General features: G+C 66.6%; 50 protein-coding genes (1 of these 50 running past the window's edge). 34 read left to right on the plus strand and 16 right to left on the minus strand.

What is annotated here, in order from left to right:
* Positions 1-290 precede the first annotated feature (290 nt).
* From mce to D4Q52_RS17255, 10 genes are all read left to right on the plus strand, one after another.
* Positions 291-695 carry a methylmalonyl-CoA epimerase gene (gene mce, locus D4Q52_RS17210; protein ID WP_119857802.1) on the plus strand — a complete coding sequence of 135 codons (405 nt, stop codon included), beginning with the start codon at positions 291-293 and terminating at the stop codon, positions 693-695.
* A 3-nt stretch (positions 696-698) separates the two neighbouring features.
* A complete protein-coding gene (locus D4Q52_RS17215) occupies positions 699-980 on the plus strand; it encodes a DUF1467 family protein (protein ID WP_119857803.1) in 282 nt (93 codons plus the stop codon).
* Between the two features lie 168 nt (positions 981-1,148).
* Complete coding sequence (pncB, locus tag D4Q52_RS17220; protein WP_119857804.1) at positions 1,149-2,465, plus strand: nicotinate phosphoribosyltransferase; 1,317 nt, start codon at positions 1,149-1,151, stop codon at positions 2,463-2,465.
* A 560-nt stretch (positions 2,466-3,025) separates the two neighbouring features.
* Positions 3,026-3,391, plus strand: coding sequence for a DUF2946 family protein (locus D4Q52_RS17225; protein WP_234831233.1), 366 nt, complete (start codon positions 3,026-3,028; stop codon positions 3,389-3,391).
* A gap of 125 nt (positions 3,392-3,516) precedes the next feature.
* A complete protein-coding gene (locus tag D4Q52_RS17230) occupies positions 3,517-4,056 on the plus strand; it encodes a copper chaperone PCu(A)C (RefSeq protein WP_119857806.1) in 540 nt (179 codons plus the stop codon).
* Positions 4,056-4,583 carry a YcnI family protein gene (locus tag D4Q52_RS17235; protein WP_119857807.1) on the plus strand — a complete coding sequence of 176 codons (528 nt, stop codon included), beginning with the start codon at positions 4,056-4,058 and terminating at the stop codon, positions 4,581-4,583. Before D4Q52_RS17230 ends, D4Q52_RS17235 begins: the two co-directional genes overlap by 1 nt.
* Positions 4,584-4,660: 77 nt before the next feature.
* Positions 4,661-6,226 (plus strand): copper resistance CopC/CopD family protein, encoded by a 1,566-nt coding sequence (locus tag D4Q52_RS17240; RefSeq protein WP_234831230.1) that lies wholly within the window; start codon positions 4,661-4,663, stop codon positions 6,224-6,226.
* A gap of 151 nt (positions 6,227-6,377) precedes the next feature.
* The gene (proS, locus tag D4Q52_RS17245) at positions 6,378-7,697 is read left to right on the plus strand and encodes a proline--tRNA ligase (RefSeq protein WP_119857808.1); all 1,320 of its coding nucleotides are present in this window, start codon (positions 6,378-6,380) and stop codon (positions 7,695-7,697) included.
* Between the two features lie 54 nt (positions 7,698-7,751).
* Entirely contained in the window at positions 7,752-9,032 is a 1,281-nt protein-coding gene (locus tag D4Q52_RS17250; RefSeq protein ID WP_119857809.1) for a lipoprotein-releasing ABC transporter permease subunit, read from the plus strand.
* Positions 9,033-9,042: 10 nt separating this feature from the next.
* Positions 9,043-9,741, plus strand: a complete 699-nt coding sequence (locus D4Q52_RS17255; RefSeq protein ID WP_119857910.1) for an ABC transporter ATP-binding protein — start codon at positions 9,043-9,045, stop codon at positions 9,739-9,741.
* A 325-nt stretch (positions 9,742-10,066) separates the two neighbouring features.
* On the opposite strand, the gene D4Q52_RS17260 is transcribed toward D4Q52_RS17255, so the two are convergent.
* Both D4Q52_RS17260 and D4Q52_RS17265 read right to left on the minus strand, forming a co-directional pair.
* Positions 10,067-10,330 (minus strand): DUF3551 domain-containing protein, encoded by a 264-nt coding sequence (locus D4Q52_RS17260; protein WP_119857911.1) that lies wholly within the window; start codon positions 10,328-10,330, stop codon positions 10,067-10,069.
* A 29-nt stretch (positions 10,331-10,359) separates the two neighbouring features.
* Entirely contained in the window at positions 10,360-10,611 is a 252-nt protein-coding gene (locus D4Q52_RS17265) for a DUF3551 domain-containing protein (protein ID WP_119857810.1), read from the minus strand.
* A 543-nt stretch (positions 10,612-11,154) separates the two neighbouring features.
* Here D4Q52_RS17265 and dnaE point away from each other — a divergent pair.
* The 16 genes from dnaE (at position 11,155) to lpxB (ending at position 32,635) form a co-directional block, all read left to right on the plus strand.
* Positions 11,155-14,631, plus strand: coding sequence for a DNA polymerase III subunit alpha (dnaE, locus tag D4Q52_RS17270; protein WP_119857811.1), 3,477 nt, complete (start codon positions 11,155-11,157; stop codon positions 14,629-14,631).
* Positions 14,632-14,796: 165 nt separating this feature from the next.
* Positions 14,797-17,349, plus strand: coding sequence for a caspase family protein (locus D4Q52_RS17275; RefSeq protein WP_119857912.1), 2,553 nt, complete (start codon positions 14,797-14,799; stop codon positions 17,347-17,349).
* A gap of 296 nt (positions 17,350-17,645) precedes the next feature.
* Complete coding sequence (locus D4Q52_RS17280) at positions 17,646-18,641, plus strand: 30S ribosomal protein S2 (RefSeq protein WP_119857812.1); 996 nt, start codon at positions 17,646-17,648, stop codon at positions 18,639-18,641.
* A gap of 186 nt (positions 18,642-18,827) precedes the next feature.
* Complete coding sequence (gene tsf / locus D4Q52_RS17285; protein WP_119857813.1) at positions 18,828-19,754, plus strand: translation elongation factor Ts; 927 nt, start codon at positions 18,828-18,830, stop codon at positions 19,752-19,754.
* A gap of 68 nt (positions 19,755-19,822) precedes the next feature.
* Entirely contained in the window at positions 19,823-20,539 is a 717-nt protein-coding gene (gene pyrH / locus D4Q52_RS17290) for a UMP kinase (protein WP_119857814.1), read from the plus strand.
* Between the two features lie 54 nt (positions 20,540-20,593).
* Positions 20,594-21,157 carry a ribosome recycling factor gene (gene frr / locus D4Q52_RS17295; protein WP_119857815.1) on the plus strand — a complete coding sequence of 188 codons (564 nt, stop codon included), beginning with the start codon at positions 20,594-20,596 and terminating at the stop codon, positions 21,155-21,157.
* A gap of 264 nt (positions 21,158-21,421) precedes the next feature.
* Positions 21,422-22,180 carry an isoprenyl transferase gene (locus D4Q52_RS17300; protein WP_119857816.1) on the plus strand — a complete coding sequence of 253 codons (759 nt, stop codon included), beginning with the start codon at positions 21,422-21,424 and terminating at the stop codon, positions 22,178-22,180.
* 4 nt (positions 22,181-22,184) lie between these two features.
* Positions 22,185-23,033 (plus strand): phosphatidate cytidylyltransferase, encoded by an 849-nt coding sequence (locus tag D4Q52_RS17305; protein WP_119857817.1) that lies wholly within the window; start codon positions 22,185-22,187, stop codon positions 23,031-23,033.
* Between the two features lie 4 nt (positions 23,034-23,037).
* Positions 23,038-24,261: a 1-deoxy-D-xylulose-5-phosphate reductoisomerase gene (dxr, locus tag D4Q52_RS17310; protein ID WP_119857818.1), complete on the plus strand. Its 1,224-nt coding sequence runs from the start codon at positions 23,038-23,040 to the stop codon at positions 24,259-24,261.
* Between the two features lie 44 nt (positions 24,262-24,305).
* Positions 24,306-25,457: an RIP metalloprotease RseP gene (gene rseP / locus D4Q52_RS17315; protein ID WP_119857819.1), complete on the plus strand. Its 1,152-nt coding sequence runs from the start codon at positions 24,306-24,308 to the stop codon at positions 25,455-25,457.
* A gap of 168 nt (positions 25,458-25,625) precedes the next feature.
* Positions 25,626-28,160: an outer membrane protein assembly factor BamA gene (gene bamA / locus D4Q52_RS17320; RefSeq protein ID WP_119857820.1), complete on the plus strand. Its 2,535-nt coding sequence runs from the start codon at positions 25,626-25,628 to the stop codon at positions 28,158-28,160.
* Between the two features lie 28 nt (positions 28,161-28,188).
* On the plus strand, positions 28,189-29,262 hold the full coding sequence (lpxD, locus tag D4Q52_RS17325) for a UDP-3-O-(3-hydroxymyristoyl)glucosamine N-acyltransferase (RefSeq protein WP_119857821.1): 1,074 nt from the start codon (positions 28,189-28,191) through the stop codon (positions 29,260-29,262).
* Positions 29,263-29,267: 5 nt separating this feature from the next.
* Complete coding sequence (gene fabZ / locus D4Q52_RS17330; protein ID WP_119857822.1) at positions 29,268-29,723, plus strand: 3-hydroxyacyl-ACP dehydratase FabZ; 456 nt, start codon at positions 29,268-29,270, stop codon at positions 29,721-29,723.
* Between the two features lie 9 nt (positions 29,724-29,732).
* Entirely contained in the window at positions 29,733-30,575 is an 843-nt protein-coding gene (gene lpxA / locus D4Q52_RS17335; protein WP_119857823.1) for an acyl-ACP--UDP-N-acetylglucosamine O-acyltransferase, read from the plus strand.
* Between the two features lie 18 nt (positions 30,576-30,593).
* Positions 30,594-31,448: an LpxI family protein gene (locus D4Q52_RS17340; RefSeq protein WP_119857824.1), complete on the plus strand. Its 855-nt coding sequence runs from the start codon at positions 30,594-30,596 to the stop codon at positions 31,446-31,448.
* Between the two features lie 2 nt (positions 31,449-31,450).
* A complete protein-coding gene (gene lpxB / locus D4Q52_RS17345; protein WP_425328494.1) occupies positions 31,451-32,635 on the plus strand; it encodes a lipid-A-disaccharide synthase in 1,185 nt (394 codons plus the stop codon).
* Between the two features lie 270 nt (positions 32,636-32,905).
* Here the strand turns inward: lpxB and gltA are convergent, their stop codons facing one another.
* Both gltA and gltX read right to left on the minus strand, forming a co-directional pair.
* A complete protein-coding gene (gene gltA, locus D4Q52_RS17350) occupies positions 32,906-34,210 on the minus strand; it encodes a citrate synthase (RefSeq protein WP_119857826.1) in 1,305 nt (434 codons plus the stop codon).
* A 148-nt stretch (positions 34,211-34,358) separates the two neighbouring features.
* Entirely contained in the window at positions 34,359-35,780 is a 1,422-nt protein-coding gene (gene gltX / locus D4Q52_RS17355; protein ID WP_119857827.1) for a glutamate--tRNA ligase, read from the minus strand.
* A 155-nt stretch (positions 35,781-35,935) separates the two neighbouring features.
* On the opposite strand from gltX, the gene D4Q52_RS17360 reads away from it, so the two are divergent.
* Both D4Q52_RS17360 and D4Q52_RS17365 read left to right on the plus strand, forming a co-directional pair.
* The gene (locus D4Q52_RS17360) at positions 35,936-37,618 is read left to right on the plus strand and encodes a glutamine--tRNA ligase/YqeY domain fusion protein (RefSeq protein WP_119857828.1); all 1,683 of its coding nucleotides are present in this window, start codon (positions 35,936-35,938) and stop codon (positions 37,616-37,618) included.
* A 77-nt stretch (positions 37,619-37,695) separates the two neighbouring features.
* Positions 37,696-39,993, plus strand: a complete 2,298-nt coding sequence (locus D4Q52_RS17365; RefSeq protein WP_119857913.1) for a ComEC/Rec2 family competence protein — start codon at positions 37,696-37,698, stop codon at positions 39,991-39,993.
* A gap of 3 nt (positions 39,994-39,996) precedes the next feature.
* On the opposite strand, the gene lexA is transcribed toward D4Q52_RS17365, so the two are convergent.
* Both lexA and glp read right to left on the minus strand, forming a co-directional pair.
* The gene (gene lexA, locus D4Q52_RS17370) at positions 39,997-40,701 is read right to left on the minus strand and encodes a transcriptional repressor LexA (protein ID WP_119857829.1); all 705 of its coding nucleotides are present in this window, start codon (positions 40,699-40,701) and stop codon (positions 39,997-39,999) included.
* 161 nt (positions 40,702-40,862) lie between these two features.
* Positions 40,863-42,074 carry a gephyrin-like molybdotransferase Glp gene (glp, locus tag D4Q52_RS17375; RefSeq protein WP_119857830.1) on the minus strand — a complete coding sequence of 404 codons (1,212 nt, stop codon included), beginning with the start codon at positions 42,072-42,074 and terminating at the stop codon, positions 40,863-40,865.
* A 209-nt stretch (positions 42,075-42,283) separates the two neighbouring features.
* Between glp and D4Q52_RS17380 the strand changes: the two genes are divergently transcribed.
* Complete coding sequence (locus D4Q52_RS17380) at positions 42,284-42,652, plus strand: hypothetical protein (protein ID WP_119857831.1); 369 nt, start codon at positions 42,284-42,286, stop codon at positions 42,650-42,652.
* Positions 42,653-42,725: 73 nt separating this feature from the next.
* Here D4Q52_RS17380 and arr read toward each other — a convergent pair whose 3' ends face one another.
* Genes arr through D4Q52_RS17395 form a run of 3 tightly spaced genes read right to left on the minus strand, consistent with a single transcriptional unit; the run spans position 42,726 to position 44,286 of the window.
* Positions 42,726-43,136 carry an NAD(+)--rifampin ADP-ribosyltransferase gene (arr, locus tag D4Q52_RS17385; RefSeq protein ID WP_119857832.1) on the minus strand — a complete coding sequence of 137 codons (411 nt, stop codon included), beginning with the start codon at positions 43,134-43,136 and terminating at the stop codon, positions 42,726-42,728.
* 23 nt (positions 43,137-43,159) lie between these two features.
* Positions 43,160-43,630: an acyl-CoA thioesterase gene (locus tag D4Q52_RS17390; RefSeq protein WP_119857833.1), complete on the minus strand. Its 471-nt coding sequence runs from the start codon at positions 43,628-43,630 to the stop codon at positions 43,160-43,162.
* 29 nt (positions 43,631-43,659) lie between these two features.
* The gene (locus D4Q52_RS17395; protein ID WP_119857834.1) at positions 43,660-44,286 is read right to left on the minus strand and encodes an HAD family hydrolase; all 627 of its coding nucleotides are present in this window, start codon (positions 44,284-44,286) and stop codon (positions 43,660-43,662) included.
* A gap of 244 nt (positions 44,287-44,530) precedes the next feature.
* Here D4Q52_RS17395 and D4Q52_RS17400 point away from each other — a divergent pair, with 244 nt between their 5' ends.
* Positions 44,531-45,382 carry an OmpA/MotB family protein gene (locus tag D4Q52_RS17400; protein WP_119857835.1) on the plus strand — a complete coding sequence of 284 codons (852 nt, stop codon included), beginning with the start codon at positions 44,531-44,533 and terminating at the stop codon, positions 45,380-45,382.
* A gap of 144 nt (positions 45,383-45,526) precedes the next feature.
* Here the strand turns inward: D4Q52_RS17400 and D4Q52_RS17405 are convergent, their stop codons facing one another.
* The gene (locus tag D4Q52_RS17405) at positions 45,527-45,775 is read right to left on the minus strand and encodes a PilZ domain-containing protein (protein WP_119857914.1); all 249 of its coding nucleotides are present in this window, start codon (positions 45,773-45,775) and stop codon (positions 45,527-45,529) included.
* Between the two features lie 175 nt (positions 45,776-45,950).
* A complete protein-coding gene (locus tag D4Q52_RS17410; RefSeq protein WP_119857836.1) occupies positions 45,951-46,448 on the minus strand; it encodes an Hsp20/alpha crystallin family protein in 498 nt (165 codons plus the stop codon).
* Between the two features lie 230 nt (positions 46,449-46,678).
* Here D4Q52_RS17410 and D4Q52_RS17415 point away from each other — a divergent pair, with 230 nt between their 5' ends.
* Complete coding sequence (locus D4Q52_RS17415; protein ID WP_234831231.1) at positions 46,679-47,197, plus strand: hypothetical protein; 519 nt, start codon at positions 46,679-46,681, stop codon at positions 47,195-47,197.
* 111 nt (positions 47,198-47,308) lie between these two features.
* On the opposite strand, the gene D4Q52_RS17420 is transcribed toward D4Q52_RS17415, so the two are convergent.
* The 5 genes from D4Q52_RS17420 to D4Q52_RS17440 form a co-directional block, all read right to left on the minus strand.
* A complete protein-coding gene (locus D4Q52_RS17420) occupies positions 47,309-49,873 on the minus strand; it encodes a cation-translocating P-type ATPase (protein ID WP_119857837.1) in 2,565 nt (854 codons plus the stop codon).
* A 38-nt stretch (positions 49,874-49,911) separates the two neighbouring features.
* Positions 49,912-50,433 carry a cyclic pyranopterin monophosphate synthase MoaC gene (gene moaC, locus D4Q52_RS17425; protein ID WP_119857838.1) on the minus strand — a complete coding sequence of 174 codons (522 nt, stop codon included), beginning with the start codon at positions 50,431-50,433 and terminating at the stop codon, positions 49,912-49,914.
* A 246-nt stretch (positions 50,434-50,679) separates the two neighbouring features.
* Positions 50,680-51,501 (minus strand): indole-3-glycerol phosphate synthase TrpC, encoded by an 822-nt coding sequence (gene trpC / locus D4Q52_RS17430; RefSeq protein WP_119857839.1) that lies wholly within the window; start codon positions 51,499-51,501, stop codon positions 50,680-50,682.
* A 144-nt stretch (positions 51,502-51,645) separates the two neighbouring features.
* Positions 51,646-52,662, minus strand: coding sequence for an anthranilate phosphoribosyltransferase (gene trpD, locus D4Q52_RS17435; protein WP_119857840.1), 1,017 nt, complete (start codon positions 52,660-52,662; stop codon positions 51,646-51,648).
* Between the two features lie 35 nt (positions 52,663-52,697).
* The gene (locus D4Q52_RS17440; protein ID WP_119857841.1) at positions 52,698-54,596 is read right to left on the minus strand and encodes a peptidyl-prolyl cis-trans isomerase; all 1,899 of its coding nucleotides are present in this window, start codon (positions 54,594-54,596) and stop codon (positions 52,698-52,700) included.
* 255 nt (positions 54,597-54,851) lie between these two features.
* Here D4Q52_RS17440 and tpiA point away from each other — a divergent pair, with 255 nt between their 5' ends.
* The 3 genes from tpiA to D4Q52_RS17455 form a co-directional block, all read left to right on the plus strand.
* Positions 54,852-55,628, plus strand: coding sequence for a triose-phosphate isomerase (tpiA, locus tag D4Q52_RS17445; RefSeq protein ID WP_119857842.1), 777 nt, complete (start codon positions 54,852-54,854; stop codon positions 55,626-55,628).
* 175 nt (positions 55,629-55,803) lie between these two features.
* A complete protein-coding gene (secG, locus tag D4Q52_RS17450; RefSeq protein WP_119857843.1) occupies positions 55,804-56,193 on the plus strand; it encodes a preprotein translocase subunit SecG in 390 nt (129 codons plus the stop codon).
* Positions 56,194-56,359: 166 nt separating this feature from the next.
* On the plus strand, positions 56,360-57,671 hold the 5' portion of the coding sequence (locus D4Q52_RS17455; protein ID WP_119857844.1) for a CTP synthase. 320 nt of this gene lie beyond the right edge of the window; only the first 1,312 of its 1,632 coding nucleotides appear in the window; the start codon lies at positions 56,360-56,362; its stop codon lies beyond the right edge, outside the window.

Raw genomic sequence — 57,671 nt, forward strand, 5'->3', positions numbered from 1 at the left:
GGGACGCCCCCCCCTATCGCTGCAACGCTAGGCCGCCCGACACCCTCGGGGCCCCCCGGGGCCGCGCCCGGCGCGCCACGACGGGCCTCGAAGGATGGGCCCCATGCGCCGCCGCATCCTTCGAGGCGCGCTGCGCGCGCACCTCAGGATGACGATTCAGCATTTGAGGGACCCCCGCCAGTTACGCGACAAAATAAGGGCTGGAGTTTCGCGGCGGGTTCGATCAGAACCGATGCCGGCGAATGCGACAAGAAACCCCAACGACAAGAAACAACGACGGAGACGGTGGCATGCTCGGGCGGCTCAACCACGTGGCGATCGCGGTGAAGGATGCGGTGTCGGCCGCGAAAATCTACGGCAGCGCCTTCCAGGCCGAAATTTCCGACGCGGTCGAGCTGCCGGAGCACGGCGTCATCACCGTGTTCGTGACGCTGCCGAACACCAAGATCGAGTTCATCCAGCCGCTCGGCGAGGCCTCGCCGATCGCCAAGTTTCTTGATCGCAACGCCGACGGCGGCATCCATCATGTCTGCTACGAAGTGCCGGATATCATCGCGGCGCGCGACACGCTGATCAAGGAAGGCGCCCGCGTGCTCGGCGACGGCACTCCCAAGATCGGCGCGCACGGCAAGCCGGTGCTGTTCCTGCACCCGAAGGACTTCTCCGGCGCGCTGGTCGAGATCGAGCAGTCCTAAGCCATGATCAGCCAGATCGGCGGCCTGCTGGCGATCTACTTCGTGCTGTGGTGGATCGTCCTGTTCATGGCGCTGCCGTTTGGCGTCCGCAATCGCGCTGAAGCCGGGCAGGCCGACGAGCTCGACGGCACCGATCCCGGCGCGCCGGTCGCGGCGCTGATGGTGCGCAAGGCGCTGTGGACCACGCTGATCTCGGCGGTCATCTTCGCATTTGCATTGTATGCCTATCGGGCCGGCTGGCTCGGGCTCGATCGCTTCGTCAAGCTGATGGGCATTCCACTGTAGAGCGGCGCGACGTTCTCAGACCAACGGCCCAAATCTCCGACTCGCTGACGGGTTCTCAAATCTGGTAGATTCGGGATCGACAGTGCATCTCGACACGGGAGCGGATCGATCGGGGTGGCTCGATCTGCGCGATGCGGCAGCGCCAGCCCCGACCACCAAGGCTTCCTAATGAGCTTCACCGACATCGCCACCAGGGTCCATAATCACAACTACCGGATGGACCCGGTGGTTCGCACGCTGCTCGATACCGACTTCTATAAGCTGCTCATGCTGCAGCTGATCTGGATGAAGCACCGCGACACGCCGGTCACCTTTGGGGTGATCAATCGCTCCAAGGCGGTTCGGATCGCCGACGAGATCGACATCGGCGAATTGCGGGCGCAACTCGACCACGCGCGGACGCTGCGGCTGTCGAAGCGCGAAATGATCTGGCTGGCCGGCAACACGTTCTACGGCAAGAAGCAGATCTTCCGCCCCGAGTTCTTGTCATGGCTCGAGACCTTCGCGCTGCCGGAATACGAGGTCGAGGTCCGCGACGGTCAGTACGAACTGCGCTTCGCCGGGCCATGGTCGCTCACCACGATGTGGGAAATCCCGGCGCTCTCGATCATCAACGAGCTGCGCGCGCGAAAAGCGATGCGCAACATGGGACGGTTCGAGCTCGACGTGCTGTATGCGCGCGCCAAGGCCAAGCTGTGGGGCAAGGTCGAGCGCCTGCAGCGGCTGAAGGAGAACGGGCGGTTGAAGGTCGGCGATTTCGGCACCCGCCGCCGGCACGGCTATCTGTGGCAGAGATGGTGCTGCGAAGCCCTGCAGGAAGGCATCGGCGACGCCTTCATCGGCACCAGCAACGTCCACGTCGCGATGGAGATCGGGTCGGAAGCGATTGGTACCAACGCGCACGAATTGTCGATGGTCTACGCCGCACTGGCCGGCGCCGACGATCGGCGCGTCGCCGACGCGCGCTACACGGTGCTCGACGACTGGCGCAATCTGTATGACGGCAACCTGCTGGTGATCCTGCCCGACACCTACGGGACGACCTCGTTCCTGCGCAACGCGCCCGATTGGGTGGCGGACTGGACCGGCGCGCGTCCTGATAGCAAGCTGCCGATCGAAGGCGGCGACGAGTTCGTCGCCTGGTGGCAGGCGAAAGGCAGGGATCCGAAGGAGAAGCTGCTGGTGCTGTCCGACGGGATGGATATCGATTCGATCGAGCAATCCTTCCGGCACTTCAAGGACCGCGTCCGGGTCAGTTTCGGCTGGGGCACCAACCTCACCAACGACTTCCGCGGCTGCGCCCCGAACGGCGGCAATGCGCTCGATCCGATCTCGCTGGTGTGCAAGGTCGTCGAGGCGGCCGGACTTCCGGCCGTGAAGCTGTCCGACAACCCGACCAAAGCCACCGGACCCGACGCCGAAGTGCAGCGCTATTTGCGCATCTTCGGCACCGAAGGCATGGCGGATCACTCCGTCACGGTGTGATCAGTCGCTGGTCCGGGCAAGTGATCGGCCGACCTGATCGGCTACGAACTTCTCCGCGTCATGCCCGGACTTGTTCAGGGCATTTACGCCTTGCTGAGCATCAACGCGGAAAGGCGTGGATGGCCGGGACAAGCCCGGCCATGACGAAATTACTTAGCCAGGAGAAACTTAAAACACCCGGAAAAGAAAAAGCAGGGCTCGCGCCCTGCTGAAAACCTTGTCGACCCTAATATTAACCCGAATGATTTGGATTTATTGTTGTGTTGTACGGGCGACGCGACATTGTTGCGCGTCAGGGTTCCTCCCGAGACTTGGACCACCCAGACTTTCGCTTAACGCGAAGCCTGTTGGCATATTGGTAGCCGAAGTTTTTTGACTTGTCACCATTTACGGCAACGAATGTTCAAATTTCGGGCACGCTGTGAAATGAACGGAAACTCAACACTTGCAGTTGATTTGCAGGGACTTTCGTCGGTTCGTCTGCCCGGGCGCGGGCTGGCCGGTGCGATCGACAGCGGTAGATCTGCATGTTAATTCGCCAGCATGGAGGACAGGCCGTGATGCGCCGATCCCTGAAGCGGCTGATTCCGGTGTTCGCGCTGGCGCTGCTGGTGCAGCTGCTGTCGCCGATCGGCGCCATCCGATTCGTCGCCGCGACGGCTCTCGACCCGCTCGCCGGGGGGCAGCTGTGTTCGGCCATGGCGGCCGAGCAGGACGATTCGACGTCCGGTTTGCCGCATGGCGGCTGCTGCGCGATTTGCGCGGTGGGACTGGGCGGCGCCGCGCCGCCGGCCGCGTCGGCGCCTCTCCAAGCCGCGGTCGCGCGCAGCTATCAGTCACTGTCCTGGCCACACCGTGAGCCCGCGCCATCGCTGCGGCGGCTCAGCGCACATGCCCAGCCGCGCGCGCCGCCGAGCGCCGGCTGACCGTCCCGCGCCTGTAGCCACTGCTGCATCTTTCGACAACCAACTCATGGGATCGAGCCCCGGGTGCCCGCGCGATCGCGACTCGGATCGATCCTCTTCACGCTATCTCATCGAGGATTCCTGACATGACCAAGCTCATCCGCACACTTGCGTCCGCCGCCGTGATCGGCCTGTTCTCCGCTGCCACCGCTCAGGCCGCAGAGGTCAAGGCCGGCGATCTGGTAATCGATCAGGCCTGGAGCCGCGCCACGCCGGGCGGCGCCAAGGTCGCCGGCGGCTATCTAACCATCACCAACAAGGGCGCGGCCGCCGACCGGCTGGTCTCCGCCACCGCCGACGTCTCGCCCAGAGTCGAGATCCACGAGATGTCGATGGACGGCGGCGTGATGAAGATGCGGATGCTCGACAAGGGGCTGGCGATCGGGCCCGGCAAGACCGTGAAGCTGGCGCCCGGGGGCTACCACATCATGTTTCAGGAGCTGAAGGCGCCGCTGAAGGAAGGTGAGAAAGTGCCGGTGACCCTACAGTTCGAGAAGGCCGGCAGCGTGCAGGTGACGTTCGACGTCCAGGGAGTCGGCGCCAAGGCGCCGGGCGACACCGGCGGCAGCATGAAAAGGATGGACCACGGCACGATGGATCACAGCGGTCACGGGATGAAGAAGTGATGCGGCGGTCATTCCTGCTCGGAGCAATGGCCTGGGCGGCCGCGGTGGTCAGTGCCGCGCCGGCGCGGGCTCATGTTTCGCTTCAACCAAGCGAGGCGGTCGCGGGAAACTACTTCCAGACGTCGCTCAGCGTGCCGCACGGCTGCGACGGCACCGCCACGGTTGCGGTCCGGATCAAGATCCCGGACGGCGTGCTGTCGGTGAAGCCGCAATTCAAGCCGGGCTGGACCGTCGAGTTCAAGACCCGCAAGATCGAGGGCGAGCAGCCGAAGCTGCACGGCAAGACCATCACCGAGACGGTCGACGAAGTATCGTGGCGCGGCGGGTCATTGCCCGACAATCTCTACGACACCTTCGGCCTGGTGATGAAGCTGCCCGATGCCGCCGGCAAGACGTTGTACTTCCCGGTGGTGCAGGAATGCGAAAAAGGCGTGCATCGCTGGATCGAACTGCCGGCGGCCGGGCGGGCCGCCGATGCGTTGAAGGAGCCGGCGCCGGGACTGCGGCTCAAGCCCAAAGCGCCGTGACCGTCGGCATCGCTGACCATGCAAACGTGATCGGGCGCGTAGCCCGATCACTTCAATACGTGTGTAGGCGAAGCTGGTTGATCGCCGTTGCCGCCGTGCTGCTGCTGCCGGCGCTCGCACACGCCCATGCAGGTCTCGTTTCCAGCGATCCGGCGGCCGAGGCAGTGCTGGCAACCGCGCCGGCGACGCTGTCGCTGACCTTCAACGAGCCGGTCGAGCCGCTGGCGTTGAGTCTGATCGACGCGCAAGGCAACTCGCATCCGATCACCGAGATTGCGCGCGATGGCGCCAGCCTGCGCTTTGCGCCGCCTTCGGCGCTGAGCACCGGCGGCCACGTGCTGAGCTGGCGGGTGGTTTCGGGCGATGGCCATCCGATCGGCGGTTCGCTGACGTTCTGGATCGGCGCTCCCGGATCGGCCCTGCCGGCGATCATCGTGCGGGACGATCCGGCTCGGCGGACGGCGATCTGGCTGACGGGAGTTTTCGTCGAGCTGACGCTGTTCACCGCGGTCGGCGGCGCAGTGTTTGCCGCCTGGATCGCCGCGGCACCGCTCGCGGGCGTCGGACTCGTTAGTGCAGGCCTCGCGCTGCTGGGCCTCGCAGCACTGATCGGCTCGGTCGGGCTGCAGGGGCTGGACGCGCTCGACCTGCCGCTTCGGCACATCCGCGACGTTGCCGTGTGGCGCGCCGGCGGCACGGGATCGTTCGGCGACGCCGCGACGCTGACGGGGCTCGCCTTCGTGCTGGCGCTGGCGGCGCTGCGCTGGCGCGGCTGGAACGCGCGATGGCCGTCGCTTGGTGCGGTCGTAAGCTTGGGGACGGCATTCGCGGTCAGCGGCCACGCGGCGACGGCTGAACCGCGCATGGTTGCCAGCGCCGCCATCTGGGTGCACGGCGCCAGTCTGGCGCTGTGGATCGGCGCGCTGCTGCCGCTGGCAATGGGCGTGAGCAGGCAGGCCGGGCCGCAAGCGCTGCGCCGGTTCTCGCGCGCGATTCCGGTGGCGATCGCGGCGCTGCTGATCAGCGGTATCGTGCTGAGCGTGCTGCAACTCGGCCGGGTCGAGGCGCTGTGGAGCTCCGGCTACGGGCGTATCCTGATCGCCAAGCTCGCGCTGGTCACGCTGCTGCTGCTGATCGCGTTGTGGAATCGCGCTCGCCTGACACCGCGGCTCGAGGCCGGCACGGCGGGGGCCGTGCAGATGCTGCGCCGGACCATCGCGGCGGAGCTGGTGCTGGTCGTAGCCATCCTGGGAGTGGTCGGCCTGTGGCGCTTTACGCCGCCGCCGCACAACGCCGCCTCAGGCGTCGGCGCCAGCGCCAGCGCCAGCGCATTTGTGCACCTTCACGGCGAAAAGGCGATGGCCGGCGTGACCTTGATGCCCGATCGCGCCGGGCCGATCGAGTTCAGCGTCGTGCTGCAGACGCCCGACGAGGCACCGCTCGCCGCGCAGGCGCTGACTGTAACACTGGCCAATCCAGCCGCCGGGATCGAGCCGGCCAGTGCTGAAGCGCAGCGTCAGCCGGATGGCGCGTGGCGGGCGCGGATGCCGGCACCGCTGCCGGGCAGCTGGACGCTGACGCTCGGGATCCTGATCTCGGATTTCGAGAAGGTCAGCATCGAAGGGCCGGTGGTGATCCGGTAGCGGGACGCCGCGATGAGAGCGGACGGCCGCGCCGACTGCAATGAAACCGGCGGTTTTTAGAAAGTTGCATACAGCCGCCCTTGTGTTTTGCGGCCCGATCCGGTTTCACTGGCGCCACATCCAGCGCCCCCTGATTCTCTGAGCAAATCCCATGCGTTTGTCGCGTTACTTCCTGCCGATCCTGAAGGAAAACCCGAAGGAGGCCGAGATCGTCTCGCATCGGCTGATGCTGCGCGCCGGCATGCTGCGGCAGGAGGCCGCCGGCATCTACGCCTGGCTGCCGCTCGGCCATCGGGTGCTGAAGAAGATCGAGCAGATCGTCCGCGAAGAGCAGAACCGCGCCGGCGCGATCGAGCTGTTGATGCCGACGCTGCAGCTCGCCGACCTGTGGCGCGAAAGCGGCCGCTACGACGCCTATGGTCCGGAGATGCTGCGCATCGCCGATCGGCATAAACGGGAATTGCTGTACGGCCCGACCAACGAGGAAATGATCACCGAGATCTTCCGGGCCTATGTGAAGTCCTACAAGAGCCTGCCGCTGAATCTCTATCATATTCAATGGAAATTCCGCGACGAGCAGCGTCCGCGGTTCGGCGTGATGCGGGGCCGCGAATTCCTGATGAAGGACGCGTATTCGTTCGACGTCGACGAGGCGGCGGCGCGCAAATCCTACAACAAGATGTTCGTTGCTTACTTGCGGACCTTCGCACGGATGGGCCTGAAGGCGATCCCGATGCGCGCCGAAACCGGCCCGATCGGCGGCGATCTTTCTCACGAATTCATCGTGCTGGCCGAGACCGGCGAGTCCGGCGTGTATTGCGACAAGGACGTCCTCAACCTGCCGGTGCCGGACGAAAACGTCGATTACGACGGCGACCTGACGCCGATCATCAAGCAGTGGACCTCGGTCTACGCGGCGACCGAGGACGTCCACGAGGCGGCGCGCTATGAGAGCGAAGTGCCGGAGGCCAACCGGCTGCAGACCCGCGGCATCGAGGTCGGCCAGATCTTCTACTTCGGCACCAAATATTCCGACTCGATGAAGGCCAGTGTGGCCGGCCCGGACGGCACGGACACGCCGATCCACGGCGGCTCCTACGGCGTCGGCGTGTCGCGGCTGGTCGGCGCGATCATCGAGGCCTGCCACGACGACAACGGAATCATCTGGCCGGAGGAGGTGGCGCCGTTCCGCGTCACCATCCTGAACCTGAAGCAGGGCGATGCGGCGACCGATGCGGCCTGCGAGCAGCTCTACAAGGAATTGACCGCCAAGGGCGTCGATGTGCTGTACGACGACACCGATCAGCGCGCCGGCGCGAAGTTCGCGACGGCGGACCTGATCGGCATTCCGTGGCAGGTGCATGTCGGTCCGCGCGGGCTAGCCGAAGGCAAGATCGAACTGAAGCGGCGCAGTGACGGATCGAAAGAGTCGGTCGCACTGGCGCAGGCGGCGGCGCGGCTCGCGCCGTAAGATATCCACGGGCGGCTCGGCTGAAATTAGCCCGAATCGTGTGAAATTCGGAGCATGGATCACAGCATGACTGAGCCAGTTCGAACTCCCCCCTTCGCGCCATTCGAATGGCTCCTCTCCGGGCGCTACCTGCGTGCGCGCCGCCGTGAGGGATTCATCTCGGTGATCGCCGGCTTCTCGTTCCTCGGCATCATGCTCGGCGTCGCGACGCTGATCATCGTGATGGCGGTGATGAACGGCTTCCGCAAGGAACTGCTCGACAAGATTCTCGGCCTCAACGGCCATCTCCTTGTGCAGCCGCTGGAAAGCCCGCTGACCGACTGGAAGGATGTGGCCGACCGCATCAGCGGCGTGTCGGGCATCAAGCTCGCGGCGCCGGTGGTCGATGGTCAGGCGCTGGCGTCATCGCCGTTCAACGCTTCGGGCGTATTCGTGCGCGGTATTCGCGCCGATGACCTCAACAATCTGTCGTCGATCGCCAACCACATCAAGCAGGGCTCGCTCGAGGGCTTCGACGAGGGCCAGGGCGTCGCGATCGGCCGCCGGCTCGCCGACCAGCTGTCACTGCACGCCGGCGACAGCGTCACCCTGGTGGCGCCGCGCGGCGCCGTGACGCCGATGGGCACCACGCCGCGGATCAAGCCCTACAAGGTCGCGGCGGTGTTCGAGATCGGCATGTCGGAATACGACTCGACCTTCGTGTTCATGCCGCTGAAGGAAGCGCAGGCCTACTTCAACCGCAACAACGACGTCACCGCGATCGAGGTCTACACCACCAATCCGGACCGCATCGACGTCTTCCGCAAGGCGGTGACCGAGGCGGCCGGGCGGCCGGTGTTCCTGGTCGACTGGCGGCAACGCAATTCGACGTTCTTCAACGCGCTGCAGGTCGAGCGCAACGTGATGTTCTTGATCCTGACCCTGATCGTGCTGGTGGCGGCGCTCAACATCGTCTCCGGCCTAATCATGCTGGTGAAGGACAAGGGCAGCGACATCGCCATCCTGCGCACCATGGGTGCGACCCAAGGCTCGATCATGCGGATCTTCCTGATCACCGGCGCGGCGATCGGCGTGGTCGGCACGCTGACCGGCTTCGCAGTGGGCCTGCTGATCTGCATGAACATCGAGTCGATCCGGCAATTCCTGTCGTGGGTCACCAATACCGAGCTGTTCTCGCCGGAGCTGTACTTCCTGTCCAAGCTGCCGGCCGAGGTCGACTTCGCCGAGACCAGCGCGGTGGTGATCATGGCGCTAACGCTGTCCTTCCTGGCGACGCTGTATCCGTCGTGGCGCGCGGCTCGGCTCGATCCTGTCGATGCGCTCCGCTATGAGTGAGGCGCCGGAGATGGAGCAGGGGGCTGAAGACATTCCGGTCGTGTATCTGCACGACATCAAGCGGCAGTACGTCCAGGGCGAAGCGCAGCTGACGATCCTCAACGGCGCCAAGCTGGCGCTGTGGGCCGGGCAATCGGTAGCGCTGGTGGCGCCGTCCGGCTCCGGCAAATCGACGCTGCTGCACATCGCCGGGCTGCTCGAGCATCCCGACGAAGGCGAGGTCTATGTCGGCGGCACCGCGACCTCGGCACTGACCGACGCCGAGCGCACCCAGATCCGCCGCACCGACATCGGCTTCGTCTATCAGTCGCACCGGCTGCTTCCCGAATTCACCGCGCTGGAAAACGTGATGATGCCGCAGATGATCCGCGGCCTGAAGCGCAGCGAAACCGTCAGCCGCGCCAAGGAAATCCTGGCCTATCTCGGCCTCGGCGACCGCATCACCCATCGCCCGGCCGAGCTGTCCGGCGGCGAGCAGCAGCGCGTCGCCATCGCCCGGGCGGTCGCCAATGCACCCCGGGTGCTGTTCGCCGACGAGCCGACCGGCAACCTCGACCCGCACACCGCCGACCACGTCTTCCAGGCGCTGATGCAACTGGTGCGCGCCACGCAAGTGTCGATGCTGATCGCCACCCACAACATGGAACTCGCCGGCCGCATGGACCGCCGCGTCTCGATCGAAGACGGCGTGGTGGTGGAGCTGGAGTAGGCCGTGAGGCCTGCCACCGGCTCGGCAGTCTAGCTTCTAAGTCGTATGCTTCGTTACGATCCGTCGTGGCCGGGCTTGTCCCGGCCATCCACGCCTTTCTCGCAGCATCTGCCGCAAGGCGTGGATGTTCGGGACAAGCCCGGGCATGACGTGGGGAGAGGACAACGACGAAAGCCCCGTCGTCATCACCTGCGAATGCAGGTGATCCAATGTCGCTGAACGCAGTTACCTGAACCGCAACGCTCTGGGACACTAGGTCGCCGGTCAAGCCGGGCGATGACGTGGGTGGGTGGGCGCAGCCCCGCGCGCGACTTCACGCCGCCGTTCAGCCCCGCTGCCGCTGCGGCCGCCGCGGCTTCTTGCGCGGCTCGGGGCCCTTGTACCACGGGTTGGTCATGCAGTCGGCGGCGCGGCCGGAGGCGGACATCCGGCACTGTGCCATGGTGTCGTAGCTGCACTCGTCGTACCAGTCGTGATAGTTCAGATAGACCCGCAGGCAGACCGGATAGTCCCGCGCCTGCGCGGCCGGCGTGCCGACCAGTGTGATGGCGAGGGCGGCGAGCAGCCCGCTCAGCATCGTGGTACGCATCTTGAAGTCTCCCAAGAACCTGGCGCCGCTCAGCGCCCGCGATGGCGCCGCGCCGGTGCGCTCGGCGGCTGATACCATGGATTTGTGACGCACTGGCCGGCGATGCCGCTGGCTGATGGTCGGCACTGCTCGATCGAGACGTAGCGGCACTCGTCATAGCGCACCGGGCCATAGACGCGCAGGCAGACCGGGTAGTTGTCGGTGGGCTGTGCCATGGCCGCAGAAGGCAGGGCGAGCGGCAGTACCAAGCCCGCCAGCAGATATATCGAATGAACGCGCATGTTCGTCTCCAGCTCGAGGCGGTGAGGCGAACGCGCTGACGACTCCCGCGTCGACTCTCCTTGGCCCGACCGCCAACCCGTGCGCCGTGTCGCCGTTCCCGTCAACGGTGGGAAGCGGGGACAACATCGGGGCGTTTACGTCTTGTTAGGCCTTCCGAACGCAGCGCGCCGATCCGCTTGACTCTAGAACAAAAGAAGAACTATGTTCTGCATATGTTCACGAGGTCAGAGGGAGGCGGATGATGTTGAAGGTTTTCATTCAGGAAGCAGCGGCGCTGACGTCCATCGTACTGTTCATCGGCATGGTTGCGGTCTGGGCTCAGGTGTTGCCGCAGCTCTGAGCTGGCGGCAGATCCCGCTCGCATGCCGGCGCTGTGGCAATAGCGGGGACAAGGGCAGCGGCCGGCTTGCGCGGCCGCGTCCGGGGTATCACCATCGAGGGCGAGTCGGCTGTGCAGCGCACGCTGGCTGAGCACCTCCACCCCACACACTGCGAGACGGCCGTCACGGACCGCCGTCCCTCCGATCGAGAGCCGCCGCGCGATGAGCCAAGCCGGATTCGTCCATCTTCACGTCCATTCGGCCTATTCGCTGCTGAAAGGCTCGATGAAGATTGCCAAGCTGGCCGAGCTCGCCAAGGCCGACCACCAGCCGGCGCTGGCGCTGACCGACACCGATAACATGTTCGGCGCGCTGGAATTCTCCGACAAGCTGTCCGGCAGCGGCATCCAGCCGATCGTCGGCCTCGAACTCGCGATCGACTTCGGCGATCAAGACCCGACCTCGCGCAACGCGGCGCTCGCGTTGCCGTCCCGCGTCGTGCTGCTGGCGACGCGCGAGCGCGGTTATCGCAGCCTGATGCGGCTGAATTCGCGGGCCTTCCTGGAGACGCCGGTCAACCAGGCGCCGCACATCAAGTTCGATTGGCTCGACGGCGAGACCGAGGACGTCATCGCGCTGACCGGCGGGCCGGAGGGGCCGGTCTCGCTGGCGATGCTGTCCGATCCGGCGCTGGCGCGGCTGCGCTGCGAGCGGCTGGCGCAGGCGTTCGGCGACCGGCTCTATATCGAACTGCAGCGCCACAACACCGACGCCGAGCGCCGCGCCGAATCCGGGCTGATCGACCTCGCATATGATGCCGGCCTGCCGCTGGTCGCGACCAACGAGCCGCATTTCGCCAGCACCGACGATTTCGAGGCGCACGACGCGCTGCTGTGCATCGCCTCCGGCAAGCTGATCGCCGAGGCCGACCGCGTCCAGTTCACCCCCGATCATCGTTTCAAGACTCGCGCCGAGATGGCGGTGCTGTTCGCCGATCTGCCGGAGGCGCTGGCCTCGACGGTGGAGATCGCGCAGCGCTGCGCCTACCGGCCGCTGACCCGCAAGCCGATCCTGCCGCTGTTCACCGTCGGCGCCGACGCCAGCGATGCCGAAGCGGCCGCCGCCGCCGAGGCTGCCGAGCTGCGCCGCCAGGCCGAGCAGGGGCTCGAGATGCGTCTGCGCGTGCACGGCCTGTCGCCGGGCATGACCGAGGAGGACTATCGCAAGCGGCTGGCCTTCGAACTCGACGTCATCACCCGTATGAAATACGCGGGCTACTTCCTGATCGTGTCGGACTTCATCAAATGGGCCAAGGCCCAGGGCATTCCGGTCGGCCCGGGCCGCGGCTCGGGCGCCGGCTCGCTGGTGGCGTATTCGCTGACCATCACCGACCTCGATCCGATCCGCTTCGGCCTGCTGTTCGAGCGCTTCCTCAATCCGGAACGCGTCTCGATGCCGGACTTCGATATCGACTTCTGCCAGGACCGCCGCGGCGAAGTGATCGACTACGTGCAGCAGCGCTACGGCCGCGATCAGGTCGCGCAGATCATCACTTTCGGGACGCTGCAGGCGCGCGGCGTGCTGCGCGACGTCGGCCGTGTGCTGCAGATGCCTTACGGACAGGTCGACAAGCTGACCAAGCTGGTGCCGCAGAACCCGGCAGCCCCGATCTCGCTGAAACAGGCGATCGAGGGCGAGCCGAAGCTGCAGGCGTTTCGCGACGAAGACCCGGTGGTGGCGCGCGCCTTCGACATCGCGCAGAAGCTCGAGGGCCTGACCCGCCACGCTTCGACCCACGCAGCGGGCATCGTGATCGGCGACCGGCCGCTCAGCGATCTCGTGCCGATGTATCGCGATCCGAAGTCCGACATGCCGGTCACCCAGTTCAACATGAAGTGGGTGGAGCCGGCGGGCCTCGTCAAATTCGACTTCCTCGGCCTGAAGACGCTGACGGTGCTCGACGTCGCGGTGAAGCTGCTCAAGCAGCGCAACATCCATGTCGATCTGCCGACGCTGCCGATCGACGACGCGCCGAGCTATCAGATGCTGGCGCGCGGCGACGTGGTCGGCGTGTTCCAGGTGGAAAGTCAGGGCATGCGGCGCGCCCTGGTCGACATGCGGCCGGACCGGTTCGAAGACATCATCGCGCTGGTGGCGCTGTATCGCCCGGGCCCGATGGCCAACATTCCCACATACTGCGCGCGAAAACACGGCGACGAGGAGCCGGAATATCTGCATCCGATGCTGGAGCCGATCCTCAAGGAGACGTTCGGCGTCATCATCTACCAGGAACAGGTGATGCAGATCGCCCAGGTGATGGCGGGCTACTCGCTCGGCGAAGCCGACCTGCTGCGCCGCGCGATGGGCAAGAAGATCCGCGCCGAGATGGAGAAGCAGCGCGCGATCTTCGTCGAAGGCGCGATGAAGAACGGCGTCGCCAAGGACGCTGCCGATACCATCTTCGACCTGCTCGCGAAGTTCGCCGACTACGGCTTCAACAAGAGCCACGCGGCTGCCTATGCGCTGGTGTCGTACCACACCGCCTACATGAAGGCGCATTACCCGGTCGAATTCCTCGCCGCGTCGATGACGCTGGAAATCAACAACACCGACAAGCTGTCGGAATTCCGCGCCGAGGCGCAGCGGCTCGGCATCAAGGTCGAGGCGCCGTCGGTCAACCGCTCCGGCGCGACCTTCGAGGTCGGCCAGAACACGATCTACTACGCGCTCGCCGGCCTCAAGGGCGTCGGCATGCAGGCGGTGCAGCAGATCGTCGAGGCGCGCGGCGACAAGCCGTTCGCCTCGCTGGCCGATTTCGCCGCGCGCGTCAGTCCGCGCGCGATCAACAAGCGCGTGGTCGAATGCCTCGCCGCCGCCGGCGCGTTTGACTGCCTCGATCCCAACCGCGCCCGCGTGTCGGCAGCGGCGGATGCGATCATCGCGGCGTGCCAGCGCGCCAATGAAGCCGTCACCAGCGGCCAGAACGACATGTTCGGCAGCCTGCCGGACGCGCCACAGGTCGTGATGCCGCAGATCGAAGCCTGGCTGCCGTCGGAGCGGCTGCGCCGCGAATATGATGCGATCGGCTTCTTCCTGTCGGGCCATCCGCTCGACGACTACACTACCGCGTTGAAGCGGCTTCGGGTGCAGTCGTGGACGGATTTCTGCAAGGCGGTGAAGTCCGGCGCCACCGCCGGCAAGGTCGCCGCCACGGTGGTGTCGCGGATGGAGCGGCGCACCAAGACCGGCAACAAGATGGGCATCATGGGCCTGTCCGATCCGACCGGGCATTTCGAGGCGGTCCTGTTCTCGGAAGGCCTCGCGCAATATCGCGACGTGCTGGAGCCGGGCGCCGCGGTGCTGCTGCAGCTCGGCGCCGAACTGCAGGGTGAAGACGTCCGCGCCCGCGTACTGCACGCCGAGCCGCTCGACGCCGCCGCCGCCAAGGCGCAGAAGGGCCTGCGCATCTTTTTGCGCGATACCAAGTTCCTGGATTCGGTCGCCAAGCGGTTGGAAGGCGCGACGCCGTCGAGCCCGGCGCAGGGCCGCTCGGGCGGCGAGGGCGACGTCTCGCTGGTGCTGATGCTCGACCTCGAGACCGAGGTCGAGATGAAGCTGCCCGGCCGCTACAAGGTCTCGCCGCAGATCGCCGGTGCCATCAAAGCGGTGTCGGGCGTGGTCGACGTGCAGGCGCTGTAAGCAGCTACCCGAGGTTGGCGCCGCGGACCACGTGTACGCGGTGCAGCATTCCCCGTCGCGGTCGCGGCGCGTTTTATTCAAGTGACATTCAGCCTCCGGCGCGCTGAACTATGCGCGGTTAGCGATCCGCAGGCGTGGATTGCACCCGTGCATCAGGTCACGATCATGCGTGGTTCTCGGCTCCTTTCGTTTTTGTCCGCCTGTGTCGTCCTGCTGATTGCCGTGCCGCACGGCGCCTTCGCCCAGCAGCAGGAAAGGCGCATCGCGCTGGTGATCGGCAACGCCGCCTACGCCAAGGCGCCGCTGTCGACCGCCGCCAATGACGGCGGTCTGGTCGCCCAGACGCTGCAGGCCGCCGGCTTCGACGTCAGCGGCGCTCGCGACCTCGACGGCGACACGCTGCGCGGCGCCTTCCGGGACTTCATGAAGAAAGCGGAAGACGCCGGCCCCGATACGGTAGCGGCGATCTATCTGGCCGGCTACGGCGTGCAATACGCTGGCGAGAACTACTTCATTCCGGTCGACTCCCGGGTTACCCGCGACACCGACATTCCGATCGAAGGGCTGCGGATCGGCGACTACCTGCGCCAGCTCGGCTCGCTGCCGCTGAAGGCGGGCGTTGTGGTGCTGGATCTGGCGCGCGAGCAGCCGTTCGTGCCGGCCGGTTCGATCGCCTCCGGGCTGGCACTGGTCGAGCCGAATTCGAAGATGCTGATCGCCTTCAACGCAGCGCCCGGCACGGTGGCGCCGGACGAACGCGGCGCTTATGGAGTCTACGCGCAGGCGCTGGCCGAGATGATCCGCACCGGCGGCCTGACGCTGCCGCAGCTGTTCGATCGGGTCCGGCTGCGCGTCAACGAATCGACCCAGGGCGCTCAGCTGCCGTGGGATACGCGGACGATCGAGACGGACTTTATGTTTTTCGATCGCGCGCCCGATGCGCCGCCGCTCGCCGCGGTCGATCAGACGTTGCGCGCGAAGCCGATCCGCGACTTCGGCGTGCAGGAGGCCTATGCGGCCGCGCTCGATCGCGACACGCTGCAGGCCTATGAGGAATTTCTCGCCGCTTTTCCGGACGATCCATTAGCCAAGCGGGTGAGGGCGATCGTGGCGGCGCGGCGCGAGGCGATCACCTGGCGGCGCACCTACCGGGTCGATACGCCGGACGCGTATTGGTCGTATCTGCGGCGCTATCCGCGCGGCCCGCATGCCGCCGACGCCCGGCGCCGGCTGGCGATCCTGGCCGCCGCGCTGGAGCCGCCGCCGAACTTCACGGTGATCGAATACGACGTGCCGCCGCCGCCACCCGACGAAATCGTCTACATCGACCGGCCGGTGCTGATGTTCAGCGATCCGGTGTTCGACTTCGCGCCGCCGCCGCCGGTGTACTTGCTGCCGCCGCCGCCGCCGGATTTCGTGGTGCTGCCGCCACCGCCGCCGCCGATCGGGCTGTTCTATCTGCCGCGTCCGCTGTTCGTGCCGATCCCCGTCTACGTACGGCCGCCGGTCTATGTCCGGCCGCCGCCGGACAACATCATCTTCGCCAACATCCACAACACCACGGTGATCAACCAGGTCATCAACCAGCCGCCGCCGATTGCCAATCCGGCCGTGCCGCTAATCGCTCCGCCGCCCGCACCGGGGCTTGCGGCTCCCGGCAGCGTGCCGCCGAGCCGGGCCGGCGTCGCCTCGGCCGCGATCGCTGGCGGCGTGATCGGTGCGGCGCTGCCGGCCGCGGTCATGCAGCGGGCCGCGCTGATCAAGGAAGGCAAGGCCGCGGTACCGCCGAGCGCCACCGTCAACACCGCGCCGCAAGGCGGCTTCGCGCCGCGCCCGGGCGTGCAACTGCAGGGACCGCGGCTGGCCCAGCAGCCGGCGCCGTCCGCGCCGACAGCAGCACCCGGCGCGCCGCCGGCGGCTCCGATCTCGCCGGCGCCCGGCGCGGTGACGGGGCGTCCTCCCGGGTCGGGTCCTGCGCCGATCGGCAATCGGGCGCGGCCGGGGCAGGGCGCGCCTGCCGTGGCGACACCTGGCGCGCAGGCTCTGCCGGTGCCCGGCGCCAAAGGCGGACCGCCGGCGGCTGCAGCGGCGCCCGCCGTGGCACCTCACCAGGCGCCAGGCGCGCCGCTGGCGCCAAACGTCGCCCGTCCGGGACCGGTCGGCGCGCCGGCTGGGCCTGCCGGCCGACCGGCGCTGCCGCAATCGGCGATCACCGCGGCTCCGCCAGGTCAGAAGCCATCGCCGTCTGCCAGCGCCGCGGCTCCGATCAAGCCCGAGCCCGCCAATCCGGCGGCCGCGGCTGCGCTGCGCCGGACCCCGGCGGTGGTAACGCCGGCGCGGCCGCCCGGACCGCCGGCTGGCGGGGCAATCCGGCCTGCGCCTGCGCAGGTCACACGTCCGGTCCCGCCGGCCGTTGCCCGGCCGGTGCCGCCGCCGATGCACGTGGCTCCGCGTGTCGCGCCACCGCCGCGCGCCGAGCCTCGGATCGCGGCCCCGCCGCCGGCCCGGATGGTTCCGCCGCCGCCACGAATGGCGCCGCCGCCTCCGCCGCGGGTGGCCGCGCCACCTCCGACCCGAATGGCCGCGCCCCCGCCGCCGCGGATGGTCGCGCCGCCGGCGCCGCCGCGCGCCGCTCCGCCGCCGGCCGCGCCGCGGGTCGCTGCGCCGCGTCCGGCAGGACCACCGAAGAGGTGCCCTCCGGGCGCCAAGCAATGTTGAGCGGCCCGCAGGATTGGTTGCGGGGAGACGATTTGAACCTATCTTAGGGCCCTACCGGCCCGGATCCCGCAGCGGCCTGCCTCTGCGGAGTTTGCGGCGCGGTTCTTGGACGCCGTGGTCGCCCCGACGCGGCCGGTTCACCTTGCGTTATCGGGGAATCCCGCTATAACGCGCGCTATCTCACACGGAAGCATGGCTTAATCGCCGTCCGGTGGCACCGGGCCGGAAGGCAGGATTGTCCTGTCCCATCGCTCGTTGCTCACGCGCTTCCGGAGGACCAACCGGAGAATACACCTATGGCACTTCCTGAATTTTCCATGCGTCAGCTGCTCGAAGCTGGCGTCCATTTCGGCCACCAGTCGCACCGCTGGAATCCGAAGATGGCCGAGTACATTTTCGGCGCCCGCAACAACATCCACATCATCGACCTCGCGCAGACCGTGCCGCTGATGCATCGCGCGCTGCAGGCGATCAGCGACACCGTCGCCAAGGGCGGCCGCGTGCTGTTCGTCGGCACCAAGCGCCAGGCGCAGGACGCCGTGGCCGATGCGGCCAAGCGCTCGGCGCAGTACTTCGTCAACTCGCGCTGGCTCGGCGGCACGCTGACCAACTGGAAGACGATCTCGGGCTCGATCAAGCGGCTGCGTCATCTCGACGACGTGCTGAGCTCGGCCGACGCCAATGCCTACACCAAGAAGGAGCGGCTCGAGCTGCAGCGCGAGCGTGACAAGCTCGACCGTTCGCTCGGCGGCATCAAGGACATGGGCGGCCTGCCGGATCTGATCTTCGTGATCGATACCAACAAGGAAGACATCGCGATCCAGGAAGCCCAGCGTCTCGGCATCCCGGTGGCGGCGATCGTCGATACCAACTGCGATCCGAAGGGCATCACATATCTGGTGCCGGGCAACGACGACGCCGGCCGTGCCATCGCGTTGTATTGCGACCTGATCGCCCGCGCGGTGATCGATGGCATCGGGCGCGCCCAGGGCGACTCGGGCTTCGACATCGGTGCGGCGTCGCAGCCGCTGCGTGAAGATCTGCCGGCGGCGCAGACCAGCGGCTTCCAGGGCCTGTCCGGCCCGCGCGGCACCCCGGACGACCTTAAGAAGCTCGCCGGCGTGTCCGGCGCGATCGAGAAGAAGTTGAACGATCTCGGCATCTTCCACTTCTGGCAGCTGGCCGAGCTCGATCAGGCCACCGCGCATCAGATCGGCGAAGAAGTCGGTCTGCCGGGCCGTGCCGACGGCTGGGTCGCCCAGGCCAAGGGCATGACCGCCGAGGCGGAATAAGGCGCGACGCTGCGGCCGGCCACCCGGCCGCAGCGCTGATCCATTCGACCGGGTATTTTCCATCGGGAACGCCGTTTTCGCGCTGCCCGGAAATGCTGCGGTCGTCGAAATCTGTGATGACTTCCTGATCGTGCGCCGCCGGCCTTCGCCGCGCGGTGCGCCCTGACAGGCAAAGGACCTACGAGCATGGCAACGATTACTGCAGCGATGGTCAAGGAGCTGCGCGAGACCACCGGCGTCGGCATGATGGACTGCAAGCAGGCGCTGAACGAGAACGACGGCAACCTCGAAGCCGCGATCGACTGGCTGCGCAAGAAGGGCCTGTCGAAGGCCGCCAAGAAGGCCGGCCGCGTCGCCGCCGAGGGTCTGATTGGCGCGGTGACCGACGGCACCAAGGGCGTCGTCATCGAGGTCAATTCCGAGACCGACTTCGTCGCGCGCAACGAGCAGTTCCAGGGCTTGGTCAAGATGATCGCCCAGGTCGCGCTGAAGGTCGGCGCCGACGTCGACGCGATCAACGCGGCCCCGGTCGGCTCCTCGACCGTCGCCGGCGCGATCTCGGACGCGATCGCTACGATCGGCGAGAACATGACGCTGCGCCGCGCCGCTTCGCTGGAAGTGACGCAGGGCGTGGTCGCGAGCTACGTCCACGGCGCGGTGATCGAAGGCGCCGGCAAGATGGGCGTGATCGTCGCGCTGGAGTCGACCGGCAAGACCGACGAACTCGCCGCGCTCGGCCGCCAGCTCGCGATGCATGTCGCCGCCGCCAACCCGCAGGCGCTCGACCCGGCCGGTCTCGACCCGGCCGTGGTGCAGCGCGAGCGCGAGGTGATGGCCGACAAGTATCGTCAGCAGGGCAAGCCGGAAAACATGATCGAGAAGATCGTCGAGAACGGCCTGAAGACCTACTACAAGGAAGTGTGCCTGCTCGAGCAGGCCTACATCCACGACGAAAAGGGCAAGGCGGTCGCGCAGGCGGTCAAGGAAGCCGAAGGCAAGGTCGGCGCGCCGATCAAGATCACCGGCTTCGTGCGCTACGCGCTCGGCGAAGGCATCGAAAAGCAGACTTCGGATTTCGCCGCCGAAGTCGCCGCCGCGAGCGGCCAGAAGTAATCGCTTTTCACGAGACGGACTCCCGGCCGCCCGGCCGGGAGCTAACCCGCCGAGGACGCGACCGCATCATGGGTGAGCCGATCTATCGTCGTGTGGTGGTCAAGCTATCGGGCGAGTATTTCGCCGGCCCCCAGAGCTACGGCATCGATCAGCCCACCATTGATCGCGTCGCCGGCGACCTGATCGCCGCCCGCAAGCTCGGCGTCGAGATCGCCGTCGTCGTCGGCGGCGGCAACATCTTCCGCGGCGTCGAAGTCTCCGCCCGCGGCGTGTCGCGCCCGACCGGCGACACCATGGGCATGCTCGCCACGGTGATGAACTGCCTCGCGCTGGGCGAAGCGCTGCGGCGTCACGGCCAGCCGGCGCGCACTTATTCGGCGCTGCTGATGCCGGAAGTCTGCGATCTCTACACCCGTGCCGCCGCTCTCGAAACGCTCGCCGATGGCGGCATTGCGCTGCTCGCCGGAGGCACCGGCAATCCGTTTTTCACCACTGATACCACCGCCGTACTGCGCGCCGCGGAGATCGATGCCGGCGCTGTGCTGAAGGCGACCAATGTGGACGGCGTCTACAGCGCCGATCCGAAGCGCGATCCGAATGCAAAGCGGTTCGATCGTCTGACGCATTCGGAAGCGCTGGCAGGCAACTACAAGGTCATGGACGCGACGGCTTTCGCGCTCGCCCGCGAGGCGTCGCTGCCGATCATCGTATTTTCCATCGCCGAAGCAGGTTCGATCGGCACCGTGCTGGAAGGCGCGGGCAGGGCCACCGTGGTGGCCGGTTAAGCGCGCGCGCCGCGCTGGCGTCGCGAGATCAGATTTCTGGAAGGAGAGACTGGCATGCAGTCCGACAAGTTCGACATCAATGAATTGAAGCGCCGGATGCAGGGCGCATCGCAGTCGCTGCAGCACGAGCTCGGCGGTCTGCGCACCGGCCGCGCCTCGGCCTCGATGCTGGAGCCGGTGCAGGTCGACGCCTACGGCACGCACATGCCGCTCAACCAGCTCGCGACCGTGTCGGTCCCCGAGCCGCGGCTGCTGTCGGTGCAGGTCTGGGACAAGTCGATGGTCAAGGCGGTGGAAAAGGCGATCGTCGATTCCAACCTCGGCCTCAGCCCGGCCACCGAAGGCACCGTGCTGCGGCTGCGCATTCCCGAGCTCAACGCCGATCGGCGCAAGGAGCTGGTGAAGGTCGCGCACAAATACGCCGAGGCGGCCCGCGTCGCCGTTCGCCACGTCCGCCGCGACGGCATGGACACCATCAAGAAGCTCGAGAAGGCCCACGAGATTTCCGAGGACGATCAGAAGCGTCTCGATCAGGAAGTGCAGAAGGCCACCGACGCGGCGATCGGCGAGATCGATCAGTTGCTCGCGAACAAGGAAAAAGAAATCATGACCGTTTAGCGTTCCGTGCCGCGGGGCGCGGCATCGAACGAACGGCGGCCGGTGACCTCCGGCCGCCGACGAGGATACTGAGCCGCGGCTTGCGCCGCGGAGTTTGCAATTCGCTACGGAACGAGAATCAGGCGTAGTGCAGCAGGGCGGGCTGCCATTGACCTGCGCGGCATCGGAGCCTTGTGGTCCCCGCTGCCATAACTTATTGATCCGAATTAGTTCTGGCGGGTGAACGGGTACTTCTTCGCGGGATGACGCTTCGGGAATGGACCAATGTCGAAAGCTGCCGCTACCGCGACCGACCGATCGGACCCTCTCACCACGCCGACCCATGTCGCCATCATCATGGACGGCAACGGCCGCTGGGCTGCGGCGCGGGGACTGCCGCGGGCCGAGGGGCATCGCCGCGGCGTCGAGGCGCTGCGCAGGGTGGTGCGGGCCGCCAACGAGATCGGCATCCAGTATCTGACCATCTTCTCGTTCAGTTCCGAAAACTGGACCCGTCCCGCCACCGAGATCGGTGACCTGTTCGGGCTGCTGCGCCGCTTCATTCGCAACGACCTGGCCTCGCTGCATCGCGACGGCGTCCGCGTCCGGGTGATCGGTGAGCGCGACCGGCTCGATCGCGACCTTTGCGCCATGCTCGACGAGGCGCAGGAACTCACCCGCGACAACACCAAGCTGAACCTCGTCGTCGCCTTCAATTACGGCTCGCGCCAGGAAATCGCCAACGCCGCTCAGCGGCTCGCCCGCGAAGTCGCCGAAGGCAAGCGCGACCCGGCGACGATCGATATCGAAACGCTGGGGCGCTATCTCGACGCGCCCGACATTCCGGATCCCGACCTGATCATCCGCACCAGCGGTGAGCAACGATTGTCGAATTTCCTGATGTGGCAGGCGGCGTACAGTGAGCTGGTGTTCGTGCCCATTCACTGGCCGGACTTCGACAAGGCCGCGCTGGAAGGCGCGATCGCCGAATATGCCCGGCGCGAGCGCCGGTTCGGCGGCTTGGCCGCGAAAACAGGATCGTGACACGTTGAGCCAGGATCAGGCGGCGCCAACGCCGGCGGCCGAGCAAGGCTCCCGGAACTTGTGGCTGCGCGTCGCGGCGGCTGTCGTGCTGGCGCCAATGGCGATCGGCATCGCCTATGTGGGCGGCTGGTTGTGGGCAATGCTGGCGACCGCGGTCGCGATCGGGCTGTTGCTGGAATGGCTGACGATCGTTGGTGCGGTGCGCGATTTCCGTGTCCTGGTGATCGGCTGCCTGACGCTGGCGGTGTGCGGGATCGGGCTGATGTTCGACAAACCGGGACCGGCTCTGCTGGCCGCGGTGCTCGGCGTCGGCGGTCTGGTCGTGCTGCATGATCAGCCGCGGCGATGGACCGCGACCGGGCTCGGCTACGCGGCGGTGGCGCTGCTCGCCTCGGTGCTGATCCGGCGCGACCCCGAATACGGCTTTGTGGCGCTGGTCCTGATTTTCCTGATCGTCTGGGGCACCGATATCGGCGGCTACTTCGCCGGTCGCGGCATCGGCGGGCCGAAGCTGTGGCCGCGCGTCAGCCCGAAGAAAACCTGGGCCGGGGCCATCGGCGGGCTGCTCCTCAGCCTTGCAGTGGCGCTCGGCTTCGTGCTCGCCGGATATGGAAAACTCCTTCCGTTGCTGGTTCTTGCAACGGTCCTTTCAACCGTTTCCCAACTCGGCGACCTGTTCGAATCCGCCGTCAAGCGCCGGTTCGGCGTAAAGGATTCCAGCCATATCATTCCCGGCCATGGTGGGCTGCTCGACCGGCTTGACGGCTATGTCGCAGCGGTCGCGCTGGCGGTGCTGATCGGGATGGCGCGGGATTCGGTGGATGGTATTGGCCGCGGTCTTATGGTGTGGTGATCCGATGAGTGCAGTCCCTTTGAAGAATGATCGCCCCGCCCATGACGGGTTGCGCAGCGTCAGCGTCCTCGGCGCCACCGGCTCGATCGGCGACAGCACGCTCGACCTGATCCGGGCCGCGCCGGACAAGTATCGGGTCGAGGCGCTGACCGGCAACGCCAACATCGCCGGTCTCGCCAAGCTGGCGAAGGAATTCAACGCCCGCTTCGTCGCGGTGGCCGATCCGGCCCGGCTCGGCGAACTGCGCGCGGCGCTGGCCGGCACCGACATCGGCTGCGGGGCAGGCGAGAGCGCCCTGATCGAGGCCGCGGCGCGCCCAGCCGATTGGGTGATGGCGGCAATCTCGGGCGCCGCAGGGCTGAAGCCGGCGCTGGCGGCGGTTGATCGCGGCGCTACCGTGGCGCTCGCCAACAAGGAATGCCTGGTCTGCGCCGGGGATTTCTTCATGAGCCGGGCGGTGGCGGCGAACGCCCGCATTCTGCCGGCCGATTCCGAGCACAACGCGCTGTACCAGGCGCTCGCCTCCGGAAATCGCCACGAACTCGTCCGCGTCATCATCACCGCCTCGGGCGGCCCGTTCCGGACCTGGGCCGCCGAGGATATCGAGCAGGCGACGCTGGCGCAGGCGCTCAAGCATCCGAACTGGAGCATGGGCCAGAAGATCACCATCGACTCGGCCTCGATGATGAACAAGGGCCTCGAAGTCATCGAGGCCTCCTACCTGTTCGCGCTGTCGCCCGACGAGATCGATGTGCTGGTGCATCCGCAGTCCATCATCCACGGCATGGTCGAGTTCGCCGATCATTCGGTTGTGGCGCAGCTCGGCGCCCCGGACATGCGGATCCCGATCGCGCACTGCCTCGGCTGGCCCGACCGCATTCCCGGCCGCGCGGCGCGGCTGGATCTCGCCAAGATCGGTCAATTGACCTTCGAAGAGCCTGATCTGAAGCGCTTCCCGGGGCTGCGGCTGGCCTATGACGCGCTCCGCACCGGCAACGGCGCCACCACCGTGTACAACGCCGCCAACGAGGTCGCGGTCGCGGCCTTCATGGCCCAGAAGATCCGGTTCGGCGCGATCGCCCGGCTGGTCGAGGACACCATGAACGGCTGGGTCCGCGCCGGCAATCTGGCGCCGCTCGGCAGCGCCGACGACGCCATCGCCGTTGACCATAGCGCGCGAAAATTGGCTGCCACCCTCTTGCCTCAAATTGCCGCAAAGGCATCCTAGAGAGTTGGGGAACAGGGCCGTCGGTTCTGCTTGAGAGGAATGGGATGGCCGATCTTTTTCTGAACGGGTTCAACACGTTGAGCCACGGGCTGTTGGGCTACGTGGTACCGTTTCTGTTTGTTCTGACGATCGTGGTGTTCTTCCACGAACTCGGGCATTTTCTGGTCGCGCGCTGGAATGGCGTGAAGGTGCTGACCTTCTCGCTCGGCTTCGGTCCGGAGATCGTCGGCTTCAACGACCGCCACGGCACCCGCTGGAAGATCTCGGCAATTCCGCTCGGCGGCTACGTCAAATTCTTCGGCGACGACAGCGAAGCCTCGACTCCCTCCACCGACTCGCTGTCGCAGATGACCGCGGCGGAGCGCTCGGTCAGCTTCCATCACAAGAAGGTCGGCCCTCGCGCCGCCATCGTGGTGGCCGGTCCGGTCGCCAATTTCATCCTGGCAATCGTGCTTTTCACCTTCCTGTTCGCCGTGTTCGGCGTGCCGAGCACCTCGCCGCGGGTCGACAATATTCAGCCGGGCAGCGCCGCCGAAAAGGCCGGCTTCCAGCCGGGCGACGTCATTCTGGCGATCGACGGAAGCAAGATTCAAACCTTCCTCGACATGCAGCGCACGGTCGGCGCCGAAGCCGGGCGCGAACTGAACTTCACAGTGAAGCGCGGCGATTCCACCGTCGACCTCAAGGCGACCCCCGAACTGCGCGAGATCAAAGACCGCTTCGGAAACGTCCAGCGCCTCGGCATCCTCGGCATCAGCCGCTCGACGTCGGCGGGTGAGGTGACCACCGAGCGGGTCAACCCGGCCTCGGCGTTCGTGATGGGGATCAAGGAAACCTGGTTCGTCGTCGATCGCACCTTTGCCTATATCGGCGGCCTGTTCGCCGGCCGCGAGGCCGCCGACCAGCTCGGCGGACCGTTGCGAATCGCTCAGATCTCGGGGCAGGTCGCGACCATCGGCTTCACGCCGCTGCTGCATCTTGCGGCAGTGCTGTCGATCTCGATCGGGCTTCTGAACCTGTTTCCGGTGCCGCTGCTCGATGGCGGGCACCTGATGTTCTATGCGATAGAGGCGGTGCGGGGCCGCCCCTTGTCGGAGCGCGCGCAGGAGATGGGCTTTCGGATCGGATTGGGGTTGGTGCTGATGTTAATGGTTTTCGCGACCTATAACGATATCCTGCATCTGGCTTCGTCTTAACGTTGTGACGCATCGTGGCCGATGGGCAACGTGTTGGAATGAAATTGAAATCGCACTGCGAATGGACGTTTGCCGGTTTGGCAAAATTGTCTACAAGCAAGGCAAGTTGGGGATTCTGTCGGCGCAGGGGCTGCGCGTCGGCAACGGAATGACAAGGGCGCGTTGCGCATGAATGCTGGAATGCGAGTGTTGCGGGGGGGTCTAGTTGCTGCCGCCCTGGTGTTTTTCGCCGGACCGATCGCCACCACGGCGACCGCTGTTCTCACGGCGTCGCCTGCGGCCGCGCAGTCAGCTTCCTCGATCCAGGTCGAGGGCAACCGCCGGGTCGAAGCCGAGACCATTCGCTCCTACTTCAAGCCGGGCCCCGGCGGGCGCCTCGATCAGGGCAGCATCGACGACGGCCTCAAGGCGCTGATCGAGACCGGGCTGTTTCAGGACGTCCGGATCAACCAGGCTGGTGGCCGGCTGGTCGTCAGCGTCATCGAAAACCCGGTGATCGGACGCCTGGCGTTCGAGGGCAACAAGAAGATCAAGGACGAGCAGCTCCAGGGTGAGATCCAGTCGAAGCCGCGCGGCACGCTGTCCCGTCCCGCGGTGCAGTCGGATGCGCTGCGGATCGCTGAAATCTATCGCCGTTCGGGTCGCTACGACGTTCGCGTCGATCCGCAGATCATCGAGCAGCCGAACAACCGCGTCGACCTGATCTTCGTGGTCGAAGAGGGCGCCAAGACCGGCGTGAAGTCGATCGAGTTCATCGGCAACAATGCCTACTCGGCCTATCGTTTGCGCGACGTCATCAAGACCCGCGAGAGCAACCTGCTCAGCTTCCTCGGTTCGGGCGACGTCTACGATCCGGACCGGGTCGAGGCCGACCGCGACCTGATCCGCCGCTTCTATCTCAAGAACGGCTACGCCGACGTCCAGGTGGTCGCCGCGCTGACCGAGTACGACCCGGAGCGCAAGGGCTTCCTGGTCACCTTCAAGATCGAAGAGGGCCAGCAGTACCGCGTCGCCTCCGTGGGCTTTGAATCCACTATCGCCAATTTCGATGCCAATTCGATGCGCGGCTATTCCCGCGTCAATGTCGGCTCGCTCTACAACGCCGAGGCGCTGGAGAAGTCGGTCGAAGAGATGCAGATCGAGATGTCGCGGCGCGGCTACGCGTTCGCGACGGTGCGGCCGCGCGGCGACCGCAACTTCGAAACCCACACCGTCTCGATCGTGTTCTCGATCGAAGAGGGCCCGCGGGTCTACATCGAGCGCATCAACGTCGTCGGCAACACCCGGACCCGCGACTACGTCATCCGCCGCGAGTTCGACATCGCCGAGGGCGACGCCTACAACCGCGCGCTGGTCGATCGTGCCGAGCGCCGGCTGAAGAACCTCGACTTCTTCAAGTCCGTGAAGATCACCACCGAGCCCGGCTCGTCGAGCGACCGCGTCATCCTCGTGGTCAACCTCGAAGAAAAATCGACCGGCGACTTCTCGGTGTCGGGCGGCTATTCGACCAGCGACGGTGCGCTGGGCGAAGTCAGCGTTTCGGAACGCAACTTCCTCGGCCGGGGCCTGTTCGCCAAGGCGACCGTGCAGTACGGCCAGTATGCCCGCGGCTACTCGCTGTCCTTCGTCGAGCCCTATCTGCTCGACTACCGGGTCGCGCTTGGTCTCGACATCTATCAGCGCGAGCAGATGCCGAACAGCTACATCTCCTACGGCACCAAGACGCTCGGCTTCAGCCCGCGCCTCGGCTTCGCGCTGCGTGAAGACCTGACGCTGCAGCTGCGCTACTCGCTGTATCGGCAGGAGATCACGCTGCCGTCTTATCTGAGCAATTGTAACAACAACCTCGGCAGCCCGAACTACTTCCCGACGCCGCAGTTCATCAACGCCGGCAACCCGAACAACACTGGCTTCGGCGCTCTGGGTTGCTACGGCGACGGCGAGGCTTCGCTGCCGGTCCGCATCGGTCTGTCGAACGGCGCCTACTGGACGTCGTCGGTCGGCTACACCCTGACCTACAACACCCTCGACAACACCCGGAACCCGACTGACGGTCTGCTCGTCGACTTCCGCCAGGATTTCGCCGGCGTCGGCGGCGACGTGAAGTTCCTCAAGACCGCGTTCGATGCGAAGTACTACACGCCGCTGGTTTCGGAAGTCGTCGGCATCATCCATCTGCAGGCCGGCAATCTGAGCAGCTATGGCGACAACCAGCTGCGCATGCTCGACCACTTCCAGATGGGTCCGAACCTGGTCCGCGGCTTCGCGCCGAACGGTATCGGTCCGCGCGACATCGGCCAGTACGCCTTCTACGGCTACGGCGGCGACGCGCTCGGCGGCACCAACTATTGGGGTGCGTCGGTCGAGTTGCAGATGCCGTTCTGGTTCCTGCCGAAGGAAGTCGGGCTCAAGGGCGCCGTCTATGCCGACGCCGGCTCGCTGTTCGACTACAAGGGCCCGACGTCGTGGACGGTCACCAACGAAGTCAACACGCCAGGCTGCATTCCGGCGAGCCAGACCTCGATCGGCACCTGCACCGGTCTGAACTACGACGACACCAATACGGTCCGCACCTCGGTCGGTGTCGGCCTGATCTGGGCCTCGCCGTTCGGTCCGCTGCGCTTCGACTACGCGGTTCCGATCACCAAGGGCAAATACGACCGCGTCCAGGAATTCAAATTCGGCGGCGGGACTTCGTTCTAAGTCCCGCGGTCCGGACTGCGACCGCAGGATGACCTCGACCTTGTTCTTCAAACCGCGGCCGTCGTCGACGCTGGCAGAGATTGCCAGCGCGACGGGGGCGGAGTTGGCCGATCCCACGCGGGCCGACACCATCATCACCGGCATCGCCTCGCTCGACGAGGCGGGGCCGATGCACCTGACATTCTTCGAAAACCTGCGCTACGCCGGCGATCTCGAGACGACGCGCGCCGGCGCCTGTCTGGTCAGCGCGCGATTTGAGGGCCGCGTCCCGCCGCACGTCGCGGTGCTGCGCAGCAAACGGCCGTTTCACGCCTTCGTCGCCTACAGCCGGCAGATTTACGAGGACGCGTTGCGACCGGAACCGGATTTCGGCGCCGGCGGCATCTCACCGACCGCAGTAATCCATCCTAGCGCGCGGCTCGAGGACGACGTCATCGTCGAGCCGCTCGCGGTGATCGGCCCGGATGTGGAGATCGGCTCCGGCACAGTGATCGGCGCGGGTGTGGTGCTCGCCACCGGCGTCAAGATCGGTCGCGACTGCAACATCGGCACCGGGACCAATATCCAGCGCGCGTTGATCGGCAACAACGTGCTGATCCATCCCGGCTGTCATATCGGGCAGGACGGCTTCGGCTTCATCTTCGCCGGCCGCCATACCAAGGTTCCGCAGATCGGCCGGGTGATCATCCAGAACGACGTCGAACTCGGCGCAGGGACAACGGTCGATCGCGGCAGTCTGCGTGACACCGTGATCGGCGAGGGCACCAAGATCGACAATCAGGTTCAGGTCGGCCACAACGTAGTAATTGGTCGAAATTGTGTTGTTGCCGCAAAATGCGGTCTTGCCGGCAGCCTGACGCTGGGCGACAACGTCGCGCTGGGCGCCATGGTCGGCATCAACAATCACGTTACGATTGGCGACGGTGCGCAGATCACCGCGATGAGCGGGGTCAAGGACAGCGTGCCGGCCGGCGAACGCTGGGGCGGTTTCTTCGCTAAACCGACCAAGCAGTGGTTCCGCGAGATCCTCGCGGTCGAACGACTGGGCCGCAGCATGGCTCCGGGCGCCGCTGCGAAGTCGGGCGACATCGACAAGGATTAGGGCTGATGGAATCGCCGATACGTTTTGCGGATGTGGACATCAACACCATCCTGAAGACCCTGCCGCACCGCTTCCCGTTTCTGCTGATCGACCGTGTGAAGAACATCCGCGAAGACTACAGCGGCATCGGCGTCAAGAACGTCAGCTACAACGAGCCGGCCTTCCTCGGGCATTTCCCCGAGCGGCCGGTGTATCCGGGCGTGCTGATGATCGAAGGTATGGCGCAGACCGCCGGCGTGATCGGTATTCTGTCGGTGACCGGCACCGAGCAGCCGCGGGCTGTGTACTTCCTGACGATCGACAAGTGCAAGTTCCGCAAGCCGGTGCTGCCGGGCGACACCGTCGAGTATCACCTGACCCGCACCGGTCGCCGCAAGACGATGTGGTGGTTTCACGGCGAGGCCAAGGTCAACGGCCAGATCGTCGCTGAAGCCGATGTCGGCGCGATGCTGGCCGACTGATCGCACCGGATGAGCAGCATCGATCCCACCGCACGCATTGAAGACGGCGCCATCCTTGGCGACGAAGTCAGCATCGGCCCGTTCTGCACGATCGGCCCCCATGTCCGCATCGGCGCCAGCACCAGACTGATCAGCCACGTCAACGTCACCGGCCACACCACGATCGGCGACGGCTGCACCATCCACCCGTTCGTGTCGCTCGGCGGCGCGCCGCAGTCGACCGGCTACAAGGGCGAGCCGACGACGCTGACGATCGGCAGCGCCTGCACGATCCGCGAAAACGTCACCATGAACACCGGCACGGTCGGCGGCGGCGGCATCACGCGGGTCGGCGACCGCGGCTTCTTCATGGCCGGCAGCCATGTCGGGCACGACTGCATCGTCGGCAACGACGTGATCTTCGCCAATGCGGCGACGCTCGGCGGCCATTGCGAGATCGGCGACTTCACCTTCATCGGCGGCATGACGGTGCTGCAGCAATTCACCCGGGTCGGCCCGCAGGTGATGATCGGCGGTATGACCGGGCTGCGCAATCACGTCATTCCCTACGCGCTCGCCAACGGCATCTATGCGAAGCTGTCCGGATTGAATATCGTCGGCATGCGCCGGCGCAAGTTCACCAAGGAGCGGCTGCGAATTGTGCGCGCGTTCTACGACGAACTGTTTTACAGCGCCGGCCCGATCGCCGAACGGCTGGAGCGCGTGCGCCCGCGTACGGCGGACGATCCGGCGATCGCCGAGATCGTCGGCTTCATCGACGACATCAAGGGCCGCGGCGGCCGCGCACAGCGCGTCGCGCTGTGCATGGCGCGCGAGGGCGGCGCGAGCGTCAACGAAGACGACGACGCCTGACCGGCCGGCGCTCCGGCCATGACGGAATCTCTCCCACCGCTCGGCAGCAGGATCGGCATCATTGCCGGCGGCGGCACGCTGCCGTTCGCGGTTGCGGATTCGCTGGCGGCGCGTGGCGTCACGCCGGTGCTGTTCGCGCTGAAGGGCGCGTGCGACGCCGGGCGGGTCGCGAACTATCGGCACCATTGGCTGGGGCTCGGCGCGTTCGGCAAGCTGCTCGGCCTGCTGCGTGCCGAACAGTGCCGCGACCTGGTGTTCATCGGCTCGCTGGTGCGGCCGTCGCTGACCGAGCTCCGGCTCGACTGGGGCGCGCTGAAGGTCTTGCCGACAATCCTCGCCGCCTATCGCGGCGGTGACGATCATCTGCTCACCGGCATCGGCAGCCTATTCGAGCGTCACGGCTTTCGTCTGCTCGGCCTGCAGGACGTCGCCCGCGATCTCTTGATGCCGGAAGGCTGCCTGAGCAGGACGGCGCCCGACGCGGCTGTCCAAACGGATATCGCGAAGGGAAGGGCGCTGCTGACGGCGCTGAGCCCGTTCGACATCGGCCAGGGCTGCGTGGTGATCGAGGGGCACGTCGTCGCGGTTGAAGACACCGGGGGCACCGACGAGCTGCTGCGCCGCATTGCGCAGCTCCGAACCAACGGCAGGATCAGCGCCAAGCCGGGTCGCGGCGTCCTGGTGAAGGCGCCGAAGGCCGGCCAGGACTTGCGGTTCGATCTGCCGGCGCTCGGCCCGCAAACCATCGCGGGATTGGTCGCCGCGCAACTCGGCGGCGTCGCCGTCGTCGCCGGTCACACCGTGGTGGCCGAACCGCAGGCGATGATCGAAGCGGCCGACAAGGCCGGTCTGTTCGTGGTCGGGACGCGGTGATGATGGCCGCGACGCCGGACGATGTCCGCACGATTTATCTGATCGCTACCGAAGAGTCCGGCGACCGCCTCGGCGGCGCACTGATGCGCGAATTGCGCGCCCGGTACGGCGACCGCGTCCGCATCGAGGGCATCGGCGGCCACACGATGGCGGACGAGGGTCTGATCTCGCTGTTTCCGATCGAGGAGCTGTCGATCATTGGCTTCGCCGCCGTGGTGCGGCGGCTGCCGAGCATCTTTAAGCTGATCCGGCGCGCCGCCGATGCGGCGCTCGCCGCCAAGCCCGACGTGCTGGTGATCATCGACAGTCCCGACTTCACCCACCGCGTCGCGCGGCGGGTGCGGCGGCGCGATCCGTCGATCCCGATCGTCGACTACGTGTCGCCGACGGTGTGGGCGTGGCGGCCGGGCCGGGCACGGGCGATGCTCGGCTATGTCGATCACGTTCTGGCGCTGCTGCCGTTCGAGCCCGACGAGTATCGCCGGCTGAACGGCCCGCCGTGTACTTATGTCGGCCATCCGCTGACCGCGCAGATCGCGTCGCTGCGGCCCGACGTCGAGGAGCAGGCGCGGCGTGATGCCGAGCCGCCGGTGCTGCTGGTGCTGCCCGGCAGCCGGCGCAGCGAGGTTCGCCATCACGCCGCCGCGTTCGGCGCGACGCTGGCGCAGCTGCGGCGCGATGGCGTGGCGTTCGAGCCGGTGCTGCCGACCACGCCGCATCTGGCGCCGTTGGTCCGCGAGGCGGTCGCCGATTGGGAGGTGCAGCCACGCATCGTCGTCGGCGAGCAGGACAAGCGCGCCGCGTTCCGCTCTGCGCGCGCCGCGCTGGCGAAGTCCGGCACGGTGACGCTAGAGCTGGCGATCGCCGGCGTGCCGATGGTGACGGCGTATCGGGCCGGCAGCGTCGAGATCTGGATCGCGCGCCGCGTCGTCCGCCCGGGCACCGTCATCCTCGCCAATCTGGTGATCGGCCAGCACGTGGTGCCGGAATTCATCCAGCAAGACTGCGTCCCGGACAAACTCGCGCCGGCGCTGCGCGAACTACTTGCCGACACGCCTGCACGACAGCGCCAGCTCGATGCGTTTGCCACCATCGACGGCATCCTGTCCACCGGCGTCCAGACGCCCAGCGCGAGGGCGGCCGATATCGTGCTCGAGGTGATGAGCAAGCGGCGCGTGGTTAGCTAACTCCGTCTGAGAGCCGGCGCCCGGTGTTGGCGTCGATCATGAGAGTCGGTTAGTTCGCTCACAGATTCCGTCATGCCCGGCCTTGTGCCGGGCATCCACGCCTTGCTGAGACAGCCGCAGCAAAGGCGTGGATGGCCGGGACAAGCCCGGCCATGACGGCGTTGTGCAGAGGCTGGTCACCGTGTGCGTAGTCGCTAATTCTGCGGCAACAACACAAACGAAAAGGACCGGCGCCAGGCCGGTCCTTTTGCTGTTTTGCGGTGCTGAAGATCAGCTGCGCTTGTCGATGTCGACGTAGTCGCGGGTGGTGGCGCCGGTGAAGAGCTGGCGCGGACGGCCGATCTTCTGCTGCGGATCCTCGATCATCTCGCTCCACTGGCTGATCCAGCCGACGGTGCGGGCGACCGCGAACAGCACGGTGAACATGTCGGTCGGGAAGCCCATCGCCTTCAGCGTGATGCCCGAATAGAAGTCGACGTTCGGGTACAGCTTGCGGTCGATGAAGTACTGATCGCTGAGCGCGATCTTCTCGAGCTCCATCGCCACCTTGAGCAGCGGGTCGCCGTGATGGCCGGTCTCGGCCAGCACTTCGTGGCAGACCTGCTGCATGATCTTGGCGCGCGGATCGTAGTTCTTGTAGACGCGGTGGCCGAAGCCCATCAGCCGCACCGACGAGTTCTTGTCCTTCACCTTGGCGATGAAGTCCGGGATGTTCGACACATCGCCGATCTCCTTGAGCATCGCCAGCGCCGCCTCGTTGGCGCCGCCGTGCGCCGGGCCCCACAGGCAGGCGATGCCGGCCGCGATGCAGGCGAACGGGTTGGCGCCCGACGAGCCGGCGATGCGGACCGTCGAGGTCGAGGCGTTCTGCTCGTGGTCGGCGTGCAGCGTGAAGATCTTGTCGAGCGCGTTCGCCAGCACCGGGTTGACGACGTACTCTTCGCACGGCGTGGCGAAGCACATCCGCATGAAGTTGGCGGCGTAGCCCAGCGAGTTCTTCGGATAGATGAAGGGCTGGCCGACCGAGTACTTGTAGGCCATGGCGGCCAACGTCGGCACCTTGGCGATCATCCGGATCGAGGCGACCATTCGCTGGGTCGGATCATTGATGTCGGTGGAGTCGTGGTAGAACGCGGCCAGCGCGCCGACCGAAGCCACCATCACGGCCATCGGATGCGCGTCGCGGCGGAAGCCGTTGAAGAATCGCGACATCTGATCGTGCACCATGTTGTGGCGCGTGACGCGGTAGTCGAAGTCTTCCTTCTGCGCCTTGGTCGGCAGCTCGCCGTACAGCAGCAGATAGCAGGTCTCGAGGAAGTCGCCTTTTTCGGCGAGTTGCTCGATCGGGTAGCCGCGATACTGCAGAATGCCTGCGTCGCCGTCGATATAGGTGATCTTCGACTGACAGCTCGCCGTCGAGGTGGAGCCCGGATCGTAGGTAAACATCCCGGTCTGGCCGTACAGCTTGGCGATGTCGATGACATCCGGGCCGACCGTTCCGGTCAGAACCGGAAGATCATAGGTCTTGTTTCCAACCGTGAGCGTTGCTGTCTTGTTGTTGGTCGTTGCGTCCATCGTGTGGTCCCCGATGTCGTTGTCGAAACCAGCGGCGACGCACCGAAAATGCGAGCGAGACTGGTTGGCCTAAAAGCACACGCGGAATGCGTAGCTCATTGCTGTGTGCACCGCAAGGCGGCCCGATTGCGGGCCTCTCCTGCAGCCGCTAAGCGGCCTGATCCGCCAGTCGCGACAGGCATTCGTCGCGCCCCAGCACGGCCAAAACGTCGAAAATCCCGGGCGACGTGGTCCGCCCCGTCAGTGCCACCCGCAGCGGCTGCGCCACGGCGCCGAGCTTCAATCCGGCCTCCTCGGCGAAGGCGCGCATCGCGGCCTCGGCGGTCGCCGCCGTCCAGGGCGAAACGTTCTCGAGCGCCGCCCGTAAACGCCCGATCAGCGCCCGGGTTTCTGGAGTGAGCACCGCCTGGGCCTTGGCGTCGATCGCAAGCGGCCGCTCGGCCAGGATGAAGCCGGCATTGTCGAGCAGTTCCAGCAGGGTTTTGGCGCGCTCCTTCAATCCCGGCATCGCCTGCAGCAACTGGGCCCGGGTGGTATCCGTCAGCCGGGCCGCAATCGCCGGCCCCTGCGGGATGTAGTGCAGCAGGTCTTCCAGCTGGGTCACGAGGGATTGATCGTCGCTGTGCCGGATGTAGTGGCCGTTGAGGCTCTCCAGCTTGGCGAAATCGAACCGCGCCGCCGAACGGCCAATCGACTGCAGGTCGAAGGCGTCGATCATTTCCTGCGTGGTAAAGATTTCCTGATCGCCATGGCTCCAGCCGAGCCGCACCAGATAGTTGCGCAGCGCTGCCGGCAAGTAGCCCATCGCACGGTACGCGTCGACGCCGAGCGCGCCGTGGCGCTTCGACAGCTTCGAGCCGTCCGGGCCGTGGATCAGCGGGATGTGCGCCATCACCGGCAGCTCCCAGCCCATCGCGTCGTAGATCTGCTTCTGCCGCGCGGCGTTGATCAGATGGTCGTCACCGCGGATGACATGGGTGACCTCCATGTCGTGGTCGTCGACCACGACGGCGAGCATGTAGGTCGGCGTGCCGTCGCCGCGCAGCAGCACCAGGTCGTCGAGGTTCTCGTTCTGCCACGCAACGCGGCCCTGCACCTGATCCTCGATCACGGTCTCGCCGGTCAGCGGCGCCTTGAGCCGGATGGTCGGCTTGACGCCCTCGGGAGCCTCGGCCGGATCGCGGTCGCGCCAGCTGCCGTCGTACAGTTTGGAGCGGCCCTCGGCGCGCGCCTTGTCGCGCATCGCGGCGAGCTCCTCGGCGGTCGCGTAGCAGTAATAGGCCTTGCCCGCGGCCAGCAGCTGCTCGGCGACCTCGCGGTGCCGGGCGGCGCGGGCGAACTGGTAGACGGTGTCGCCATCCCATTCGATGCCGAGCCATTTCAAGCCGTCCAGGATGGCCTCGATCGCCGGCTGGGTCGAGCGCTGGCGGTCCGTGTCCTCGATTCGCAGCAGCATCTTGCCGCCGTGCTTGCGCGCGTACAGCCAGTTGAACAGCGCGGTGCGGCCACCGCCGATATGGAGGAAGCCGGTGGGCGAGGGCGCGAAGCGGGTGACGACAGGACGGGTCATGCGATGCTGGGATTGGAGCGCGCCGGAGCGGCGCGCAGGGTGTATAGCAGGATCGGCGCATAACTAAAGTGGCCCGCGACCCCCGCGGGGGTTGGCGCGGGCCCCCGGATTTGGCAGATACCGGCCCGGGTTCCGATAGGAAGAAAGATCGATTGATGACCACGGCAGACGCAACGACCGAGCCAGGGCGCGACTTCATCCGCGACATCGTCCAGGCCGATCTGGAATCCGGCAGGCACCGGACGGTGGTGACGCGGTTCCCGCCGGAGCCGAACGGCTATCTGCATATCGGCCATGCCAAGTCGATCGCGCTGAATTTCGGGATCGCCCAGGAATTCGGCGGCCGCTGCAACCTGCGCTTCGACGACACCAACCCGACCAAGGAAGAGCAGGAATATATCGATTCCATCCAGGCCGACGTCCGCTGGCTTGGCTTCGATTGGGGCGAAAACGTCTTCTACGCATCGGACTATTTCGACCAGCTCTACGCCTGGGCCGAACTGATGATCCGCAACGGCGACGCCTATGTGGACGATCAGTCACAGGACGAGATCCGCGAGAGCCGCGGCACGCTGACTGAGCCCGGCACAAACAGCCCGTTTCGCGATCGCTCGGTCGAGGAGAACCTCGACCTGTTTCGCCGGATGAAGGCGGGCGAGTTTCCGAACGGCGCGCGGGTGCTGCGCGCCAAGATCGACATGGCGTCCGGCAACATCAACCTGCGCGACCCGGTGCTGTACCGCATCCTGCACGCGCATCATCCGCGCACCGGCGAAGCCTGGTCGATCTATCCGAGCTACGACTACGCGCACGGCCAGTCCGACGCGATCGAGGGCGTGACGCATTCGATCTGTACGCTGGAGTTCGAGGATCACCGGCCGCTGTATGAGTGGCTGCTGTCGAAGCTGCCGGTGCCGTCGCAGCCCAAACAGTACGAATTCGCCCGCCTCAACATCACCTACACGCTGCTGTCGAAGCGGGTGCTGACCGAACTGGTGCGCGGCGGCCATGTCGCCGGCTGGGACGATCCGCGGATGCCGACGATGGCCGGCATGAAGCGGCGCGGCGTGCCGCCGGCTGCGATCCGCGAATTCGTCAAGCGCATCGGTGTCGCCAAGGCCAACAGCGTGGTCGATGTCGGCATGCTGGAGTTTTGCATCCGCGAGGAGCTGAACCGCACGGCGCAGCGCCGAATGGCGGTGCTGCGGCCGCTGAAGGTGGTGATCGAGAACTATCCGGAAGGTCAGACCGAGGAACTCGAGGCGATCAATCATCCTGACGATCCGTCCGCCGGCACCCGCAAGATCAGCTTCGGCCGCGAGATCTACATCGAGCAGGACGATTTCATGGAAACGCCGCCGAAGAAATTCTTCCGGCTGTTTCCCGGCAACGAGGTGCGGCTGCGCTACGCGTATTTCATCAAGTGCCGCGAGGTGGTGAAGAACGACGCCGGCGAGATCGTCGAGCTGCGCTGCACCTACGATCCGGAAACCCGCGGCGGCAACGCGCCGGACGGCCGCAAGGTCAAGGGCACCATTCACTGGCTGTCGGCCGCGTCCTCGGTGCCGGCCGAGATCCGGATCTACAACCAGCTGTTCGCCAATCCGGCGCCGAGCGCCGCGACCTTCGCGGCCGATCTCAATCCGCAGTCGCTCGACGTGCTGACCGATGCGCGGATCGAGCCGGAGGTAGCGGCGAGCAATTCGGCCGAGCCGATGCAGTTCGAGCGGCAGGGTTACTTCGTCCGCGATGCCGACTCCACCGCGGACAAGCCGGTGTTCAATCGGACCATCGGGTTGCGCGATACCTTCGCCAAGGAAGTCGGCGGTAAAAGCTGATAGTTCGCGCCGGCAATGATTGCCGGCGCTCGCGAGCTGCTCCAGTCTGCATGCGCGCCTGATGGGGGTTGCGTGCGGTGGAACGGGGGCGAGCCAAAGCGAGGACGTGGCCAACGCGGGCTGCGCGTGCAGCCGCGCCTCTGCAGTGGTTATCCTCGGTGTGGCCGGCGGTCGTCGAGCGGCTCCGGGATTGGGCGCGCGCCGAGGCAGGGCCCGGGAGACTGCTGCCTTATGTGCCGGTCGCGTTCGGCGCCGGGATTGCCCTGTACTTCGCCGCAGACCACGAGCCGATTGCGTGGGTCGCGGGCGCCGCGGCCGCCGTGCTCGGCTTTGTCGCCGTGCTGTTGCGACGGACGCGGGCTTTTCCGGCAACGCTGCTGATCGCCGCATTCGCGGCGGGCTTTGCCACGGTGGCACTGAAGGCGTCACGCATCGCGCATCCGGTACTCGACAAACCGCTGCCGTCGGTCGCACTGAAAGGCTTCGTCGAGACGCATGAGGAGCGCGAGCGCAGCGATCGCTTCGTGCTGCGCATCACCGAAATGGATGCAGCCGGCCGCGCGCCGACATTGCGCCGCGTCCGGGTCTCGGTGCGCAAGGGCGCGGCGCCGGCGGTCGGCAGCTTCGTGGCGTTGAAGGCACGCCTTGGGCCGCCGCTGGCTCCGGTGCGGCCCGGCGCCTATGATTTCGGCCGCGATCTGTATTTCCAGGACATCGCCGCGTCCGGCTTCGTGCTCGGCGCCATCACCAGGCTCGAACCGCCGGAGGAGGGCGGCCGGCGGCTGCGCTACGCGGCGATCATGCAGGGATTGCGCGACTCGATCGACGCGCGGATCCGCGGAACGCTCGCCGGCGATCAGCGCGCCATCGCCACCGCGCTGCTCACCGGGCGGCGCGACGCGATCACGGCGCCGGTCAACGACGCGATGTTCATCTCAGGGCTCGGCCACGTGCTGTCGATCTCCGGCTATCACATGGCGGTTGTGGCCGGCGTGGTGTTCTTCGTGGTGCGCGCGCTGCTGGCGCTCGTCCCGACGCTGACGGTGACGTTTCCGATCAAGAAGGTCGCGGCCGCCGCGGCGCTGGTCGCGGCGGCGTTCTACCTGCTGCTGTCCGGCGCCGAGGTGGCGACCCAGCGCAGCTTCCTAATGACCGCGGTGGTGCTGATCGCCGTGATGGTCGACCGCCGCGCCATCACCTTTCGCACGCTGGCGATCGCCGCGCTGATCGTGCTGCTGATCGCGCCGGAAGCGCTGGTGCATCCGAGCTTCCAGATGTCGTTCGCCGCGACGCTCGGGCTGGTGGCGCTGGTGCAGATCGGGCTGCCGGCGCTGTTCGCGCGCGCTGATAGTTCGGCGACCGCACGCGCGGCGCTGTGGGGTGGGCGTGAGATCGTGATGCTGACGCTGGCGTCGCTGGTCGCCGGCCTCGCCACCATGTCGTACGCCGCCTATCACTTCCACCGCATCACGCCTTATGGCGTCGTCGCCAATCTGCTGGCGATGCCCATGGTGACCGCGGTGGTGATGCCGGCGGGACTGCTCGGGCTCGCCGCGATGCCGTTCGGGCTGGACGGCGTGTTCTGGCGGATCATGGAAATCGGCATCGACTGGATGATCGTGGTGGCGTTGTGGGTGGCGACGCTGCCGGGCGCGGTCGGCCGCATGGCCGCGTTCGGCACCGGGCCGCTGCTGCTGGCGTCGCTGGGGATCGTGCTGCTCGGGCTGCTGCATACGCCGCTGCGCTACGGCGGCGCGCTCCTGCTTGTTGCGGCAAGCGGCTGGGCATTGTCGGCACCACAGCCGGATGTTCTGATTGCGAGCGACGGCCGGCAGGTCGCGGTGCGCGGCGCTGACGGGCGGCTGCGGGTGATGCAGAGCGGTGCCGACGCCTTTCGGACCAAGGAATGGCTTGCGGCCGATGCGGATTCGCGGATGCCGGATGCGCCCTCGCTACGCGACGGCATGTCGTGCGATGCGGATGGTTGCGTCGCGGCAGTCGCTGGCGGCGGACTGGTCGCGCTGTCGTTTCGCGCCGATGGGCTGGCGGACGATTGCGCGCGGGCGAGGCTGGTGGTGACTCTGGCGCAGCCGCCGCCGGACTGCGCGGCGCGGCTGATCGGCGGCGATCAGCTCAAGAGCCAAGGCGCGCTGGCGTTGTGGCAAACCGAGCGGAGGGGACAAAGCCGCGCCATCGGCTTCGCGATCGAAGCGGTGCGACCGCAGAGCCGCGACAGGCCGTGGTCGCCTGCGCCCGTCGAGGCCGCGGCAGTCGCAGACGCACCGGCCACTTCGCCGTCACCCGGCGGATCGCGGCCACGCCCGGCACCAGTCGATGCCACCCCGGCGCCGGCGGATCAGTCGGCCGACGACTGAACCTCAGTACTTGCGATACAGCCCGACCAGCTTGCCCTGGATGCGGACGCGATTGGGCGGCAGGATGCGGACCTCGTAGGCGGCGTTGGCGGGCTCCAGCGCGATCGAGGCGCCGCGGCGGCGGAAGCGCTTCAGCGTGGCTTCCTCCTCATCGATCAGCGCCACCACGATGTCGCCGGTGTCGGCGCTCTCGTTGCGCTGGATCAGCGCCATGTCGCCGTCGAGAATGCCGGCCTCGACCATTGAATCGCCGCGCACTTCCAGCGCGTAGTGCTCGCCGGCGCCGAGCATCTCGGGCGGCACGCTGATGGTGTGGCTGCGGGTCTGCAGCGCTTCGATCGGCGTACCGGCGGCGATTCGGCCCATCACCGGCACGGCGACGTTGCGGTCGGTCTCGTGTTCGACCGGCTGCGGGCTGGGCGGGCGGACCTTGCCGAGATTGCCTTCGATCACGCTCGGGGTGAAGCCGCGTCGGCCGCCGGCATTGCCGCCGAGATCCGGCAGCTTGATCACTTCGATGGCGCGGGCGCGGTTGGGCAGGCGGCGGATGAAGCCGCGCTCTTCCAGAGCGGTGATCAGCCGGTGGATGCCCGATTTGGAGCGCAAATCCAGCGCGTCCTTCATCTCGTCGAAGGAGGGCGGAACGCCGGCTTCCTTCAGCCGCTCGTTGATGAACTTCAGGAGCTCAAACTGTTTGCGCGTCAGCATCGACCATTCCCCAATCCGGCGACGATCGCCTGCGGTCGTTCATCACGCGAGGACCGCGAACAACGATGACCACATGAATCGAAACAAATCATGAACGAACACTATCTGTTCGGCTTGTGTTCCGCAACCTCTTAATTGACCGACTGCAAATGCCGCGATGGCTACAGCGGCAGCTTAAGGATGTCGCAGGGCGCGCCGGCCGAAGCGTTCGGCGCGTGCGGCGGGCGAATGATCAGCGCCTGCGCCGCCGACAGCCGTGCCAGCAGGGACGAGTCCTGGCGATCGACCGGAGTCGCCACTAGGCGGCCGTCGTCGCCCGCGTGCAGACGCGCCCGCAGATAGTCCTCACGCTGATCGTTGGCGGCCAGCGCCGCGCCGAGCACCGCCGGTTCGCGGCGATGCATCACCTCGGTCATGCCCGACAGCGCGCGTAGCAGCGGCACCATGAACAGGAAGGCGCAGACATAGGACGACACCGGATTGCCGGGCAGGCCGATCACCCGCATCGGGCCGAGGCTTCCTTGCATCATCGGTTTGCCGGGGCGCATCGCGATCTTCCAGAACGCGATCTGCGTCCCTTCCGATTCCAGCGACTGCTTGACGAGGTCATGGTCGCCGGCCGAGGCACCGCCGGTGGTGACCAGCAGGTCGACGCCGAGGTCGCGGGCCTTGCGGATCGCCGCCGTGGTCGCCTCGACGGTGTCGGCGGCGATGCCGAGATCGATCACCTCGGCGCCTTCGCTGCGCGCCAGCGCGCGCAGCGCGTAGCCGTTGGAGTACACGATCTGACCGGGTTGCAGGCTGCTGCCGGGCATCACCAGCTCGTCGCCGGTGGCGAGCATCGCCACGCGCGGCCGGCGATAAACCGGCAGCGCCGGATGATTCATGCCGGCGGCGAGCGCGAGGTCGCGGTCGTTCAGCCGACGTCCGGCACGCAGCAGGATTTCGCCTTCGGTGAAGTCGACGCCGGCCGGCCGAATATGGCGGCCCAGCTTGGCAGCTTCGGTGATCGTCACGTGATCACCATCGCGCACCGTGTCTTCCTGGATCACCACGCTGTCGGCGCCACCGGGGATCACGCCGCCGGTGAAGATGCGCAGCGCCTCGCCCGGGCCGACGCTGAGCGTCGCCGGCTTGCCGGCCGCAATCTCGCCGATCACGGTGAGCCGCGCCGGCACGGTCGCGACGTCCACGGCGCGCACTGCATAGCCATCCATCGCCGACATCGGCTGCGGCGGCTGGGTTCGCAGCGCGGCGAGATCGCGCGCCAGCACGCGGCCATGGCTATCCTCGAGCGGGACGGATTCGGGAGCGAGGCCCGCGGCGCCGCTCAGCACCGCGGCGAGCGCATCGGCGACCGGCATCAGCGCCATAGGGCGACCCCGGAGCGGGTGAAGGAAAGTTGCGGCGCAGGACGGTGCAGGCGGCTCATGCTTCGGCTTTAGGTGGGCCGCGCCGCTTGCGCAAGCTCCGCTACACCGGGGGGCGACTTCGAGCCCAACCAAATCCTAATTGTCCAAACAGGATCGGCAGCGCTAGGACGGCGTCTCGACGGATCGAGCAGCAGGCCAAAGGGGTGCAGATGGGTGACGATTTTGCCAAATGGCTGCTGCGCATCGTCGGCGTGATCGGGCTGATCGCGTTCGGCACTGCCTATGCAGTGCGGCACGACTGGAGCAAAGGCTGGATGCCGTCAGCCAGCCCGGACTACGCGCCGCCGGCCGCGAGTGCGCCGGAGGCCGTTGCCGCTGCGCCTCCGGCTGCGCAGGTCCAGGCTCCGGCGGTGACAGCCACCGCGCCGGCGGCCGCGCCTCCGGCTGCCGCACTGTCGACGACCGTGACGGAGGCGCCGGCCGTGGTGCGGGCGAGCAGCCCGTGCCAGCCGATCGGCCGTACCGCGAAAGGCGAATTGGTGTACTCGATGGACTGTCGGTCGCTGCCGGCGCCATAGCAGGCAGCCTCGATCAGCAAGTGACTGTGCCTTCCGTCACGCCGGGCATCCGCGCCAAACGCCGCATCGTGTATCAGTCGATGATCTCGGCGCCTTCGGCTTTGAGGCGGGACAGGCCTTTTTTCATGTGCTGGATGCGGTCGGCGGAGTGGGGCTGCCAGTTCGTGACTTCGGCGACGACGCGCAGCGGGTGCTTGGAGCGGTAGGACAGCGTTGGATTGCCGGGAAATTTCTTGTCGGTCACGTTCGGATCGTCGTCGAATTCGCCGGTCGGCTCGACCACGTAGATGCGCTGCCGGCCGTCCCCGGTCGCGAGTTCGGCGCCCCAGATCGCGGCGTCGAGCGTGGCGGTGAAATACACCCAGGATAGCGGTGCAACGTCGGTGAAGTTCGACGGATAGCCCACCGCGATCAAATCGCCGGGCGCAAGGTCTGCGCGGGTCCCGTGAAAGAACTGGCGGACGAACATGGTGGCGGCGGACATCGGCGGTGCCTCTCCTGCGGTGCTTACGCTGGGTCGTCCTTGGCCTGCACCATCACCGGCAGATACACGTCGGCGAATTCCGGGGGGAGGCGGCGGGGGCGACCGCTGGACATCTCGATGCAGACGAGCTGCCAGCGGCCGCGCATCACGGTGGCGCGGTCGCGCGGGCGGATCAACTGGAAGCGGCGTTCCATCACCAGCCTGCCGTCGCTGCCGTAGATCCACGTGGCGAGCAGCATCTCATCACCAAGATGGCTTGGCAGCAGATAGTCATATTCGCCGCGGCGGATCGCCATCGCGCGGTCAATGCGCTGCCAGTCGGCGAGCGCGAGGCCGAGCGCTTCGGAATGTGCCCAACCGACGCTGTCGCACCAGCGCACGTAGACCGAGTTGTTGGTGTGATTGAGGCCGTCGATATCGGTGGAGCCGGGCACCACGGTCAGCGTGAACGGGTTGGGGTAGTCCCAATCGAAGTCGGTCGCGGCGTCGGTCATGGCCACTCGTCGGTCATTCGGATGGGCGATCACAGCCCGAGTTGATCAAGCGCCTGCGCGACGTCGGCGCTGGAACGGACATGCACAGCATGCAGGCCATGCGCGCGCGCGGCGTCGATGTTTTCGGCCAGATCGTCGAAGAACACAATGCGGTCCGGGGAAATGCCGATCGCCTTGACGACGTGGTCGTAGGCCTCGGCATTCGGCTTGCGCATACCGATCCGCGACGACAGGAACAGCTCGCGGAAATGCACCAGCAGATGCGCGTATTGCTCGGAGAAATGCGCGATGTGCGCATCGTTGGTGTTGGACAGTGCGTACAGCGGCAGATGCTGCGCAGCGCGTGCGAGCAGCGGGCCGATGCCGGGCATCTCGCCGATGAAGATCGCGTTCCAGCCGTCGCGCAGCGCGTCGTCGGACAGCTCGAGTCTCAGCACCTGGCGGACCGCCGCAAAGAATTCCGCGTCCGTGACATGGCCGGTCTCGTAGCGGTGGAAGGTGTCGTTGGCGGCCAGCCGCGCCATCGTGGCGGCCGGATCGCTGCCGAGCTCCACCGCCCAGGCCTTCAGCGTGCGCGCGAGATCGAAATCAATCACCACGCGGCCGAGATCGAACAACAGCGCGTCGGCCGCGCCGGGGGACAGGGAGGACGTCATCAGACAGGCCTAGCAGCATTGCGGGACGGTGGCGAGATGCCGACGGAAGTCTAGTATCGTGCAGAAACATTGAGGTTCCACGACAACCGTTTGTTCATGCGTCACTGCCTAGAACAGCACAACTGCGCAGCGACGTGCGTCCTCGAAGCGCGACGCACGCGGTGCCGGATCTCTCAGCGGCGATCGCTATGCGCATGGGAAGTCGACCTCTGTTCGCTGTCTGCCAGTCGCCGGATGGTTTGCGATGCTGAGCGGAGGCGGCCGCGCGGGTGGCAGGAAGAAGGTCGAGGAGGATCATGCCGGCGGCCACGGCTGGTTCGTGACTTTCGCCGATCTGATGGGCTTGCTCGTCAGCTTCTTCCTTGTGCTGGTGTCGTTCTCCACCCAGGACCTGCACAAGATGCAGATCGTCGCCGGCTCGATGCGCGACGCGTTCGGCGTGCAGCAGGAGTCGCGCTATTCGGGCGTGATCGAGACCGATGGCGTGCCGGTGCAGGGCAAGGTCCGCAGCAAGCTGAACGTGGCGCCTGATCAGTCCAGCGCGACGCCGAGCCAGCTCGATGCCGAGGCCGCGGAGCTCGCCTCCCGGACCAAAGCAGAGCGCGACTTCGCCTTGGCGTCGGCGTCGCTACGCCAGGCGTTGATGGACTCACCGGAGCTCGCCGAACTATCCAAGAACGTCGTGTTCGAGCAAACTCCAACCGGGCTCAATCTCGAGCTGACCGATCAGGACGGCCGCCCGATGTTTCCGGACGGCTCGGCGACGCCTTACGAGGCGGCGCGGCTGCTGATCGCGCGGCTGGCGGGACCATTGCGCGCCACCGCGCTGCGGATCTCGATCGTCGGTCACACCGCCACGGTGCCGGTCTCGGCGGGCGACGACTACGATGCGTTCGATCTGTCGACGAGCCGCGCCAATGCCGTGCGTCAGATTCTAAAGCGCGAGGGCCTCGCGTCAGACAGGGTGATGTCGGTGGCCGGCAAGGGCGACGGCGATCCGCTGTTTCCGGACGCCCCGACCATTGCTGCCAATCGTCGAGTCACGATCAGCCTGCTCCGCGAAAACCCGCCGCTGCCGGAGGATCTGCGACGCTGAGGCGCGTCCGGACGACATCGCCGCCTGATCAAATCGCGATCGTCTTTGTCATGGCGGGGCGCAGCGTGGAGTCGAGGTTCCAGGGGCTGAAGCGCTTCACTGCTTGACCAAAGCAAGTCCAGGTTCTGCTTGCTGTCCGCGGCTTCAGAACGCCACGCCGACGCGGCGCGCGCGGCGCCACACGGTTCGGCATTTCTTTCTGGTGCCGCCGTGCAGCAGTTCGAAGCGCTGGGGCAGGGTGACGTCGGCGGTGAGCTCGATGCAGGCACCGCCAGCGGAGTAGTCCACGACGTGGCATGGTACCACCGGCAGCTTGGGGCCGACGATCAGGCTCGCGGCGCGCGAGACCAGCCCGCTCGGACGCACCCGTGCAAATCGTCGCTCCTGGACCATCATCAACTCTCGCATCGCCGGCTTGCTGCTCGGCGCATTGCACCTCGAAGTCGTTAAATTCCGTTTGCTTGAAAGCCTGGCGCCCGGGACAATGCGAGATTGTCCCGGGCGCACCAGCGGGATGATGAACAGAGCGTTGCGGCGGCGAGCGCCGGCGTAGCTTCGCGTCCGGCGATCACTTGCCGGGCTGGATCGCAATCCGCCTGGCGGCCGTCGTCGACGGCTCGGCTTTCGGCAGCGTCACCGTCAGCATGCCGTTCTTGAACGAGGCGCTGACTTGGTCGGCGGCGATGGCGGCGTCGAGCGGGATGCGGCGTTCGAACTTGCCGTAGAAATGCTCGCTGAACTGCTTGTCCTTGTCCTCGGAATCCGAGGTCTTTTCGCCGCGGATGGTCAGCGCGCCGTCATCGAGCAGTACCTCGATATCTTTCTCCTCCATGCCCGGGACCTCGGCCGAGACCGTCAGCGCCTTGTCGCTGTCGGCGATCTCGAGTTTCGGCCAGGACGTGCCGAAGGCCGGGAAGCGGCCCGCCAAACCCGGCGTGTCGAAGCCACGGAAAACGTCATCGAACAGCCGGTTCATTTCGCGCTGCAGCGACAAGAACGGGTCCCCGTTGAAGGGCGACACGGACTGACTGCTGCGGCCCCAGGGAATCATCTCTCGCACATTCATGGATGCCTCCTCATTCCAGTCTTGATCCACCGATCTCTAAAACCAGAAGCGCACCCGCGCCGGGCGGCGCGCGCCCATCGATCTGGGATCGGTCCAAACGGCGTCAAGGGGCCGGTTGGTAGTCCGATGGGGCGCGCTCGAAAAATTTCTCGGCGGGGACTTGAAAGCGTCGTCGGTGTTTCTAATTTTCGATCCGTCCCGTTCGAAAGGAGTAGCTCGGGAGGATTGCGATGCACACGACGACCAAATCGGACCTGGAGCTCCGGCCCGCTCCAGGCAGTCTCGAACATTCCGCACTGAACCATGCCGCGCTGAACCATGCCGCATGGGATCACCCCGCAACGGGGTATGATCATCCTGACCAGGTGCTGCGCGACGATACGCTCGGCACGGCGGAGAAGCGGGCCATTCTTTCCTCATGGGCGTCCGACGCCAACGCGATCGAGCAGCAGCCGTGGCTGCGTGCCGTGCCCGGTTCAGACCGGACCGTGCCGCTGGCCGCGATCCTTGCGGCACTGCGCCGGCTCGATGGCGACGAGCCGCCGCCGAAAGGCGGCGCGGCGATCAGGCTGATCGGCGGCGGCCGCCGCGACGACAGCCCGTCGGACGAGTTCAGCGAGCCAGTGGGGAGGAGGCACTATGGTCTGGCGCAACAATCAAACTACGTTCGATCCGGCGCGCTGCCCCGTCTGCGGCGCGACCATGCGGCTCGCGCGCGTCGAGCCGCGGCCGGTCGGTCGCTGTTTTGAGTTCGAGCGCCACATCTATCGCTGCGAAGACTGCGCCAACACCAGCCGTTTTGTGATCGGCCGGCAAGCGGTCGAGCGGCTGTCCGCGTAAGAACGAGATCGTTGCGGCGATCAGGCCCCCGGTCGCCGCGACGGCACGCCGCCAAGCCGACGGCGCCACAACGGCTTGATGACTTCGAGCACGATCAGCACCACCAGCGCGGCGCCGGCGGTCAGCGCCAGATCGTCGCCATGCAGCGGCCCGAACCGGAACAGCTCGCGCAGCCACGGCCAGGCGAGGCTGAGGCCGAGCACGCCGCCGACGATCACCAGCACCGCCGCGAGCATCGGGTTGGGCCGGCGCAGCGCGGCCAGGATCGAGGTCGAGAACGAGCGGTTGACGAAGATCAGGCAGACGAAGCTCAGCACCAGCGCGAAGAAGGTCAGGGCGCGTAGTTCGGTCTCCGGCATCGCGCGAGATTGTCCGATGACGAACACGCCGGCCACCAGAGTGAACACCAGCAGTCCTTGCACCAGCCCCCAGCCGATCAGGGCACCGCTGAACAGCGGCCGGTCGGGGTTGCGGGGCGGGCGGCGCATGACGTCGTCCTCGGCGGTCTCCGCCTCGAACACGATCGAGCACACCGGATCGATGATCATCTCGAGAAACGCGATGTGGATCGGACCCAGCAGGATCGGCAGCCCGAACAGCAGCGGCAGCAAGGCAAGGCCCGCGATCGGCACGTGCACGGCGAAGATGAAGCCCATCGCCTTGACGAGGTTGTCGTAGATCCGCCGGCCGAGCCGGATCGCCTTGACGATCGAGGCGAAGTCGTCGTCGAGCAATACTATCGACGACGCCTCGCGCGCCACGTCGGTGCCGCGGCCGCCCATCGCGATGCCGATATGGGCCGCCTTCAGCGACGGCGCATCGTTGACGCCGTCGCCGGTCATAGCCACGACTTCACCATCGGCCTTGAGCGCCTCGACGATGCGCAGCTTCTGCTCCGGCATGATCCGGGCGAACACTGTGGTGCTCTTCAGGCGTTGCGCCAGTGCGGCGTCATCCAGCTGCGCGATCTCATCGCCGGTGATACTCGCTTCGGAGTCGATGCCGGCGCCGCGGGCGATCGCACGCGCGGTGGCCGGATAATCACCGGTGATCATCACCACGCGGATGCCGGCGGTGCGGCAATCGGCGACCGCCGCCGGAACCGCTTCGCGTAGCGGATCGGCGAGGCCGACAAGCCCGAGGAAGACAAAGCCGAAGCCGAGCTGCGTCTCCGGCCAGTTATCACTCGGGTGCGCCGCGCGGGCGACGCCGAGCACGCGCAGACCGTCGGCCGCCATCGCATCGACGGTACTGGATAGTTGTTTCAGATCGGCATCGCCGAGACCGCACATCCGCGCGATCGCCTCCGGCGCGCCTTTGGCGGCGACGACGTAGTTGCCGAGGTCGTCGGGATCGCGCCACACCTGGGTAATCGCCAGCAGATCGCGGCGCAGCCCGTATGCATGCACCAGGCTGCGTCCGCCGGCGCCGTCCGGCAGATGCTCATCCGCGAGGCGATGCAGCGCGCGGTCCATCGGGTCGAACGGGTCGGGCGCGGCGGCGAGCAGGGCGGTCTCGAGCAGATCGCGAAACGCGGCCGGCAAATCGCCCGCGCGGGGGCGGAAGGTCTCGCCGCTCAGCAGCCGCAGCTCGGCGACCGACATCCGGTTTTCGGTCAGTGTGCCGGTCTTGTCGGTGCACAGCACTGTGGCGGAGCCGAGCGCCTCTATTGCGGCGGCGCGTCGTGTCAGCACACGAGCCTGCGAGATCCGCCACGCGCCCATCGCCATGAAAACGGTGAGCACCACCGGGAATTCCTCCGGCAGCATCGACATGCCGACGGTAATGCCGGCCAGCACGGCATCGAGCCAGCCGCCGCGCAAGGTGCCGTATAGCACGACGACGAGGATGCTGAACGCGCCGCCGATCAGCCCGAACACGCGCACCAGCTTGCGCGTCTGGGTCTGCAGCCGCGGTGGTTCGGTCTGCATCGTGCCGAGCGCCTGACCGATCTTGCCGATCTCGCTGCGCGCGCCGGTGGCGATCACTTCGGCGATGCCGCTGCCGCGGACCATCAGCGAGCCGGAATACACGATCGGCTGATCGTCGCCGCCGGGGCGGCGCGGGATCGTATCGCCGGCCTCGTCGCGTGCGATCTTGCGGACCGGCAGCGACTCGCCGGTCAGCAGCGACTCGTCGACCGCAATGTCGTCGGCCTGCAGCAGCACCGCATCGGCCGCGACGCGATCGCCTTCCGCCAGAACCAGCAGATCGCCGCGGACCACTTCGCGTCCGGCGATACGCTTGCGCTCACCGTCGCGGATCACCAGCGCGCGCGGGCTGGTGAGGTCGCGCAGCGCCTCGAGCACGCGTTCAGTGCGGCTCTCCTGCACCACGGTGATGACAACGGACAGGCTGGCGAACACCAGCAGGATAATGGCTTCCTTGAAGTCGCCGAGCGCCAGATAGATCACGCCGCCGCCGAGCAGCAGCGCCAGCATCGGCTCGCGCAGCACTTCGAGCACGATGCCGAACAATGTGCGCCGGTCCGGCCGCGGCAGTTCGTTGAAGCCTTCGGCTTTCAGCCGGGCGGCGGCTTCCGCGTTGCTGAGGCCGGCAGGTGATGAGGGAGCGGGGGATGTCATCGGCGCGATCTCGGTTCGGACCGGTGCCGAGACTAGGCCTATTTGGCGCGCGCGTCCGCGACGTAGTCACCCGACTTTCCGCCGGACTTGGCGATCAGCTGGATGCCTTCGATCCGCACACCGCGTTCAGCGGCCTTGACCATGTCGTAGATCGTCAGGCACGCGACCGACACGGCGGTGAGCGCTTCCATCTCGACGCCGGTCGGGCCGCTCACCTTGGCAGTGGCGCGCACGATGCAACCGGGCAGCTTCTTGTCCGGGGTGATGTCGATGGTGACCTTCGACAACGCTAACGGATGGCACAGCGGGATCAGTTCGGACGTGCGCTTGGCCGCCATGATGCCGGCGATCCGCGCGGTGCCGAGCACGTCACCCTTCTTGGCGTCGCCGCTCAGGATCAGCGCCAGCGTCGCCAGCTTCATCACCACGCGCCCCTCGGCGACGGCAACGCGCTCGGTGGCTGGCTTGGCCGAGACGTCCACCATATGCGCTTCACCCGTGGCGCCGATGTGGGTGAGGGCGGGCGAGGACGCGGAGGATTTGCTGGTCTTCTTAGCCACGGGCAGATCTCACGCTGAAAAGGTGACAGTGACGCGCGCGGTTCTTCACCCTCCCCTGGAGGGGGAGGGTCGGACGGCGCAGCCGTCCGGGGTGGGGTGAAGCCACAAGGGATGAGCGAGTGGTGGCGCACGTCAGGATCGAACGGCTGTCACCCCACCCCGACATGGGCCGCGCGTGGCGCGCCCCATGTCGACCCTCCCCCTCCAGGGGAGGGTGAGGCACCGGGTGCGGCGAAGTCCTTGCCACTAAACAGATCCGCTCTGCTGCAATGCCGGCTCACGCGCTAGCAGCGTCCGCGTTGCGGCGGTGACGTCGTCCTGGCGCATCAGGCTTTCGCCGACCAGGAAGGTCGACATGCCGACGCGGGCCAGGCGGGCGAGGTCGGCGGGGGTGAAGATGCCGCTCTCGCCGACCATCAGCCGATCGCTCGGGATCCGCGGCGCGAGCGCTTCGCTGGTCGCCAGCGTGACTTCGAAGGTGCGCAGGTTGCGGTTGTTGACGCCGATCATCGCCGAGCGCAGCTTCAGCGCGCGGTCGAGTTCGGCGCCGTCGTGGATCTCGACCAGCACATCCATGCCGAGATCGAACGCGGTGTCCTCGATGTCCTTGGCCTCGGCGTCGTCCAGCGCCGCCATGATGATCAGGATGCAGTCGGCGCCGTAGGCGCGAGCTTCGACCACCTGATACGTCTCGTACATGAAGTCCTTGCGCAGCGCCGGCAGCGACACCGCCGCGCGCGCCGCGACCAGATAGTCGAGGCTGCCCTGGAACGACGGCGTGTCGGTGAGTACCGACAGGCACGCCGCGCCGCCTAGCTCATAGGCCTTGGCCAGCGCCGGCGGATCGAAATCGGCGCGGATCAGGCCCTTCGACGGCGACGCCTTTTTGATCTCGGCGATCAGCGCGTAGTCGCCGGCGGCGTGCTTGGCGCGCAGCGCCTGGACAAAGCCGCGCGGCGGCGGCGCCTCGCGCGCGATCGCCTCCAGCCTGGCCAGCGGCCGCTCGCGCTTGGCGACCGCGATCTCCTCGCGCTTGTAGGCTTCGATCTTGGTCAGGATATCGGACACGGCTCTGCTACCTACTAGTGCTTGATCGGGTCGCTTATTTTTCGTCATGGCCGGGCTTGTCCCGGCCATCCACGCCTTCACCGTTGCGCCGGCCCAAAGGCGTGGATGCCCGGGACAAGCCCGGGCATGACGGCAATTGGTACTTCAGGCCGCCGCCGCGATGGCGATCAGCTTCTTCAACCGCGCTTCCGCCGCGCCGCTGTCGATCGATTTTGTGGCCAGTGCGACGCCTTCTTTCAGGTCCTTGGCCTTGCCGGCGACGATCAGCGTGGCCGCAGCGTTGAGGACCGCGACATCACGATACGGTCCGGGCATGCCTTCCAGCACAGCGCGCAGCGCCACTGCATTGGCTTCGGCGTCACCACCCTTCAGCGCTTCGGCGGGGGCGCGCGACAGGCCGGCATCCTCGGGGCTGATCTCGAAGCTGGTGATTTCGCCGGCCTTGAGCTGCGTGACGGCGGTGGGGCCGGAGAGGGTGATCTCGTCGAGGCCGTCGGAGCCGTGCACGACCCAGATTGCCTCGGAGCCGAGATTCTTCAGCACCTGCGCCAGCGGCTGGACCCATTGCCGCGAGAACACACCGATCATCTGCCGCTTGACGCCAGCCGGGTTCGACAGCGGGCCGAGCAGGTTGAAGATCGTGCGGGTGGCGAGCTCGACCCGGGTCGGGCCAACGTTCTTCATCGCCGGATGATGCGTCGGCGCGAACATGAAGCCGATGCCGGCTTCGTTGACGCAGCGGCCGACCTGGTCGGGAGTGATGTCGATCTTGACGCCCAGCGCGTTCAGCACGTCGGCGGCGCCGGATTTCGACGACAGCGCGCGGTTGCCGTGCTTGGCGACCGGCACGCCGCAGCCGGCGACGATGAAGGACGCGCAGGTCGAGACGTTGACCGAGCCGGAGCCGTCGCCGCCGGTGCCGACGACGTCGACCGCATCGGCCGGCGCGTCGACGGTCAGCATCTTCGACCGCATCGTCGTCACCGCGCCGGTGATCTCGTCGACGGTCTCGCCGCGGACCCGCAGGCCCATCAGCAAAGCACCCATCTGCGACGGCGTCGCGTCGCCCGACATCATGGCGTCGAACGCGCTCGCCGCCTCGTCCCGCGTCAGGGTCGCGCCAGTCGCGACCTTGGCGATTACGGTCTTGAAATCGATCATGGTCCCCATCGGCGCACGATACGGCTTTCGCCGGATCAGTTGGTCGCCGCCCCCGTGGCCTGCGCCACCGCCTGCTGGTTGATCTTGGTGCCGAGATCCTGCTCGAGCCAAGCGATATATTCGCCGACCTGTTCGTCGGTGAGGCGCTGCAGCAGGGTGTCCTTCAGCTTGGTGACGTCGGCCGATGCCAGATCAGCCGGCGGCACGGTGACGTCGGTGACGCGGAACACGTACCAGTCGGTGCCGGTGTCGCCCTGGGCCTGGCCGGTGCCATCCTTGGCGGTCCTGAACACCGCTTTGACGACGTCGGCCGGCACGGCGGTCGTGCCTTCGCGCTTCAGCCCGGTGGCGGTTTCGACGCTCACGCCGGCCGGCGCGACATCGGCGAGCTTGCCGGCGGAGCCGAGCTTCTGCACCAGCTCGGTCGCCAGCGTGCGCAGCCGGGTGGTGACCTGATCGGCGCGCCAGCGCGCCTCGACCTTGTCCTTGACCTCGTCGAGGCTACGCTCGTGCGACGGCGTCACGCCGAGCACGTCGAACCAGACATAGCCGTTCTGATAGCTGATCGCTTCGGTATCGACGCCAGTATCGGCGTTGAAGGCTTGCGTCGCGAGGTCGAGACCCTGCGGAATGTTCTTCACCGGCTGGCCGTCGGGGCCGTTGCCGCTGCGGTCGACCGCCTCGATGGTGACGGCATTCAGACCCAGCGTTTTGGCCGCCTCGACGACGTTGGCGCCGCCGGCGCGGGCGTCTTCCATCTTGTCGTGCAGCGACTGCACCTCGGCGCGGGCGCGCTCGAGCGCGATCTCGCGCTTGATAGTCTGCGCCACGCTCTCGTAGCTCGGCTGTACGCCCGGCTCGATCTTGGCGACTTTGACCAAGGCGGTGCCGAACGCGCCCTTGATCGGCTGGCTGACGTCGCCTGCCGGCAGTGCGAACGCCGCGTTGGCGACCGCCGGGTCGAGCATGTCCGCCTTGCTGACGAGGCCCAGGTCGACGTCCGCCGGCTTCAGCCCGCGCTCGGTGGCGACGTCTTCGAACGAGGCGCCGTCGGCGATCTTCTTGCGGGCGGCCTCGGCGTCTTCGGCGTTCGGGAACACGATCTGCGACACCTGTCGCCGCTCCGGCGTCGACAGCTTGTCCTTGCGCTCCTCATAGACCTTGCGGGCATCGTCGTCGGAGATCTCGGACCATTTGGCGATCGAATCCGGCGTCACCGCGAGATACGCGACCTTGCGATATTCGGGCGCCCGGAATTGCGCCTTGTGCTGCTCGTAATAAGCCGCGAGCGCTTCGGACGAGGGCGCCTCGATGGTGCCGGCCTGCGCCTCGGTCAGCTTGAGATAGTCGATCGCGCGCTGCTCGTTCTGAAACTGGCTCGCCACCTGCAGCATCGTGTTCGGAACGGCGAGACCGTCCGTGATGGTGCCCGCAAGCTGCCGGCGCAGCGAGACCTTGCGCTGCTCGGTGATGTAGCGCTGCTCGGTAAAGCCGAACTGGCGGATCACCTGCTGGAAGCGGGCGGGATCGAACGCGCCGTTGGTGCCCTTGAAGTTCGGGTCGGCCAGAATGCTCTTCATGGTGTCTTCGTCGGACTGGCCGAGCCCGAGCCGGCGCGCCTGCTCGTCGAGCGCCGCCTCGGCGATCACCTGCTGCAGCACCTGACGGTCGATGCCGAAGGCGCGCGCCTGGTCCGGCGTCAGCGGCCGGCCGAATTGGCGGCCGATCTGTTGCAGGCGGTCGTTATAAGTCTGGCGGAATTGCTCGGTCGAAATCTCGGTGCTGCCGATCGTGGCCAGCGTCGACCGGCCGAAGCCGCGGAAGATGTCGGCAATGCCCCAGACACCGAAGCTGATGATCAGCACGCCCATCACGATGGTCATGATGGTCTTGCCGACCCAGTTGGATGAGGCGTTGCGAATTCCGCGAAGCATGGAGCCACTTTTTGTCAGGAGGGAACCGGCCGCGCCATTGCGCGCGGAGGCGCAAATTAGCGTCGCCGGCTTGAAAATCCATCATAAAGTGGCGGCGAAAGCGTCGCAACCGAGCCGGTCGTCGCAATTCCCGCCGCCGCTACCGCCTTCGCTCACGACTCGCGGACGGCGGCAGCGCTGCGCGATCACGCGGCCTTGAGCATCGCAAACGGCTCTGCTAGCGACATTGTGCAACCCTAACACGCGAGAGTATCCATGCCGGTCCACGCCGTTCGTCCGCTGATTGCCGGAAACTGGAAGATGAACGGCCTGAAGGCATCGATGTCCGAATTCGACGCGATGCTGTCCGGCGCGGCGCAGCTGTCGCCGGGAATCGATCTCCTGGTGTGCCCGCCGGCAACGCTGATCGCCGCCTTCGCCGATCGGCTGGCGACCGCCAACAGAGACGGCGCGCTCAAGGTCGCGGTCGGTGCTCAGGACTGTCACGTCAATGCCTCCGGTGCCCATACCGGTGATTTGTCGGCCGAGATGCTGGCCGATGCCGGCGCTCGCGCCATAATCGTCGGCCATTCCGAGCGACGCGCCGATCATGCCGAGACCGACGCCATTGTGCGCAGCAAGGCGCAGGCGGTGTGGCGGGCAGGGCTGGTGGCGATTGTCTGCGTCGGCGAGACGCAGGGCGAGCGCAACGCCGGCCATACGCTGGACGTGGTCGCCGGCCAGCTGGCCGGCTCGCTTCCGGACGGCGCGACCGCGGCGAACCTGGTGGTCGCCTATGAGCCGGTCTGGGCGATCGGCACCGGGATGACGCCCACCGTGGAGGATGTCGAGGAAGTTCATGGCTTTATCCGCCAGACTCTGACGCAACGCTTCAGCGCCGAGGGCGAGCAGATGCGGCTGCTGTATGGCGGCTCGGTCAAGCCGTCGAATGCCCGCGAACTGCTGGCTGTGCCGCACGTCAACGGCGCGCTGATCGGCGGCGCCAGCCTGAAGGCGTCGGACTTCCTTGCGATCGCCGCCGGCTGCCCCTAACTGAGGACGGGCAAAAGGCTTTATCGGCGCGGGTCTGGGTCCATCCGGGGGTGACAATGCCCCGGGCGATCGTGTAGACACCGCGCAATCTCGTGAATCCCGCAAGCCTGTCGAGCAGCTCGCGCCGGCGCCATGCCGGCCTTTCGGCGGTCCGGGCTTGTGATGGAAGGGTGCTATGCAGACTGTCATTATCGTCATCCACCTCATGCTGGTCCTCGGCCTGATCGGCGCTGTGCTGCTGCAGAAGTCCGAAGGCGGCGGCCTTGGCGTGGGTGGCGGCGGCGGTGGTGGCTTCATGTCGAGCCGCGGCACCGCGAACCTGTTGACCCGCACCACGGCGATCATGGCGGCGGGGTTTTTCGTGACCAGCCTGCTGCTCGGCTGGCTCGCCACCTACAACCGCAAGCCGACCTCGATCCTGCCGACTTCGGTTCCGGCACAGACGGCGCCGGGCACTCCGGTGCCGCCGACGTCGCAGGGCGGCGGTATTCTGGACTCGCTGCGGCAGTCCGATCAGCAGCAGAACACGGCCCCGGCCGCTCCGGCGCCGCCGCAGTCGAAATAAGCATTGCCGGCATGCAGCGGCGGGAGCTCGGACACGTTCTGAGCTGCCGCCCTTAATCGTATGACGACGCTGTGCTTTCGGCGTCACCCACAGGCGTTTGGAAAACTCCCCGCGGGATGCGAATCGCTTTTGCGAATCGGCCCTGGGGCCTTAAAGGTAAAGTCCCATGGCGCGGTACATCTTCATCACCGGCGGCGTGGTCTCCTCGCTCGGCAAGGGTCTGGCATCAGCGGCACTCGGTGCCCTGCTGCAGGCGCGAGGCTACAAAGTCCGCCTTCGCAAGCTCGATCCCTATCTCAACCTCGATCCCGGTACGATGTCGCCGTACCAGCACGGCGAAGTGTTCGTGACCGACGACGGCGCCGAGACCGATCTCGACCTCGGTCACTACGAGCGCTTCACCGGTCGTCCTGCCACCAAGCAGGACAACATCACCACCGGCCGGATCTATCAGGACATCCTGACCAAGGAGCGCCGCGGCGACTATCTCGGCGCCACAATCCAGGTGATTCCGCACGTTACCAACGCCATCAAGGACTTCGTCCTCAGCGACAATGACGAATACGATTTCGTGCTGGTCGAGATCGGCGGCACCGTCGGCGACATCGAGGGCCTGCCGTTCTTCGAGGCGATCCGCCAGATCAAGAACGACCTGCCGCGCGGCGACGTGATCTACATCCATCTGACGCTGCTGCCCTACATCCCGAGCGCCGGCGAGCTCAAGACCAAGCCGACCCAGCATTCGGTCAAGGAACTGCGCTCGATCGGCATTCAGCCCGACATCCTGCTGTGCCGCACCGATCGCGAAATCCCCAAGGAGGAGCGGCGCAAGCTCGGGCTGTTCTGCAACGTCCGCGAAAGCGCGGTGATCGAGGCGCGCGACGTCGACAATATCTACGCGGTGCCGGAGGCGTATCACGACGCCGGGCTCGACGACGAAGTGCTGGCGGCGTTCGCGCTCGCGGCCAAGGAGCCGCTGCAGCTGGCGCGCTGGCACGAGATCAACGAGCGCGTGCGCAATCCGGAAGGCGCGGTGACGATCGCCATCGTCGGCAAGTACACCGGGATGAAGGACGCCTATAAGTCGCTGATCGAGGCGCTCAGCCACGGCGGCATCGCCAACAAGGTCAAGGTCAACCTCGACTGGATCGAGAGCGAAGTGTTCGAGAACGAGGACCCGGCGCCGTTCCTCGAACACGTCAACGGTATTTTGGTGCCCGGCGGCTTCGGCCAGCGCGGCGCCGAGGGCAAGATCGAGGCGGCGCGTTTCGCGCGCGAGCGCAACGTGCCGTATTTCGGCATCTGCTTCGGCATGCAGATGGCGGTGATCGAGGCGGCGCGCAATCTCGCCGGCATCGAGCTGGCCAATTCCACCGAGTTCGGCCCGACGCCGGAGCCGCTGGTCGGCCTGATGACCGAATGGGTGCGCGGCAACGAGCTCGAGAAGCGCAATCAGGCCGGCGATCTCGGCGGCACGA

The organism is Rhodopseudomonas palustris (genome assembly GCF_003591005.1).
Classification (GTDB): domain Bacteria; phylum Pseudomonadota; class Alphaproteobacteria; order Rhizobiales; family Xanthobacteraceae; genus Rhodopseudomonas; species Rhodopseudomonas palustris_K.

Coding starts and splice junctions, on each gene's coding strand:
- proS (WP_119857808.1), top strand. CDS start 6,378: ATGCGTTTGTCGCGTTACTTCCTGCCGATCCTGAAGGAAAACCCGAAG.
- secG (WP_119857843.1), top strand. CDS start 55,804: ATGCAGACTGTCATTATCGTCATCCACCTCATGCTGGTCCTCGGCCTG.
- D4Q52_RS17275 (WP_119857912.1), top strand. CDS start 14,797: ATGCGTGGTTCTCGGCTCCTTTCGTTTTTGTCCGCCTGTGTCGTCCTG.
- D4Q52_RS17410 (WP_119857836.1), bottom strand. CDS start 46,448: ATGAATGTGCGAGAGATGATTCCCTGGGGCCGCAGCAGTCAGTCCGTG.
- trpD (WP_119857840.1), bottom strand. CDS start 52,662: ATGATCGATTTCAAGACCGTAATCGCCAAGGTCGCGACTGGCGCGACC.
- D4Q52_RS17340 (WP_119857824.1), top strand. CDS start 30,594: ATGACGGAATCTCTCCCACCGCTCGGCAGCAGGATCGGCATCATTGCC.
- D4Q52_RS17280 (WP_119857812.1), top strand. CDS start 17,646: ATGGCACTTCCTGAATTTTCCATGCGTCAGCTGCTCGAAGCTGGCGTC.
- dxr (WP_119857818.1), top strand. CDS start 23,038: ATGAGTGCAGTCCCTTTGAAGAATGATCGCCCCGCCCATGACGGGTTG.
- D4Q52_RS17260 (WP_119857911.1), bottom strand. CDS start 10,330: ATGCGTACCACGATGCTGAGCGGGCTGCTCGCCGCCCTCGCCATCACA.
- gltA (WP_119857826.1), bottom strand. CDS start 34,210: ATGGACGCAACGACCAACAACAAGACAGCAACGCTCACGGTTGGAAAC.
- rseP (WP_119857819.1), top strand. CDS start 24,306: ATGGCCGATCTTTTTCTGAACGGGTTCAACACGTTGAGCCACGGGCTG.
- dnaE (WP_119857811.1), top strand. CDS start 11,155: ATGAGCCAAGCCGGATTCGTCCATCTTCACGTCCATTCGGCCTATTCG.
- tsf (WP_119857813.1), top strand. CDS start 18,828: ATGGCAACGATTACTGCAGCGATGGTCAAGGAGCTGCGCGAGACCACC.
- frr (WP_119857815.1), top strand. CDS start 20,594: ATGCAGTCCGACAAGTTCGACATCAATGAATTGAAGCGCCGGATGCAG.
- D4Q52_RS17420 (WP_119857837.1), bottom strand. CDS start 49,873: ATGACATCCCCCGCTCCCTCATCACCTGCCGGCCTCAGCAACGCGGAA.
- D4Q52_RS17400 (WP_119857835.1), top strand. CDS start 44,531: ATGCTGAGCGGAGGCGGCCGCGCGGGTGGCAGGAAGAAGGTCGAGGAG.
- pncB (WP_119857804.1), top strand. CDS start 1,149: ATGAGCTTCACCGACATCGCCACCAGGGTCCATAATCACAACTACCGG.
- D4Q52_RS17380 (WP_119857831.1), top strand. CDS start 42,284: ATGGGTGACGATTTTGCCAAATGGCTGCTGCGCATCGTCGGCGTGATC.
- lpxA (WP_119857823.1), top strand. CDS start 29,733: ATGAGCAGCATCGATCCCACCGCACGCATTGAAGACGGCGCCATCCTT.
- arr (WP_119857832.1), bottom strand. CDS start 43,136: ATGTCCGCCGCCACCATGTTCGTCCGCCAGTTCTTTCACGGGACCCGC.
- lpxB (WP_425328494.1), top strand. CDS start 31,451: ATGGCCGCGACGCCGGACGATGTCCGCACGATTTATCTGATCGCTACC.
- D4Q52_RS17265 (WP_119857810.1), bottom strand. CDS start 10,611: ATGCGCGTTCATTCGATATATCTGCTGGCGGGCTTGGTACTGCCGCTC.
- D4Q52_RS17395 (WP_119857834.1), bottom strand. CDS start 44,286: ATGACGTCCTCCCTGTCCCCCGGCGCGGCCGACGCGCTGTTGTTCGAT.
- gltX (WP_119857827.1), bottom strand. CDS start 35,780: ATGACCCGTCCTGTCGTCACCCGCTTCGCGCCCTCGCCCACCGGCTTC.
- D4Q52_RS17360 (WP_119857828.1), top strand. CDS start 35,936: ATGACCACGGCAGACGCAACGACCGAGCCAGGGCGCGACTTCATCCGC.
- fabZ (WP_119857822.1), top strand. CDS start 29,268: ATGGAATCGCCGATACGTTTTGCGGATGTGGACATCAACACCATCCTG.
- D4Q52_RS17405 (WP_119857914.1), bottom strand. CDS start 45,775: ATGGTCCAGGAGCGACGATTTGCACGGGTGCGTCCGAGCGGGCTGGTC.
- D4Q52_RS17415 (WP_234831231.1), top strand. CDS start 46,679: ATGCACACGACGACCAAATCGGACCTGGAGCTCCGGCCCGCTCCAGGC.
- lexA (WP_119857829.1), bottom strand. CDS start 40,701: ATGCTGACGCGCAAACAGTTTGAGCTCCTGAAGTTCATCAACGAGCGG.
- glp (WP_119857830.1), bottom strand. CDS start 42,074: ATGGCGCTGATGCCGGTCGCCGATGCGCTCGCCGCGGTGCTGAGCGGC.
- bamA (WP_119857820.1), top strand. CDS start 25,626: ATGAATGCTGGAATGCGAGTGTTGCGGGGGGGTCTAGTTGCTGCCGCC.
- D4Q52_RS17440 (WP_119857841.1), bottom strand. CDS start 54,596: ATGCTTCGCGGAATTCGCAACGCCTCATCCAACTGGGTCGGCAAGACC.
- pyrH (WP_119857814.1), top strand. CDS start 19,823: ATGGGTGAGCCGATCTATCGTCGTGTGGTGGTCAAGCTATCGGGCGAG.
- D4Q52_RS17230 (WP_119857806.1), top strand. CDS start 3,517: ATGACCAAGCTCATCCGCACACTTGCGTCCGCCGCCGTGATCGGCCTG.
- tpiA (WP_119857842.1), top strand. CDS start 54,852: ATGCCGGTCCACGCCGTTCGTCCGCTGATTGCCGGAAACTGGAAGATG.
- D4Q52_RS17390 (WP_119857833.1), bottom strand. CDS start 43,630: ATGACCGACGCCGCGACCGACTTCGATTGGGACTACCCCAACCCGTTC.
- D4Q52_RS17235 (WP_119857807.1), top strand. CDS start 4,056: ATGCGGCGGTCATTCCTGCTCGGAGCAATGGCCTGGGCGGCCGCGGTG.
- lpxD (WP_119857821.1), top strand. CDS start 28,189: ATGACCTCGACCTTGTTCTTCAAACCGCGGCCGTCGTCGACGCTGGCA.
- D4Q52_RS17255 (WP_119857910.1), top strand. CDS start 9,043: ATGGAGCAGGGGGCTGAAGACATTCCGGTCGTGTATCTGCACGACATC.
- D4Q52_RS17300 (WP_119857816.1), top strand. CDS start 21,422: ATGTCGAAAGCTGCCGCTACCGCGACCGACCGATCGGACCCTCTCACC.
- D4Q52_RS17215 (WP_119857803.1), top strand. CDS start 699: ATGATCAGCCAGATCGGCGGCCTGCTGGCGATCTACTTCGTGCTGTGG.
- D4Q52_RS17225 (WP_234831233.1), top strand. CDS start 3,026: ATGCGCCGATCCCTGAAGCGGCTGATTCCGGTGTTCGCGCTGGCGCTG.
- D4Q52_RS17250 (WP_119857809.1), top strand. CDS start 7,752: ATGGATCACAGCATGACTGAGCCAGTTCGAACTCCCCCCTTCGCGCCA.
- mce (WP_119857802.1), top strand. CDS start 291: ATGCTCGGGCGGCTCAACCACGTGGCGATCGCGGTGAAGGATGCGGTG.